Annotated in this window: 52 protein-coding genes and 1 pseudogene (1 of these 53 running past the window's edge); 32 read left to right on the top strand and 21 right to left on the bottom strand. The window is 70.6% G+C overall.

Annotation, left to right across the window (positions count from 1 at the left end):
• Nucleotides 1-790: 790 nt before the first annotated feature.
• On the top strand, nt 791-2,026 hold the full coding sequence (locus WMF12_RS38370) for a hypothetical protein (RefSeq protein ID WP_437853175.1): 1,236 nt from the start codon (nt 791-793) through the stop codon (nt 2,024-2,026).
• Nucleotides 2,027-2,165: 139 nt separating this feature from the next.
• Nucleotides 2,166-3,026, top strand: a complete 861-nt coding sequence (locus tag WMF12_RS38365) for a hypothetical protein (RefSeq protein WP_437853174.1) — start codon at nt 2,166-2,168, stop codon at nt 3,024-3,026.
• A gap of 39 nt (nt 3,027-3,065) precedes the next feature.
• Here the strand turns inward: WMF12_RS38365 and WMF12_RS38360 are convergent, their stop codons facing one another.
• Together WMF12_RS38360 and WMF12_RS38355 are read right to left on the bottom strand one after the other, a co-directional pair.
• Nucleotides 3,066-4,925: a hypothetical protein gene (locus WMF12_RS38360; RefSeq protein ID WP_437853172.1), complete on the bottom strand. Its 1,860-nt coding sequence runs from the start codon at nt 4,923-4,925 to the stop codon at nt 3,066-3,068.
• Nucleotides 4,926-5,130: 205 nt separating this feature from the next.
• Nucleotides 5,131-5,643, bottom strand: a complete 513-nt coding sequence (locus WMF12_RS38355) for a hypothetical protein (protein WP_437853170.1) — start codon at nt 5,641-5,643, stop codon at nt 5,131-5,133.
• Between the two features lie 427 nt (nt 5,644-6,070).
• On the opposite strand from WMF12_RS38355, the gene WMF12_RS38350 reads away from it, so the two are divergent.
• Nucleotides 6,071-6,991 carry a transposase gene (locus WMF12_RS38350; protein WP_437853168.1) on the top strand — a complete coding sequence of 307 codons (921 nt, stop codon included), beginning with the start codon at nt 6,071-6,073 and terminating at the stop codon, nt 6,989-6,991.
• 184 nt (nt 6,992-7,175) lie between these two features.
• On the opposite strand, the gene WMF12_RS38345 is transcribed toward WMF12_RS38350, so the two are convergent.
• Nucleotides 7,176-8,063: a hypothetical protein gene (locus WMF12_RS38345; protein ID WP_437853166.1), complete on the bottom strand. Its 888-nt coding sequence runs from the start codon at nt 8,061-8,063 to the stop codon at nt 7,176-7,178.
• Between the two features lie 793 nt (nt 8,064-8,856).
• Here WMF12_RS38345 and WMF12_RS38340 point away from each other — a divergent pair.
• On the top strand, nt 8,857-9,615 hold the full coding sequence (locus WMF12_RS38340; protein WP_437748092.1) for a DNA methyltransferase: 759 nt from the start codon (nt 8,857-8,859) through the stop codon (nt 9,613-9,615).
• Between the two features lie 45 nt (nt 9,616-9,660).
• On the top strand, nt 9,661-10,620 hold the full coding sequence (locus WMF12_RS38335; RefSeq protein WP_437545299.1) for a gluconeogenesis factor YvcK family protein: 960 nt from the start codon (nt 9,661-9,663) through the stop codon (nt 10,618-10,620).
• A 122-nt stretch (nt 10,621-10,742) separates the two neighbouring features.
• Here WMF12_RS38335 and WMF12_RS38330 read toward each other — a convergent pair whose 3' ends face one another.
• On the bottom strand, nt 10,743-11,954 hold the full coding sequence (locus WMF12_RS38330; RefSeq protein WP_437873978.1) for an amino acid permease: 1,212 nt from the start codon (nt 11,952-11,954) through the stop codon (nt 10,743-10,745).
• A gap of 11 nt (nt 11,955-11,965) precedes the next feature.
• Nucleotides 11,966-12,445 (bottom strand): annotated as a pseudogene (locus WMF12_RS38325) (amino acid permease); the annotation flags it as partial.
• Between the two features lie 639 nt (nt 12,446-13,084).
• Here WMF12_RS38325 and WMF12_RS38320 point away from each other — a divergent pair.
• The 4 genes from WMF12_RS38320 to WMF12_RS38305 all read left to right on the top strand — a co-directional run bounded on the left by WMF12_RS38320 (nt 13,085) and on the right by WMF12_RS38305 (nt 17,125).
• Complete coding sequence (locus WMF12_RS38320; RefSeq protein ID WP_437741670.1) at nt 13,085-13,468, top strand: hypothetical protein; 384 nt, start codon at nt 13,085-13,087, stop codon at nt 13,466-13,468.
• 180 nt (nt 13,469-13,648) lie between these two features.
• The gene (locus WMF12_RS38315) at nt 13,649-14,266 is read left to right on the top strand and encodes a hypothetical protein (protein ID WP_437853164.1); all 618 of its coding nucleotides are present in this window, start codon (nt 13,649-13,651) and stop codon (nt 14,264-14,266) included.
• Between the two features lie 269 nt (nt 14,267-14,535).
• Complete coding sequence (locus WMF12_RS38310; protein ID WP_437853162.1) at nt 14,536-15,771, top strand: STAS domain-containing protein; 1,236 nt, start codon at nt 14,536-14,538, stop codon at nt 15,769-15,771.
• Nucleotides 15,772-15,916: 145 nt separating this feature from the next.
• Nucleotides 15,917-17,125 (top strand): STAS domain-containing protein, encoded by a 1,209-nt coding sequence (locus WMF12_RS38305; protein ID WP_437853160.1) that lies wholly within the window; start codon nt 15,917-15,919, stop codon nt 17,123-17,125.
• Nucleotides 17,126-17,135: 10 nt separating this feature from the next.
• Here WMF12_RS38305 and WMF12_RS38300 read toward each other — a convergent pair whose 3' ends face one another.
• Together WMF12_RS38300 and WMF12_RS38295 are read right to left on the bottom strand one after the other, a co-directional pair.
• Complete coding sequence (locus tag WMF12_RS38300; protein WP_437853158.1) at nt 17,136-18,077, bottom strand: hypothetical protein; 942 nt, start codon at nt 18,075-18,077, stop codon at nt 17,136-17,138.
• Nucleotides 18,074-18,976 (bottom strand): SPFH domain-containing protein, encoded by a 903-nt coding sequence (locus WMF12_RS38295; protein WP_437741665.1) that lies wholly within the window; start codon nt 18,974-18,976, stop codon nt 18,074-18,076. Before WMF12_RS38295 ends, WMF12_RS38300 begins: the two co-directional genes overlap by 4 nt.
• 155 nt (nt 18,977-19,131) lie before the next feature.
• On the opposite strand from WMF12_RS38295, the gene WMF12_RS38290 reads away from it, so the two are divergent.
• Nucleotides 19,132-20,541 (top strand): serine/threonine protein kinase, encoded by a 1,410-nt coding sequence (locus WMF12_RS38290; protein WP_437853156.1) that lies wholly within the window; start codon nt 19,132-19,134, stop codon nt 20,539-20,541.
• A gap of 37 nt (nt 20,542-20,578) precedes the next feature.
• Here the strand turns inward: WMF12_RS38290 and WMF12_RS38285 are convergent, their stop codons facing one another.
• On the bottom strand, nt 20,579-21,301 hold the full coding sequence (locus WMF12_RS38285) for a polyprenol monophosphomannose synthase (protein WP_437853154.1): 723 nt from the start codon (nt 21,299-21,301) through the stop codon (nt 20,579-20,581).
• Between the two features lie 362 nt (nt 21,302-21,663).
• Between WMF12_RS38285 and trxA the strand changes: the two genes are divergently transcribed.
• From trxA to WMF12_RS38205, 16 genes are all read left to right on the top strand, one after another.
• Nucleotides 21,664-21,987 (top strand): thioredoxin, encoded by a 324-nt coding sequence (gene trxA / locus WMF12_RS38280; protein ID WP_437545284.1) that lies wholly within the window; start codon nt 21,664-21,666, stop codon nt 21,985-21,987.
• A gap of 260 nt (nt 21,988-22,247) precedes the next feature.
• Nucleotides 22,248-23,273, top strand: coding sequence for a type I glyceraldehyde-3-phosphate dehydrogenase (gene gap / locus WMF12_RS38275; protein ID WP_272102749.1), 1,026 nt, complete (start codon nt 22,248-22,250; stop codon nt 23,271-23,273).
• A 4-nt stretch (nt 23,274-23,277) separates the two neighbouring features.
• Nucleotides 23,278-24,513 (top strand): phosphoglycerate kinase, encoded by a 1,236-nt coding sequence (locus tag WMF12_RS38270; protein WP_437853152.1) that lies wholly within the window; start codon nt 23,278-23,280, stop codon nt 24,511-24,513.
• Nucleotides 24,514-24,518: 5 nt separating this feature from the next.
• Nucleotides 24,519-25,352, top strand: coding sequence for a triose-phosphate isomerase (gene tpiA, locus WMF12_RS38265; protein ID WP_437873938.1), 834 nt, complete (start codon nt 24,519-24,521; stop codon nt 25,350-25,352).
• A gap of 98 nt (nt 25,353-25,450) precedes the next feature.
• Nucleotides 25,451-25,723, top strand: coding sequence for a preprotein translocase subunit SecG (secG, locus tag WMF12_RS38260; RefSeq protein ID WP_437545278.1), 273 nt, complete (start codon nt 25,451-25,453; stop codon nt 25,721-25,723).
• A 69-nt stretch (nt 25,724-25,792) separates the two neighbouring features.
• The gene (locus WMF12_RS38255; protein WP_437853150.1) at nt 25,793-27,391 is read left to right on the top strand and encodes a hypothetical protein; all 1,599 of its coding nucleotides are present in this window, start codon (nt 25,793-25,795) and stop codon (nt 27,389-27,391) included.
• Nucleotides 27,388-28,062 carry an acyltransferase gene (locus WMF12_RS38250; RefSeq protein ID WP_437741659.1) on the top strand — a complete coding sequence of 225 codons (675 nt, stop codon included), beginning with the start codon at nt 27,388-27,390 and terminating at the stop codon, nt 28,060-28,062. Before WMF12_RS38255 ends, WMF12_RS38250 begins: the two co-directional genes overlap by 4 nt.
• Nucleotides 28,059-29,177 (top strand): DegT/DnrJ/EryC1/StrS family aminotransferase, encoded by a 1,119-nt coding sequence (locus WMF12_RS38245; RefSeq protein WP_437853148.1) that lies wholly within the window; start codon nt 28,059-28,061, stop codon nt 29,175-29,177. Before WMF12_RS38250 ends, WMF12_RS38245 begins: the two co-directional genes overlap by 4 nt.
• 134 nt (nt 29,178-29,311) lie before the next feature.
• Entirely contained in the window at nt 29,312-30,418 is a 1,107-nt protein-coding gene (locus WMF12_RS38240; RefSeq protein WP_437741657.1) for a hypothetical protein, read from the top strand.
• Nucleotides 30,415-30,972 carry a hypothetical protein gene (locus tag WMF12_RS38235; RefSeq protein ID WP_012239950.1) on the top strand — a complete coding sequence of 186 codons (558 nt, stop codon included), beginning with the start codon at nt 30,415-30,417 and terminating at the stop codon, nt 30,970-30,972. Before WMF12_RS38240 ends, WMF12_RS38235 begins: the two co-directional genes overlap by 4 nt.
• Nucleotides 30,954-31,754: a formyl transferase gene (locus WMF12_RS38230; protein WP_437741656.1), complete on the top strand. Its 801-nt coding sequence runs from the start codon at nt 30,954-30,956 to the stop codon at nt 31,752-31,754. The genes WMF12_RS38235 and WMF12_RS38230 overlap by 19 nt, the downstream gene beginning before the upstream one ends.
• Before the next feature lie 163 nt (nt 31,755-31,917).
• Nucleotides 31,918-32,868 (top strand): LysR family transcriptional regulator, encoded by a 951-nt coding sequence (locus WMF12_RS38225; RefSeq protein WP_437853147.1) that lies wholly within the window; start codon nt 31,918-31,920, stop codon nt 32,866-32,868.
• Nucleotides 32,869-32,972: 104 nt separating this feature from the next.
• The gene (ychF, locus tag WMF12_RS38220; protein WP_437853145.1) at nt 32,973-34,064 is read left to right on the top strand and encodes a redox-regulated ATPase YchF; all 1,092 of its coding nucleotides are present in this window, start codon (nt 32,973-32,975) and stop codon (nt 34,062-34,064) included.
• Nucleotides 34,065-34,242: 178 nt separating this feature from the next.
• Entirely contained in the window at nt 34,243-34,647 is a 405-nt protein-coding gene (locus WMF12_RS38215) for a hypothetical protein (RefSeq protein WP_437741653.1), read from the top strand.
• Nucleotides 34,648-34,808: 161 nt separating this feature from the next.
• The gene (locus tag WMF12_RS38210; protein WP_437741652.1) at nt 34,809-35,447 is read left to right on the top strand and encodes a hypothetical protein; all 639 of its coding nucleotides are present in this window, start codon (nt 34,809-34,811) and stop codon (nt 35,445-35,447) included.
• Nucleotides 35,444-36,070: a hypothetical protein gene (locus tag WMF12_RS38205; RefSeq protein ID WP_437853143.1), complete on the top strand. Its 627-nt coding sequence runs from the start codon at nt 35,444-35,446 to the stop codon at nt 36,068-36,070. The genes WMF12_RS38210 and WMF12_RS38205 overlap by 4 nt, the downstream gene beginning before the upstream one ends.
• A 61-nt stretch (nt 36,071-36,131) precedes the next feature.
• Here the strand turns inward: WMF12_RS38205 and WMF12_RS38200 are convergent, their stop codons facing one another.
• Nucleotides 36,132-36,680 (bottom strand): DUF4142 domain-containing protein, encoded by a 549-nt coding sequence (locus WMF12_RS38200; protein WP_437853141.1) that lies wholly within the window; start codon nt 36,678-36,680, stop codon nt 36,132-36,134.
• A gap of 250 nt (nt 36,681-36,930) precedes the next feature.
• On the opposite strand from WMF12_RS38200, the gene WMF12_RS38195 reads away from it, so the two are divergent.
• A complete protein-coding gene (locus WMF12_RS38195; protein WP_437741649.1) occupies nt 36,931-37,206 on the top strand; it encodes a hypothetical protein in 276 nt (91 codons plus the stop codon).
• Between the two features lie 53 nt (nt 37,207-37,259).
• On the opposite strand, the gene WMF12_RS38190 is transcribed toward WMF12_RS38195, so the two are convergent.
• From WMF12_RS38190 to WMF12_RS38160, 7 genes are all read right to left on the bottom strand, one after another.
• A complete protein-coding gene (locus tag WMF12_RS38190) occupies nt 37,260-37,616 on the bottom strand; it encodes a 2Fe-2S iron-sulfur cluster-binding protein (RefSeq protein ID WP_437853139.1) in 357 nt (118 codons plus the stop codon).
• Nucleotides 37,616-39,622 carry a Fe-S protein assembly chaperone HscA gene (hscA, locus tag WMF12_RS38185; protein ID WP_437741648.1) on the bottom strand — a complete coding sequence of 669 codons (2,007 nt, stop codon included), beginning with the start codon at nt 39,620-39,622 and terminating at the stop codon, nt 37,616-37,618. The genes WMF12_RS38190 and hscA overlap by 1 nt, the downstream gene beginning before the upstream one ends.
• The gene (gene hscB, locus WMF12_RS38180) at nt 39,619-40,155 is read right to left on the bottom strand and encodes a Fe-S protein assembly co-chaperone HscB (RefSeq protein ID WP_437853137.1); all 537 of its coding nucleotides are present in this window, start codon (nt 40,153-40,155) and stop codon (nt 39,619-39,621) included. The genes hscA and hscB overlap by 4 nt, the downstream gene beginning before the upstream one ends.
• Nucleotides 40,156-40,209: 54 nt before the next feature.
• On the bottom strand, nt 40,210-40,686 hold the full coding sequence (locus WMF12_RS38175; RefSeq protein WP_437853135.1) for a HesB/IscA family protein: 477 nt from the start codon (nt 40,684-40,686) through the stop codon (nt 40,210-40,212).
• A 73-nt stretch (nt 40,687-40,759) separates the two neighbouring features.
• Nucleotides 40,760-41,209 carry a Fe-S cluster assembly scaffold IscU gene (iscU, locus tag WMF12_RS38170; protein ID WP_437741645.1) on the bottom strand — a complete coding sequence of 150 codons (450 nt, stop codon included), beginning with the start codon at nt 41,207-41,209 and terminating at the stop codon, nt 40,760-40,762.
• A gap of 72 nt (nt 41,210-41,281) precedes the next feature.
• On the bottom strand, nt 41,282-42,499 hold the full coding sequence (locus WMF12_RS38165; protein ID WP_437719628.1) for an IscS subfamily cysteine desulfurase: 1,218 nt from the start codon (nt 42,497-42,499) through the stop codon (nt 41,282-41,284).
• 18 nt (nt 42,500-42,517) lie between these two features.
• A complete protein-coding gene (locus tag WMF12_RS38160; RefSeq protein WP_437741644.1) occupies nt 42,518-43,045 on the bottom strand; it encodes a MerR family transcriptional regulator in 528 nt (175 codons plus the stop codon).
• Between the two features lie 512 nt (nt 43,046-43,557).
• On the opposite strand from WMF12_RS38160, the gene WMF12_RS38155 reads away from it, so the two are divergent.
• From WMF12_RS38155 to WMF12_RS38135, 5 genes are all read left to right on the top strand, one after another.
• A complete protein-coding gene (locus WMF12_RS38155) occupies nt 43,558-44,664 on the top strand; it encodes a glycosyltransferase family 4 protein (protein ID WP_437853133.1) in 1,107 nt (368 codons plus the stop codon).
• Nucleotides 44,661-45,125 carry a serine O-acetyltransferase gene (locus WMF12_RS38150; protein WP_437741642.1) on the top strand — a complete coding sequence of 155 codons (465 nt, stop codon included), beginning with the start codon at nt 44,661-44,663 and terminating at the stop codon, nt 45,123-45,125. Before WMF12_RS38155 ends, WMF12_RS38150 begins: the two co-directional genes overlap by 4 nt.
• Nucleotides 45,126-45,501: 376 nt before the next feature.
• Nucleotides 45,502-46,194 (top strand): class I SAM-dependent methyltransferase, encoded by a 693-nt coding sequence (locus WMF12_RS38145; protein WP_049876490.1) that lies wholly within the window; start codon nt 45,502-45,504, stop codon nt 46,192-46,194.
• A 405-nt stretch (nt 46,195-46,599) separates the two neighbouring features.
• Nucleotides 46,600-48,165 (top strand): glycosyltransferase family 4 protein, encoded by a 1,566-nt coding sequence (locus WMF12_RS38140; RefSeq protein WP_437853130.1) that lies wholly within the window; start codon nt 46,600-46,602, stop codon nt 48,163-48,165.
• Between the two features lie 55 nt (nt 48,166-48,220).
• Nucleotides 48,221-48,967, top strand: a complete 747-nt coding sequence (locus tag WMF12_RS38135; RefSeq protein ID WP_437545233.1) for a class I SAM-dependent methyltransferase — start codon at nt 48,221-48,223, stop codon at nt 48,965-48,967.
• A gap of 171 nt (nt 48,968-49,138) precedes the next feature.
• On the opposite strand, the gene WMF12_RS38130 is transcribed toward WMF12_RS38135, so the two are convergent.
• The 5 genes from WMF12_RS38130 to WMF12_RS38110 all read right to left on the bottom strand — a co-directional run.
• Nucleotides 49,139-50,695 carry a heparinase II/III domain-containing protein gene (locus WMF12_RS38130; RefSeq protein WP_437853128.1) on the bottom strand — a complete coding sequence of 519 codons (1,557 nt, stop codon included), beginning with the start codon at nt 50,693-50,695 and terminating at the stop codon, nt 49,139-49,141.
• Nucleotides 50,692-51,957, bottom strand: coding sequence for a glycosyltransferase family 4 protein (locus tag WMF12_RS38125; RefSeq protein ID WP_437853126.1), 1,266 nt, complete (start codon nt 51,955-51,957; stop codon nt 50,692-50,694). The genes WMF12_RS38130 and WMF12_RS38125 overlap by 4 nt, the downstream gene beginning before the upstream one ends.
• Before the next feature lie 59 nt (nt 51,958-52,016).
• The gene (locus WMF12_RS38120; protein WP_044966717.1) at nt 52,017-52,826 is read right to left on the bottom strand and encodes a hypothetical protein; all 810 of its coding nucleotides are present in this window, start codon (nt 52,824-52,826) and stop codon (nt 52,017-52,019) included.
• A gap of 169 nt (nt 52,827-52,995) precedes the next feature.
• Nucleotides 52,996-54,549: a hypothetical protein gene (locus WMF12_RS38115; protein WP_437853124.1), complete on the bottom strand. Its 1,554-nt coding sequence runs from the start codon at nt 54,547-54,549 to the stop codon at nt 52,996-52,998.
• A gap of 12 nt (nt 54,550-54,561) precedes the next feature.
• A protein-coding gene (locus tag WMF12_RS38110; protein ID WP_437853122.1) for a GumC family protein crosses the window boundary here: on the bottom strand, nt 54,562-56,352 show its 3' portion. The gene runs 510 nt beyond the window's last position; the window shows 1,791 of its 2,301 coding nt (coding positions 511-2,301); the start codon falls outside the window, past its right edge; the stop codon is at nt 54,562-54,564.

The following is a 56,352-nucleotide window of genomic DNA, read 5'->3' as shown; positions in this document are numbered from 1 at the left end:
CGGTGTGACGAACCCGCTACGATGCGGGCTGCGGAATGGGAGCGCCGGCGCTGAGAGGGGCAACCTGGGTCGGAAGGGTCAACCAACCGGAGGTCAACCTTGGGTGCGGGCCACGAGGCAGCTCAACCTGGGTGCGGGCCAGAAGGCAGCTCGGCAGCTCAACCTGGGTGCGGACCGTCGGGGGGCGGACCGTCGTGGACCGTGGATGCTGGATGGGTGCAAAAAATCGATGTCGTGGCACGCGGGAATTTTGGCAGCGGAGTATTGGACAACACGCGCGTGATTCGGCGAGGAGGCAAGAAAGTGGCCAGGGGCAACTTTGCGCGCCGTCGACTCGCGGAGCCGCGCCTCGCGCGACGTCATGGTCCGGGACACCGGCGCCTTCGAGCATCGGGAGCCGCCGCCGTCACGGACGTGACCGCGGCGGCTCCCGATGCCTGCGCCCTGCCATGGAGCGACCTTCGCATCGCTCCGGAGGGGGTGGTGACGCTTGGGTGCGTGGTGGTGGCGGCCGGGTGGAGTATCTTCGGGTCCATGCCGTGGCCCTGTCCCCGAGCGAGCTCCGAGGTACCGTGCGCGGACCAGCGCACGTTCGACGCTGGCCTCCGGCGCCCCCGGGCTTGTCGGAGCGCTGCCGCGGCACCCGCCACGCCGTCTGCGGTGCAGCGGTCGAGGCAGATCACCTCGGGAGCGCGCCCATGACAGCGCGGCGTCTTGTACCGGGGGCTCGATGCGCTGCTGCTCACGTGGGGCAGCAGCGCGCCTTTTGCGCGTGGCGAGAGGGGCAGGCATGACCAACAGGAACGCGAACAAGAGCTCGCCAGGCCAGCCGGCGGCTCAGGGCGCTGCGGGCGACGCCGCGCCGCAGCAACCGACGCTGCCGCAACAGCCGCCGCGCGGGTACGACACGCCGAATTTTGCATCGCAAGAGCACCCCTCACCGGCGCAACAGCGAGCGCTTACGCAGGAGCCGCGCCGCAGACCTGAAGAAGGGAACACCGGCCCCGCAGCGCCGCCCGCGGAGCGGATGGTGCAGTGGGGCGAGCCCAGGCCGCGGCGCCGCCAGGATCGCGAGGCGGGACCGAGCGACAAGCAAGTGTATGTTCCTCCGGTCACGCTGCCTCCGAACCGAGAGCACCAGGCGATGGATCAGCAGAAGATCCGGGTAGCGCCGTCGCTGTTGAAGGGCGTCGACGAACGGAACCGGCCGACGATGCGCAGGATCCCTGTGCAGGGCATGCCGGGTCCGCCGACGGGTGCTCCCGATGGGCAGGGCGGCGCGCGTCCCGGCGGCGTCCGCACGGCCCGCGTCGGTGTTGGCAGCGGCGTCTGGCCGCCGCCCGAAGACGAGTCGTCCGGCTCGCGCGGGCAGTCGTCCCGGAAGCAGCGGCCGATTGCAGCGGCCGCTCCCCCGCCAGCAGCCGGCGCGCCTCGAGCGGGGCTGCTGCCGACCGCGGCGCGGCCCGACGACACCGCGGTGACCGCAGCGGCCGCCGCGGCGGTGCTCGCGGCGCGCCGCCGCCGGGCCCCGCTGGCGCTCTTCGCGTTGCTCGTGTTTCTGGGGAGCGCAACGGTCGCAGGCTTCTGGGTGCTGTGGCGCGCCGCCAATCCGACGAGCGAGCAGGATCCGGCGCTGGCCGAGGGCGGCCGCGCTCCCACGCCCGATCCCGCTGGCCTCGCGACGCCCACCCCGAGCGCGCAGCCCGAACATCCGCCCCCGGTGGCGATCGAGCCGCCGCCTACCGCAGAGCGACCCGTTCCCGCCGCGCCCGAGGTTCCGACAGCGTCGCCCACGGCGGAGCCGAGCTCGCCGCCCGCTCACTCCGCGGCCACGGTCGCCGCCCGTCCGTCATCACCGCGCCCTGCTGTGCAGGTGAGGCGCCCGGTCAAGCCTTCGACGGCGGCGGACGACTTCTACGACTCGGCTGTGAGCCCTCCGATCCCCCCCTCGGTCCCGCCGTCCGCGCCCTCTGCGTCGCCCACAACGCCCCCGGGGACGACCGCTCCCCCGCGTCCGTTCCCCTGAGGCGTCGCCTCTCCGGATTGCATTCCTCCCGCCAGCCACCATGCGAAAGCCATTCTTGAAATACCTGTCTCTATTCCTCCCGTGCGCGGCGGTTCTTCTGGGGCCGAGCATCGCGAGCGCGACCGGAGAGGCTCGGCTGATGCCGAACTCTCCGACCGACGCCCCGCCTGCGACGTCGCGCGCGGGCGAGCGCGCCGCGCAGCTCTACCGGGAGGGGAACAGGTTCTACGATGAAGCGCGATTCGCCGAGGCCGAGGCGCGTTATCAGGCGGCGTGGGATCTCCAGCAGAGCTTTGACGTGGCCGGCAACCTCGGGAACGTCGAGCTGGAGGTGAACCAGCCCCGCGAGGCGGCCGAGCACCTCCTGTACGCGCTCAATACCTTTCCGCTCGGCGAGAAGGCCGAGAAGAAGAGCTTCCTGCAGAAGCGCCTCGCCGTCGCCAGGTCGCAGGTCGGCGCGCTTCGCATCAGCGTGAACGTCGACGACGCCGAGGTGCTCGTCGACGGCAAGGTCGTCGGGCATTCGCCCCTCGACGCCCAGGTGTTCGTCGATCCCGGCAAGCGCAGGATCGAGGCACGCCGCGCTGGCGCCAGGACGTCGACGTCGCTGCTCGTGGCGAGGGGCTCGGACCAGAGCATCGCCCTCAGCCTCGATTCGGGCCCGAACATTCCGCTGGTGGTCGCGGGCGGGGCCGTCGGGCTGCTCGGGCTCGCGTCGGGCGTGACCTTCGCGATCCTCTCCACGGCAAAGGGCGAGTCCGCAGCGACGGAGCCGTTCGGCAGCGCGAGGCGCACCGACCTGCGCGACGCCCAGACCACGCTCGCCAACGTCTCGTTCTGGAGCTTCCTCGGCGGCGGCGTGGTGCTCGCAGGGACGGCCTTGTACGCGTTCTCCACGTCGAGCCGCACGCCGGTCACGAAGGCCGGGCTCCCCCGGCTGTATGCCGCGCCTTTCGTGAGCGCGGAGGCGAACGGCCTGCTGCTGGGCGCGAGCTTCTAGGCCGGTGGGCGCTGCGCGCTCCACGTCTCGTCCCCGGACTCAGCGCGGCTGGAAGTAACGGCCTACCTGCTCGCGGTACTCCTCGGGGACATCGCTGCGCTCGACACCGCCGACCTCCTGGGGACCCACGACCCCGAGCGCGCTCTCGCCGCGCACGTTGGCGGTGTCTCCGGCGCGCCCGGCTGCTCGGCCCGTCACGATCCCCGGCATCGGCCTACCCGGGTTGAGCCTCGCGCTGGCCCGTGAGCGCAGCTCACCCCCGGCGATCGCGCCGGTCTGCCCTTCGTGGCTGCCCGAGCCGCCGCCCTCCGAGTGACCTGGCTGCGCCGACCCCTGCTTGCCGGCCCCGCCCCCCGACGAGCCCTGCTGCCCGCCCTGTCCGCGCTCCTGGCCGCCCAACCCCGGTTGGCCTGACCCGCCTGCGATCGGCATCGGGAGCGGCGTCCCCCCGAGCTGCCCCTCGGCCTCGCCCGCCCCGCGCTGTGCATCGTCGAGCGCTCGTTGGCGCTTCGATTCCTCGCTGCTCGGGCGCCCCTCCTGGGCCATCTGGCGCAGCTGTTCCTCGAGCTGCTGCTGTCCGTCCGGCGTCTCGAGCTGCCGTGCGAGCTCGCGCATCTGCTCCTTTGACATGGGCTCTCCGAGCGCGCTCTCGGGCGACTGCGCCATCCGCTGCTTCAAGCGGTCGGCGAGCCGCTTGCGCTCCTCGGGGCTCAATTTTTCGAGCGCCTTCTCGAGGCTGCCAGCAAGCCGCCGCGCGTCGCGGTCGCTGCCGGTCCGGGCGAGCTCGCGGAGCGCGTCGCGCCCCTCGTCGCCGAGCCCGTCGCCGAGCGCCTCCGCCAGCTCCCTCAACGCGTCGGCCTGCTCGCCGCGCTGATCCAGCAGCTTGCGCTGTTCCTCGAGCGCCTTCGCCACGCCGGGGGCGCCGGCCCTCTTGGCGGCTTCGGCGGCCTCCTCGAGCACCTTCCTGGCCCGTTCGCGGTCGTCCCGTTCGAGCTTGTTCGCGAGCCGCGCCATCTCCTCGTCGAACGCCACGAGGTCACGATCGCCGAGCGCCTTCGCAGCCCGCTTCAGCTGAGGGTCTTCTCCGAGCTTGCCAAGAGCCGACTCCATCCCATGACGCTGCTCGCCCTCGCCGAGCGATAGCCGCTCGGCCGTGATCGCGTCGCGGAGCCTGCCGAGCTCGGCCTGCGCTTCGCGGCGCTCGACGCCGCTCTTCAGCTTTTCGCGGAGCCTCTTCGCGTCGTTGGAGAGCTTTTTCAGCCGATCGTGTTGCTCCGCGTCCCGAGCGTCGATCTCGGAAAGCTGGACCACCCGCCCGAGGCCGGCGAGCTCGGCGACGCGTACCTGCTCGGCCCCGGGTGGGGGCGCTGCTGCCGCGGGCGCTGGTGGCAGGGGAAGCCAGCTGAGATAGCCAATGGCCGCTGCCGCGAGGGGCGCTCCGGCATGCCAGCGTCGCCACAGGGGCGCGCGGACCTGCCGGGCGGTTGCGGCATCGAGGGCCGCGGTCGCGTGGGCGAACACCACCTCGCGGGCCGCGGATGCGCTGGCACCGGGCGCGCCGTCCGTCGCGTCCTCGGCTGCTGCGAGCTCAACGGCCGTGGAGACCGACTCGGCGGAGCCGAGCTTGCCGTCGAGAAACAACGCGACGTTCGGGTCAGTCCACCGGCGCCGGCGCGCCACCGCTGCGCCAGCCACGGCGCCGAGCAGGCCGCCCGCGGCCATCCAGGGGCGCAGCGCGCCTTGCCGCATGTGCCAGGCGCCCGCCGCGCCTACCGCGCCGAGCATCATCCCAGCGGCGGTGCCGGTGAGGACGAGATCGAGCGCGAGCCGCCGTCGGACGCGGCGAGACCACCGAACGAACGCGGCGCTGAACCTCCGCCGGGGAGACGCATCGACCATGGATCGAGGTGTACCTGCGGGCCGACGCGCCGGCCAGAGCTGCTTCGGGCACTCCTCCAAACCTCATTGCGGCACGCCGTGCCCGACGTCGCGCCCGGTGCGAGCGCCTGGCGCGCTGTCGGGACGCCCTGTGGAGCGGCGTCGGTCATCTGCGCCACGAAGCGCCGCGGAGGAGCTGTCCTTGGACATATCGCGCTCCGCCCCCTCACGGGACGAAGCACCCTTTCAAGTGGAACGACGCGAACTCGAGGCGCGCTGGGACAACGTCCTGGGCAGCGCCGAGCAAGTTCAGGCCACAGTCAGCGAAAGAGAACTTGCATTCGTGCGAGTCCTCGGACGATGTCCGGAGCGTCGCGTGGCAAGAGCCATAGAAAAGCGCATCGTCGACGTACATTCGCATGTTCACGACAGCAGCGTCGCCGCCCTTGCGCTTGCTGCCGAGCAGATGGAGATCGAGGTAGTAGAAGCCCCTCCTGTCCTTCGAGTGATCCACCAGCTCCAGATTGGTTTCGCCATTGAGGCGGGAGCAGTCAACGTCCCAGCTGTCGTCGAATCCGGCGACAGGCAGCTTGCCGCTATCCCCCGTGTCAAGCACCAAGCTCTCCCCGTTCACGGTCATGACCGCCATGCCGTACGCTTCAGGAATTTCCGGGCTAGTAGAGCACCCGAACGGCGAGAGCGACAGCACGAGGCCTTGGGCGAGGAGGGGTCGGTGCATGGGAGTTCTCCAGCAGCATGGCGGGCGAGAGCATCGCACGAGGTCGACAACCATGAACGCGCGCAATGTGGTTGATCCATGCGCCGTGCCAGATGTCAACCGGAAACGGAGGCCGCTGTTGGGCCCGTGCCACCGGAAACGGAGGCCGCTGTTGGGCCCGTGCCGAGCTGACTGCCGGGCTGACTGCCGGGCTGACCGACGTTGCCGTTGACTGTCGACCTGACCGACGTTGCCGGTCTGCCGGCCCGGCCGGTCTGACCGACGTTGCCTTGGTGGTGAGACCCGATACGTGTTGTCTATGAGGCGGTCCCAGGCATAGGCCATGGCGGGCGCCGGCGGAAAACAGAAACCGCCAGGATCTCGAAGATTCAAGTATGCGAAATCATTGGCCGCAAGCCACGGCACGCGTTTGGCATAGTCGGCAGCGATGAGCCAGCCTCGCGCTATCGTTGCAGGTGCCACCTATCTCCTCACACGACGCGCGTTGCGGCGACACCTACTCTTCCGACCGGATGCCGCGATGACTCAGCTGATCATCTATGCGCTCGCGGTTTCGGCCAGGCGCTACGGCATTCGCCTGCATGCGTTGTGTGCCATGTCCACGCACCTGCACATCGTCGTCACTGACGTCGAAGGCGTGCTTCCGCGATTCCTGCAGCTGTTTCATCGCCTCGTGGCGTTGGGGACCAAGGTGCTCCGAACCTGGGAGGGGCCGGTCTGGGGCCACGAAGCGACCAGCGTTGTTCGCCTCTTGACGCGGGCGGCCGTGGTGGAAAAGATTTCATATTCACTGGCGAACCCGGTGGAGGCGGGATTGGTGCGACGTGCGAAGGAATGGCCGGGAGCGAAGGTGCTCGTCAACGAAATCGGCCGCGGTGAGCTGTGGGCGAGGCGTCCTGGCGTCTACTTTGCTCCGAGCAATCCTGTATGGCCCGAGGACGCTGCCATTGCGATCTCGCTTCCGCCAGCTGTGGCGGATGATGACGCTGACGCCTTTCGGCGCGAGGTGGCGGCGGAGCTGGAGCGGAAGGAAGCCGAGGCGCACGCCGCGATGCATCGAACTGGCCGCGGTTTTCTCGGCCCCGAGCGCGCACGCACGGTGTCGCCCGACGCTCGCGCGACGAGCTTCGAGGCGCCTCGCGGCCTCAATCCGACGTTTGCGGTGGGGAGAGGACATGCAGACGCACGAAGGACCGCGGTTGCCGCTGTCCGGGCATTTCGCGCAGCGTACCGAGAGGCGCTTCAACGATGGCGTGCAGGGCTGCGCAGCGTGGTGTTTCCGGCACAAACGTGGTGGATGCGCGTATTCCATGGCGTGGCCGTGAACGATGATCCGCTCGTGTCGTAAAAGGAACGATCGGGATGCCGACGCGGCACCTGGGCTGCTGAACGAGGGCGAGTGAACGGCAGACGCCCTCCGTTCGCGTGCATGAACGCGCACCTAGTTTTCGTGTGAAACTACACGTCAAGGGCGCCGGGATTGCGTGAGTCGGCCTGGTGGTCGAGGAGGCGCGGGCGGTCCGTGCGCGTCGCTACAATGGTAGGGGGAGCTCGATATACGGCTCCGTGATCCGGCCGACGACGATATCGCGCACCTGCGTCCCATAGTAGGTCGATCCCGATTGCGTGCTCCAGGCGTGTCCCACGATCGTCCCGTTGCTGTTGGCATAGAGGCGCATGACGCCCCTGCCAACACCCGCGTGCCAGGATCCGTCCGCCTTGCGCCGGGTGTCGGTTGTCCCGTGGCCCGTGGTGCTCGAGTCGAGGACGAGGAGCGAGTACTGGATTGTCCCCGTGACGAACGGATAGGTCGCCAGGCGTGGCACCGCAGCGCTTGCCGCGATGGCGACGTGCCCGCTCGCCGTGCTCCCCGCCGGATACTCGATCGCGACGATATCGCCGGCCTCGATCTCGCTCACCGTCACGATCTGCTCGAAGCCGACCTCCTCGATGATCCTGTCGTGGTAAAGCGCGGCGTTCGGGCTCATGCTGCCGAACCATGTGTTGATGTCGTAGACGGACAGCTGATAGGCCTGCTTGAGGACGTTCGTGACGAACGACGCGCACAGGCTGCGGCTCCGGTAATCCGTGGCTCCTCCGACGCCGGCCCAATAAACATAGGTCGTTCCGTTTCCATATTCGTTATTTGCCGGTGCGATGTGGGTCACGAGCGTGTCGGCCCAGTAGAGATGGCCCGGCTCTCCGGCCGTCTGGCCCTCTGCCGGGCGCGGCGCGAGCAGGCTCACCCCGGCCAGAACGACGGCCGGGAGCGCGCGAACAGCGGCTCTCGAGCTCATGCGCTTCAATGCATTCATGATTTCCTCCCGTGTGGAATCGATGGCCCCGCGTAGGCTGGTCACACCGGTGTCGGCCTCATCGCGAGCATCGCCGCGGAGCGCCGGCAAAGCGAAGTTGCGCACCAAGCCACCGAACATACGCCGAACGAACGATCTCTTCAATCACCGGCACGAAGGCGGCACACGGGGCGTGCGCGATCCTGCGCGGATAGTGTTCCCCTCATTTCCACAGGCTGTCTCCTCGGGGCGACCTCCGTGCACGTCTTCGTAGATCCGCGCGTCGATGCCCACCGCAGGGGCGGCGCGGCGGTGGCGCGGGGATCACGGCCGGTACGGAGAGGGCGCGGCCGTCGCGACCGACGTTGCGCCCGACGCCGACCGTCGCGACCGACGTTGCGGCCGTCGCGACCGACGTTGCGGCTGACGCGAACGACGTGGCGGCTGACGCGACCGACGTTGCGCCCGACGTCGACTGGAGGGCGGCGATGTCGTACGGATCGGCCGATCCCGGGCGCTTGGGGCTCGCGCTCGGCGAAAGCCCGAGGGGCTGGCGAAGCGCGCCCCGCCCGCGCCGCCTGGCGCGCGGGTCCAGGCGGCTCGCCGGGGCCGAGCTCCGCCGTTTTGTTGACAGATCCGCGCAGTTCGATTGGATGGCCGCGTGTCCCCCGTGAAGCGCGCCTCGACCACCCTCCACCCCACCCTGACGCTCGGCGACGCGCTGGAGCACTACGCCTCCTGGCCGAGACCCACCGTGATTGTCTCCGACGGTGCTTATGGCGTCTCCGGTTTTCCCGGCGATCCCCCGACGCACGACGGGCTCGCCGCGTGGTACGCGCCCCACGTCGCCGTCTGGTCGGAGCGCGCCTTGCCGTCCGCCACCCTCTGGTTCTGGGGGACGGAGATCGGCTGGGCGACGGTGCACCCCCTGCTCGAGCAGCACGGCTGGGAGTACCGGACCTGCCACGTCTGGGACAAGGGAATCGCCCACATCGCGGGCAACGCGAACACCCGGACGCTGCGCAAGTTCCCCGTGGTGAGCGAGGTGTGCGTGCAGTACGTGCGCAAGGTCCTCCTGGAGAGCGCCGGCGTGCGGCTGCCCCTCAAGACCTGGCTGCGGCATGAATGGGAGCGCTCGGGCCTCCCCCTGCGCCAGACGAACGAGGCGTGCGGCGTGAAGAACGCGGCCACGAGGAAGTACTTCACCCGCTGCCACCTCTGGTATTACCCCCCGGCCTCGGCGTTCGAGCAGATCGCCGCCTTCGCGAACGCGCACGGCCGCCCCGAGGGGCGACCCTACTTCTCGGTCGATGGCAAGCGGCCGTTGACGGGCGAGGAGTGGGCTACCCTGAGAGCCAAATTCCATTGCGAGGTCGGCGTGACCAACGTCTGGCACGAGCCGGCGGTCCGCGGCCCCGAACGCTTCAAGGAGGACACCCGGTCGATCCACGGCAACCAGAAGCCCCTCAAGCTGCTCGATCGCATCATCCGCGCATCGTCCGATCCAGGCGATGTCGTCTGGGAGCCATTCGGGGGGCTCTGCTCGGTCGCGGTGGCGGCCTTCACCGCAGGGAGGCGCTGCTACAGCGCCGAGATCGCGCCCACGTACCACGCCGTCGCGTCGCGCCGCCTCGCGAAGTGCGCGCCGCAGCCGCGCGTCGAGATCTCGGCGGCCTGACGGTCGGTATCGGCCTCGCTCGTCCGCATGGTAGCCTGCTCCCCCATGGCGACGCCGAAGATCGTGACCGTGGGAGGGGGGACGGGCCATTACACGCTCCTCACCGGCCTGCGTGACCTGAGCGTCCGCATCACCGCGATCGTGACCATGATGGACTCGGGCGGGAGCTCCGGGAGGCTCCGGGACGAGTACGGCCTCCTGCCCCCAGGCGACTTCACGCGTTGCCTCGTCGCCCTGTCCGAGCACCCGGAAGCGCTGAAGGAGCTTCTCGGCCACCGCTTCCGCTCGGGGAGCCTCGGCGGGCACACCCTGCGCAACCTGATATTCACCGCGGTGCAGGAGATCACCGGCTCGCTCCCCCTGACGGTCGAGCGCCTGCACGAGATCTTCTCCGTCAAGAACCGCGTCCTCCCGGTCACGATGGATCACGTCGATCTCGTGATGCACCTCGAGAACGACCGGACCATCCGCGGCGAAGCGTCGATCGACAACCTCTCCGACATGCTCGATGCGCCGGTGCTCTCAGTCTATCTGGATCCTGAGGCCCAGGCGTATCCAGCGGCGCTCGACGCGATCGCGGAAGCCGATCTCATCATCCTCGGGCCGGGAGATCTTTACACGAGCCTCGTGCCGAACCTCCTGGTCAAGGGGGTGCGCGAGGCCATCGCGGCGAGCCGCGCCCGCGCGATGTTCGTGTGCAACCTGATGACGAAGCCCAACGAGACCCCCGGCTACACGGTCGAGGACTTCGTGGGGACCATCGCCATGTACCTCGGCGAGGCCCGGCTCGACGCGGTGCTGGTCAACGACGTCTGGCCCTCCGAGGGCCTCGAGGAGTACGCCTCCGCCGGCTCTGAGCCGGTCGTGACCTCGCCGGACAAACCGCTCGCCTCCGACCTCCTCGTCCCTGCCGACCTGCTGTTCGGCGGCAAGCTGATTCGCCACGACCCGCGCAAGCTCTCCGCCGCGATCGTCTCGCTCGCCCGCCAGCGCTCGTGGTGGTGAGGCCCGGGCCCGGCTCCGCTGCGCCTGGCCCTACGCTCGACGGCCACCCGCGGCGCGCTTCCGGAACGCAGCGCTGCCGCGTCGGCCGGGCGGCCTCGGGCCGGCGTGGCCGCGCACGACGATCAGGCGGTCTCCGGTTCGTCGGGCAGATAAAAAGGCGTGTTGACGATCACGATGCCCTTCCCGCCCCGGAAGAGAAGGAGCCATTTGAGGACCGATGCCGTGTGGTTGTGGAGCAGGTAATGGTACCAGCGTGACTCGACCACCTCGGGTACGACGACCGCGACCTGCCGGTCCGGGTGGGCGCGCGCGAGGGTGGTGACGAAGCGGAGCAGCGGCCTGAAGAGCCGCCGGTAGCGGGACCGCACCACCGACACCGAAAGCCGCGGCGCCGGTACCCCCTTCTCCTTCGCGGGCTCCTCCACCAGAGCGTGCCATTCGCCGCTCAGGTCCTCGACGCGAGGATCGTCGAGGAGCACCTGGAGCGCGTAGACCTCAGGCGAGAGGCGGAGCGCGAAGCGGAGCCCCTTCTGCGCCACGAGGTCCCAGCGCCTGATCGGGACCACCACGATCGGCGGCGGAGGTGGGGTGAGGTCGAGCGGCGCGCTGGCGCGAACCACCTCGTCGATGTGCTCGTAGTGGCGTCGCACATTGCAGAAGATGAGAAAGGCTCCGAGCACGAGCAGGGTCGAGATCCACGCCCCCTCGGTGAACTTCGAGATGATGATGACGACGAGCGTCGCGGCCGTGGCCGTGGCGCCGGTCGCGTTGACGGCGAGGTGGAGCCGGGAGCGCGCGCCGCCGACCCTGCGCCAGTGCGCGGTCATCCCCGCCTGCGACATCGTGAAGGCGAGGAACGCGCCCACCGCGAAGAGCGGGATGAGGGCGTCGGTGATGCCCTGGAAGACGACGAGCAGGAGGGCCGAGAGTCCGGCGAGGACGCCGATGCCGTAGGAGAAGGCGAGGCGCCTGCCGCGGTGGATGAAGGGCTCGGGCAGGAAGCGATCGAGCGCGAGGAGCCGACAGAGGCGGGGGAAGTCGGCGAAGCTGGTGTTGGCGGAGAGCATGAGCACCGCCACCACGGCGGCCAGAGTGACGTAGTAGAACGGGCCGCGCCCCACGACCGCGCCCACCATCTGCGAGACGATGCTCTGATAGCCGCTCTTGCCGGGCTCGGTGGCGGTGATGCCGTATGCCCGTGCGAGGATCGCGATCCCGGCGAGCAGGATGCCGAGCGAGGCGACGATGTACGAGAGCGTCCGGCGCGCCTGCTCGGCTTGCGAAAGGCAGGGACGCCGTTGCTCACCGCTTCCACGCCGGTCATCGCGGTGCACCCGCTGGCGAAAGAGTGGCAGAGGAGCCCCAGGCTCGCGGCTCCGAGCGCGACGGGCAGCGAGGGCGGCGCGACCACGGGCGGCGGGTGCCCTCCGTGGAGGATCGTCTTCCCGATCCCGATCGCGATCACCGCGAAGAGACAGCCGAGGAACGCGTACGTCGGCACCAGGAACACGAGGCCTGCGGTGCGGAGCCCGCGCAGGTTGGCCGCCGTGAGGAGGGTGAGGACGGCGAGGCAGAGGCCCATGGTGTGGGGCAGGAGCGCGGGTACCGCGGAGACCAGCGCGCCCACCCCCGCGGAGATGGCGACCGCCACGTTGAGCACGTAGTCGATGAGCAGCGCCGCCGCCGCGACGAGGCCGGCGCGCGTGCCGAGGTTCTCCTTCGCGACGATGTACGAGCCGCCACCGTTCGGGTACGCGGCGATCGTCTGGCGGTACGAGACGTAGACGATCGCGAGCAGCCCGATGACCAAGGCGCTGAGCGGCACGATGTAGTGGACGCCGAGCGCGCCGAGGGGGAGGAGCACGGTGAGCGCGGCCTCGGGGCCGTACGACGCGGAAGCGAGCGCGTCGAGGCCCAGGACCTGGATCCCGGAGAGCGGGCCGATCTGTTCCTTCTCCTCTTCATTTCATCCGAGGCCAGCCGCCGGCCGAACAGCACCGTCATGAGCGACATGGGTGAGGCAGCTTACGCAAGGCGTGTGCCGGGAGCGAGCTCCGTCGCGCGCGCGTCGGTCCGAGCCGCAGCGTGCAACCGGTGCTCCAAGCTCGCGCCGAGCCCTCGTCAGCGGTGCTGATCGAGCACGAGCGTCGCCGCCATGAGCGTGGGCGCAGCCCGCCGCATTCGAGGTTTGCACGGACGGCCTCTCCTCCGATGCGAGACGATATCGTGTGAGCCGATCGAGGTGGGATCATTTGCCACGCTCGGCCAAGTTGCCTCATCGCAGGCGGGCGCCCTCGCGTGCGAGCGCGCTCGCCGCTGGAGCAAGCGGCTCGCCCGCTGCCGCGCGGGCTCACGCGTGGCTGCGCGTCGGCCGCCCCGGCGCTTGCTGCTGGTATGTGCTTCGCATGGCGCCGGAGCTATCGCCACTTCCGTGGCTAATCATCTCAGGACGAGGTAGAGCGCTATGAGCATCGGTAACGACCAGTACACTTCGGGCGGGTACAAGAACGGGATTTACGAGGGCGGCTCGCAGGAGTCCGGCTCGCACGAGCCTGGCGCGCCGCAGACGCAGGGCGGCGAGGGCGCGGTGAGCCTCGACATGCTGCTCAAGTTCGCCAAGGACATCCAGACCAAGGTCAAGGACGTCCCGTACATCGTCCCGATCGCGATCGGCGGAGCGGCATTTGCGATTGGCGTGCTCGCCAGCTCGAAGATCCTGCGCCAGCTCACCCTCCTCGCCGGCGGCTACGCGGTCAAGTACGCGATCCAGAACGTCCCCAGCGAGCCGATCATCGACTTTGCAAAGAAGGTCGTGTCCGACTCGTACCGGGCGTCGTCGAGGGCCTGAGCCGGAGACGCGCTGCGGCGAGCGCAGGGGCGCTCGCCCGCCTGCAGCCGTGCGTGCTCCGGCGGAAGGCAGCCCGACCTGAGATCCTACCTTCGCCGCGCCGGCGGCACGTGCCCCCGTTTCTGGCATCATGGAGGCGGTGGTGCGGACGCGCCGCCAGCGCGCGGCCGGGAGGACGCCATGGACATCCGGGAGAGCATCGAAGTCCGCTGGTTTCTGCCTGCGGACGACGCTCGGGCGCCGCGGCTCGTGTCGTGGTTCTCCCGTGCGTTCTCCGAGGCGCCCCGGCATGACCGCTACCGGCGCCTCCGGCGCGCCGATCTCGGGATCAAGAAGCGCGGCGGGCGGCCGAAGGGCCTGGAGGTCAAGTTTCGGGTCTGCGCCTTCGGATCCATCCACCTCTCTCCCACGGTGCTGGGTGAGGTGGAGCGGTGGACGAAGCTCACCGTCTCGTCGACGGACGCCGATGACAGCGGGTGGACGACCCTCACGAAGGAGCGCCGCGTGCGGGTGTTCGGGCTGGTGGGCGGACGCGCCGTCGAGGTGATGGACGGCGCTCACCCCGGAGCCGGGTGTGCTGTCGAGCTGACGCGCGTCGCCGTGGCGGAAGGCGAGGGCGCGGCTGCTCCGGCGGCGTGGTCGCTGGGCCTCGAAGCGTTCGGTCCGCCAGCGATCCTGCTCGAGGCGCTCTACGCCGTGGGCCGCGCGGTGTTCGTGGAGGTGCCCGACCTCGGCCTTACGTCCGTTGAATCGAAGGGGTATCCGGCGTGGCTCGCCGAGGGGTCGGCGGAGCGGTGAGCGCAGGGGCCCGCCGCCGCTGCCTGCTGATCCCTGAGCTCGACGTTGCGAACGGCGACGAACTAGCGACCATAATCCAGGAAAGAGTGGGTGTTTTCACGCCCCCGGTCGCCTGTGCCGCGCGTATCGTCGTCCTCTCTCATACGTCGTTGTAGATGTCGTCGTACGTGCCCCGTCGCCATGAGCCGCTGCGGCCGATTGTCTTCCCCCGAGAGCGTCGCGTGCGATACCCTGCTGCCTTTCTGAGCTCCAGGGAGAGTGCTCGTGTGATGAATGTTACTTCAGACGCCCTGTTCGCGGAGTTCTTCGCCTGCTGTCCTGAGCTGCTCTTCGTCGCCTCGACGGCGGGCGGACTGCTCCACGAGAACGATGCCCTGCGGGAGGTCATCGGCCCTGCGAACGAGGGGGGCGCGACGCTCGCAGAGCTCGCTCACCCGGAGGATCGCGCAGCGCTGCTCGCGGCGTGGGCGAAGCTCGAGCAGACCGGTGAACCTGTCTCCTTTCGCGTCCGCCTTCGTGACGCGCGCGGGGCGTACCGTCCGGTATTGTGCAACGCGAAGCGTTCGCCCGATCGCAGCGCGGTCTTCGGGTCGCTCCGGGCAACACCCGAGTTCGGCGAGGAGGAGCTGACGATTGTGCGCAACAAGGCGCGCATCCTGGATAGCCTCGTCAACCACGTGGACAAGCTGGCGTTCTGGGCCCTCGACCGCGATGGAATCTGTTTCTATCACGACGGCAAAGCGCTCCCGAACGCCGGGTTCAAGCCTGGGCAGCTCCTGGGGGTCAACTGGATCGAGCTTTATGGGAAGCGGCCAGGCGCGTCCGTCGTCGATGTGCCCGACGTCGACCACGACATGCACAACTGGTTCGACGGGACGGTGCGCCGCTTTCGCTCCGACTCGAACGATGTCTACTGGGACAACTGGGTCACCCCGCTCCAGGACGAGCGCGGCGGGTCTGTGTGCGGCTTGCTCGGGTTGTCGTTCGACATCTCGGAGTCCAGGCGCACGGAGCAGGAGCTGCGCGCCCAGCTGCAGCGGATCGAGGCGCAGCAGAAGGTCATTCGCGATCTCTCCACGCCCATCATCGAGGTCTGGGACGGTGTGCTCACGCTGCCGATGGTGGGGACGGTCGACAGCGCCCGCACCGCCGATGTGATGGACAGCCTGCTCTCGAAGATCGTGGAGAAGCAGGCGCGCTTCGCCATCCTCGATCTGACCGGCGTCGAGGTGGTCGACACGAAGGTCGCGAGCCACCTGATCGAGCTCGTCACGGCGATCCGGCTGCTCGGGGCCGACGGGATCGTGGCAGGCATCAAGCCGAACGTCGCGCAGACGATGGTCGCGCTCGGGCTCGATCTCTCGCAGCTCAACACACAGCGTAACCTCCGCGCGGCGCTCCAGCATGCGATCCGGAGCATGACCCGCCCGGAGAACCCCCCGCGCAACGGCGCCGCGACGGCCGGCGCCGGCGCCGCGACACCCGGCCTGCGGGCGCCGGGCTGACTGCGCCGCGCGTCACGGGAGCTCGCTGCCGTAGTAGAGCAAACACCAGAGCTGGAATCGGCCGCAGTGCAACGGGCCCTTCCCGCCAGGGCTTCGCGTGCGATACCCTCGTGTCCTTCTGATGCCGCAGGGGGAGGCTTGTGTCATGAGTGTTACTTCGAGCGCGCTGTTTGCGGAGTTCTTCGCCAGCTGTCCAGAGCTGCTCTTCGTCGCTTCGGCGGCGGGCGGACTGCTCCACGAGAGCGATGCCTTGCGGGAGGTCATCGGTCCCGCGAGCGAGGGGGGCACGACGCTCGCAGATCTCGCTCACCCGGACGATCGGGCAGCGCTCCTTGCGGCGTGGGCGAAGCTCGAGCAGACCCGCGAGCCCGTCTCATTCCGCGTCCGCCTTCGCGACGCGCGCGGGGCGTACCGTCCGTTGTTGTGCAACGCGAAGCGTTCGCCCGATCGCAGCGCGGTCTTCGGGTCGCTCCGGCCGACCTCCGCGATCGATGACAAGGAGCTGGCGACCCTCCGTAACAAGGCGCGCATGCTGGACAGCCTCGCCGAGCACGTGGACAACATGGTGCTCTGGGCGATCGACAGGGATGGAGTCTGTTTCTATCACGGCGGCAAGGGGCTCGGGGCCGCCGGGCTCAAGCCCGGGCAGCTCGTCGGGGCCAGCTGGTTCGACATTTATGCGGACAAGCCAGAAACGACTGGCGTCAACATCTCCGCCGCGGATCTACGCCAATGGTTCGACGGGGAGGTGCGCGGCTTCCGCACCGACGCGTTCGGCGTTTACTGGGACAACTGGATCATCCCGCTCCAGGACGAGCGCGGCGGGTCTGTGTGCGGCGTGCTCGGGCTGGCGCTCGACATCTCGGAGTCCAAGCGCACGGAGGAGGAGCTGCGCGCTCAGCTGCAGCAGATCGAGGCGCAGCAGAAGGTCATTCGCGATCTCTCCACGCCCATCATCGAGGTCTGGGACGGTGTGCTCACGCTGCCGATGGTGGGGACGGTCGACAGCGTCCGCACCGCCGATGTGATGGACAGCCTGCTCTCGAAGATCGTGGAGAAGCAGGCGCGCTTCGCGATCCTCGACCTGACCGGCGTCGAGGTGGTCGACACGAAGGTCGCGAGCCACCTGATCGAGCTCGTCACGGCGATCCGGCTGCTCGGTGCCGACGGGATCGTGGCAGGCATCAAGCCGAACGTCGCGCAGACGATGGTCGCGCTCGGGCTCGACCTCTCGCAGCTCACTACGCAACGTAATCTCCGCGCGGCGCTCCAGCATGCGATCCGGAGCATGACCCGCCCGGAGAACCCCCCGCGCAGCGGCGCCGCGACGCCCGGCCTGCCGGCGCGGGGCTGACCGCGGCGCGTCACGGGAGCTCGCCGCCGCCGCAGAGCAGCGCGGCGAGCTCCTCCGTCCGCTCCGGCGTCGCGAGGTCCCCGGCGGTGACGGTGATCGCGCGGATCCCCTCGGCTCTCCAGCCGCCGTGCTCGCGCTCCGGGGCCGCCGTGATCCGGACGCGCATGAGCTCGCCGGACGCCACGACCGCGAGCTCCACGCCTTCGCCCTCCGGCCCGTCACCGCGGCGGATGGTCACCGCCACCGCGCCGCGCGCCGCGAGCGCCCGCGCGAGCCGGGCCTCCGGCGCCGCCGCTCCGCCGAGCGGGTAGAGCGCCGTGGCGAGCTCCACGGACGCGATCGCCTCGGAGGCGCGCGTCCCCGCGTCGCGCACCGCCCGCCGCAGCCGCTCCGCGCGCTCGCCGTCGCGGTCGAGCGCCGCGCGATCCGCTGGATCGAGCCGCACCACGCAGCGCACCAGCGCGGCGCCCCCGCTCGCGACCTGCGCCGCCTCGAGCCGCGCGCGGCGGAGCATCGCCGCGCCCCGCGCGTCGCCCGACGCCTCGAGCAGGGCCGCCGCGCCGCCGAGCACCGCGTCCGGAGCCGGCCGCTCGGGCGCCGCCGGGAGGGCGGCCTCCCGGTAGATCTGGCTCCACCCGCGCCCGACGCCGGGCAGGCGCAGCACCAGCGACAGATCGGCGAGCTCCGTCTCCGGCGTGCGGACCGCGCTCGCGAACGCCTCCTTCACCGCCGCGAGGCGGCTCGGATCCGCGGTGAGCGCCGCGAACTCGGGCGCGTCGACGGCCAGCGAGAGGCGCGACGCGCTCACCTCGCGCGACCCCAGCGTCCACCGCTGGGGCGGGGCGGCGAGCGCGAGCTCCCCGCCGGCGACGAGGGCGGAGAGCCCGCGCTCGCCGCGCGCCTCGAGCAGCGCCGCGACCGCGGCCTTGAGCGCGGTCAGCGCCGGGATCACGCCCCGCCCATGCGCCCGCGCCGCGCCGTCCGCTGCTCCTCGAGCGCCGCCTCCTCCTCGAGGGCCGCCTCGGCCTCGCGCTGCGCCTCGGCGTCGACCGCGCGTTGCCCCTGCTGGACGCGCACGGGCTTCGCCTCGGTGACCGCCGCCTCGGCCATCGCGACCGCCGCGTGCCGCACGTCGTCGTACGGCTTCGCGAGGTCGAAGATCACCTTGGTGTTGCCCTGGCTCAGGTTCGCCAGCGCCTCGAAGCGGCGCAGCTCCATCGCCCCGGGCGAGCGCGCGAGGATGCCCGCCGCCTCCGCGAAGTTCTTCGCGCTCTCCACGTCGGCCTCGCTCTTGATGACCACGTAGCGCCGATCGCGCTCGGCGATCGCGCCCTTCGCGAGCACCTCCTGCATCTGGGGCGGCAGCGCGATGTCCTGGAGGCCGATCATCTCCACGTGCAGGCCCCACGCGGCCGCCACCGCCTCGACCTGCGCGCGCACCTTGGCGGCGACCTCCTCGCGGTGCGCGAGCAGCTCGTCGAGCCGCGTCTCGCCCACCACGTCGCGCAGCACGACCTTCGCGCGATCCTTCATCGCGTTCTCGTAGTTCTCGACGGCCAGCGTGGCCTTCTCCGGATCGACGACGCGGTAATAGACGACCGCATCGACCATCGTGGTCACGTTGTCGCGGGTGATCACCATCTGCTGGAGGAGATCGCGGTTCTTCATCCGCGTGTCGATGCGCCGCAGCTCCTGGATCCCCGGGAGGAACAGCGTCACCCCGGGGGATACGCGGCCGGTCAGCTTGCCGAGCGTGAAGCGCAGCGCGGCTTCCCATTGGTTGATCTGCCGCAGCCCCGACAGCAGGTAGAGCACGGCAAACAGCCCGAGCACGGTGAGGATCAGCGACATCGCTCGCGACTCTAGCAGAGCGGATGGCGCGGGCCGCGCGAGCGGTGCGCGTCGGCGGGCGTCCGGACGTCCGGACGTTCGGCGCGCGCTCGCGGGCGCCCAGGCGCGGCTTCGACCTGGTGTCGTTGCCCCGGCGGTGTACTCTCGCTCCCTCGATGGGTGCCGAGCCGAGCCAGGCGTTGCGCGACGGCCGCTACGTGATCACGCGCGCCCTCGGCGAAGGGGCTCAGGGGCACACGCTCGAGGCGGTCGACAAGCGGCTCGGCAAGCTCGTCGCGATCAAGCGGTTCCAGATCCGCGGCGCCTCGAGCTGGAAGAGCGTGGAGCTCGCCGAGCGCGAGGCCCGGGTGCTCGCGTCGCTCTCGCACCCGAGCCTGCCAGGCTACCTCGATCATTTCGAGGAGGACGGAGCTCTCTTCCTGGTGATGGAGAAGATCGAGGGCGAGAGCCTGGGCGCGATGCGCCGTCGCCGCGCGGTGCTCGGGCGGGACGACATCCTCCGCTTCCTGCGGGACGCCTCGGCCGTGCTCGACTACCTGCACGGCCGCGCGCCGCCGGTCATCCACCGCGACATCAAGCCGAACAACGTGATCCACCGGCCCGACGGCTCCTTCGCGATCGTCGACTTCGGCGCGGTCCGCGATCGCATGCGTCCCGAGGGCGGGAGCACCGTGGTCGGCACGTTCGGGTACATGGCGCCGGAGCAGTTCCAGGGCCGCGCGCTGCCCGCGTCGGACGTCTATGCGGTCGGCGCGACCGCGCTCTGCCTGCTCACCGGCGAGGAGCCGGAGAACCTGCCGCACCGAGGGCTCGCGATCGACGTGCCCGCTGCCCTCGGCGATCGAGCCGATCCGCGCCTCGTCCGGGCGCTCTCCGCGATGCTGGAGCCCGACCCGGACCGCCGCGCCGCGCGCATCGCTCCGCTCCTTTTGGGGCTCGAAGCGGGCGGCGCGCCCCCGCGTACGCCGCGCGCTGGCGAGCCTGCGGAGGGCTCCGCGGAGCGCGGGGCACGCAAGGAGGAGCGGCGCACGCGCAAGGACGAGCGCAAGGAGGAGCGGCGCGCGCGCAAGGACGAGCGCAAGGAAGAGAAGCGCGCGCGCAAGGAGGAGCGGCGCGCGCGCCGGCACGAGGGGCGCCCGTCGCTCGATCGCGGCCTGGTGGGCCTCCCGCTCGTGGCCGCGCTGTTCGGCCTCACCGTCGCGCGCATCGCCGTCGGCCTCGCGCTCGGGGTGATCGTCCCGACGGTGCTGACGCTGCTGTCCCTGGTGTTCGGCCGCGTGCTGCGCGAGAAGGCCGCGCCGAACGTGCGCAGGGCCGGGCGGGTCGCCGATCTCGCGCTGCGCCGCGCCACACGCGTCGTCCGCGGGCACCCGGCGCCAGAGGGCGCTGCCCAGCGCGGCCAGGCCGCGGCGGCGCGCGTGCGCTTCGAGGAGCAGGAGGCCCCCGGTCGATCGCGCATCCACGACGGCGACGTCGCGCTGGACGAGGAGCTCGACGAGCTGGAGATCGACGAGCCGGGCCGCACGCACGCCGCCTCGCGGCCGCCTCGCGCGGGGGAGCGCTGAGCGCAGCGCGCGCTCGCGCTCCGGCGGGGCCGCGCGATCAGATGCGACCGCGCGCGGCGTCGAGCTTCAGGCGGAAGACCTCGACGATCGCCTCGGCGAAGATCCGGCGGCTCATCTTCGAGCGGCCTGCGCGGCGGTCGACGAACACGATCGGCACCTCGACCACGCGCAGCCCTTTGCGCAGCGCGCGGTAGGTCGTCTCGATCTGGAACGCGTAGCCGTTCGAGCGCACGCTGCCGAGGTCGAGCGAGAGGAGCGCGCGCCGCGTGAACGCCTTGTAGCCGGTCGTGAGGTCGCGGATGCCGACGCCCAGGATGGTCCGCGCGTAGAGGGAGCCGCCCTTCGAGAGCACGTGCCGCCCGATGCCCCAGCCCTCGACGCCGCCTCCCGGCATGTTGCGCGAGCCGAGCACGACGTCGGCGCCTTGCGCGATCGCGTCGAGGAACGCCGGCAGGTGGCGCGGGTCGTGCGAGAGGTCGGCGTCCATCTCGAACGCGACGTCGTAGCCGCCGTCCAGGGCGCGCTGGAAGCCCTCCAGGTAGGCCGTGCCGAGCCCGCGCTTCGCCGCCCGGTGGAGCACGCGGACGCGCCCGTCGCGCGCGGCGAGCTCGTCGCCGAGGGCGCCTGTCCCGTCGGGCGACGCGTCGTCGACGACGAGCACGTGCGCCTCCGGGGCCGCCGCGAGGACGGAGCTCACGAACTCGGCGAGGTTGTCGCGCTCGTTGTACGTCGGCGTGATGATGAGGGTTCGGGGGGCCATCCTGGCTCGGCGCCGCGCGAGCGGGCGCTCGCACGCGGGATCGTGCGCGCCGTGCAGCGTCGCGCGCCAGGTCCGCGGGCGTCCGCTCGCGCTCAGGCCTCCGCTGCGTCGGCCAGCACGGGCGCTCCGGCGCCGGGCGATCTACCAAAACGACGGCGCAGGCGGAAGGTTCCGCGGGTGCGCCGCGAGCGCCTTGTGGGTTGCCGGAGGCGTGCGCGCCGGGTACTTTCCTTTCCCGACAGGGCGGTCCGCTCTGCATCGGGCCGACAGGCCGGCGCGGCCTCGGTCAACTCACGGGGCGCGCCCCGCGCACGACAGGCGCGGCCCCGAACATGAACAGCGCGGCACCGACGGAGACAATCATGGCAGGCGAGCACGTCGTCACCCTCACCAACGAGAATTTCGAGTCCGAGGTCATCAACTCCCCGATCCCCGTGCTCGTGGACTTCACGGCCACCTGGTGCGGGCCCTGCAAGCAGCTCGCGCCGATCGTCGCCACGATCGCCGCGGAGTCCCAGGGCACGCTGAAGGTCGGCAAGCTCGACATCGACGCGGCGCCCAAGCTCGCCCAGAAATACAACGTCCGCGCCGTTCCGACGTGCATCCTGTTCCGGGGCGGCGAGAAGGCGGGCTCGTACACCGGCGTCGCGAGCAAGGAAAAGCTCCTCCGGGAGCTCGGCGTCTGATCCGCGGCCGCGCGTGACGCCGGCGTGACAGAGCCCGGCGCGACAGAGCCCGAGCGCGCCGGCGCTCCCCTTCCCACAGACCGAAACCACCCCAAATACCGACCGAAAGCCCTCCCGGCGAGGCGCCGCTCCGGCCAGCCGGCCGCGGCCCCGCCGCCGCCGGCGCTCCACGTCGCCGGCGCCCCGTGGCTGAGGCTTTGCTTGACCGTCGCGCGCGAGGTGACTACGACTCGCGCCGGCCACTTTCCCAGGAGTTCGTGATGGCGACGAAGATCGCAATTAACGGTTTTGGGCGCATCGGACGCTGCATTGTCCGCGCGCTTTACGAGCGCGGCGTGAAGGATATCGAGCTGGTCGCCATCAACGACCTGACGGATCCGGCGACGCTCGCCCACCTCTTCCAGTACGACTCGATCCACCGCGAGTTCAAGGCGGCGAAGGTCGGTCACGGCGACAAGCACATCAGCATCGGCGATCGGAAGATCGAGGTCCTCGCGCTGAAGGATCCGGCCGAGCTGCCGTGGAAGAGCCTCGGCGTCGACATCGTCCTCGAGTGCACGGGCCTCTTCACGGACAAGGCGAAGGCCGCCGGCCACATCAACGCGGGCGCCAAGCGCGTGATCATCAGCGCGCCGGCCAAGGGCCACGACCTCACGGTCGTGATGGGCGTGAACGACGAGCTCTACGACGCGCAGAAGCACACGGTCATCTCGTGCGGCTCCTGCACGACGAACTGCCTCGCCCCCATCGCCAAGGTGATGCTCGACAACTTCGGCATCGTCCGCGGCCTGATGACGACGGTCCACTCGTACACGAACGACCAGCACCTGCTCGACATCCCGCACCGCAAGGGCGACCTGCGCCGCGCGCGCGCCGCCGCGGTCAACATGATCCCCTCGAGCACCGGCGCCGCGAAGGCGCTGTCCGAGGTCATCCCGGCGCTCAAGGGCAAGTTCGACGGGCTCGCGATCCGCGTCCCCACGGTCGACGTCTCGCTCGTGGACCTCACCCTCGAGACCGAGAAGCCGATCACGAAGGAGAGCATCCACGCCGCGATGAAGCAGGCCGCCGAGCAGGGGCCGATGAAGGACGTCCTCAACTACACCGATCGGGAGCTCGTCTCGGGCGACTTCATCGGCTCGCCCGCGTCCAGCACCTTCGACTCGACCATGACGTCGGTCCTCGGCGATCGCTTCGCGAAGATCTTCTCGTGGTACGACAACGAGTGGGGCTTCTCGAACCGCATGATCGACCTCGCGCAGCTCGTGGCGAGGAAGGGCGTCTAGCGCCGTGAAGCTCACCGGAATCCGCTCCGTCGAAGACCTCGCCGCCGCCGGGGACGCTGCTGGCCTCAGCGGCAAGCGCGTCTTCATCCGCGTCGACTTCAACGTCCCGCTCGACAAGAAGACGGGCAAGATCACGGACGACTCGCGCATCCGCGAGGCGATCCCGACGATCAAGCTCGTCATGGAGGCGGGCGCGAAGGTGATCCTCGCGTCGCACCTCGGCCGCCCGAAGCCGGGCAAGACCGAGGGGCTCTCGCTGGAGCCGTGCGGGGGGCGGCTCAGTGAGCTCACGGGCTACGAGGTCCACCTGCCGGACGACTGTGTCGGCGACTCGCCCAAGAAGGTCATCTATGACCTCAGGGCGGGCCAGATCTGCCTCCTCGAGAACCTCCGCTTCCACGAGGAGGAGGAGAAGGACGACGAGGGGTTCGCGCGCCAGCTCGCCGAGCTCTGCGACGTCTACGTCGACGACGCCTTCGGCGCCGTGCACCGCGCCCACGCGTCGGTGCACGCGCTGCCGCGCCTCATGCGCGAGCGCGCCGCCGGCCTCCTCCTCCAGAAGGAGCTCAAGGCGCTGACCCGGCTCGTCGATCGCCCGGAGAAGCCTTACGTCGCCGTCCTCGGCGGCGCCAAGGTCTCCGACAAGATCGACGTCGTCGAGGCGCTCCTCAACGTGGTCGACACCCTGTGCATCGGCGGCGCGATGGCGAACACCTTCCTCGCCGCGCAGGGCAAGAACCTGCAGAAGAGCCGGATCGAGGAGGACAAGCTCCCGCTGGCGCGCACGATCATGAGCAAGGCGCGCGATCGGGGCATCCAGCTCCTCCTGCCCGTCGATGCCGTCGTCGCCTCGAGCATCGACGCGACGCAGGGCGCGCCCGCGTCCGTCGACGCGATCCCCGAGGGCACGATGGCGCTCGACATCGGCCCCCGCTCGATCGAGCAGTTCGGCCAGGCGATCGAGCGGGCGAAGACGGTGTTCTGGAACGGCCCGATGGGCCTCTTCGAGACGCCGGCCTTCTCCAAGGGCACGTTCGACGTCGCGCGCATCATGAGCGGCGCCTCCGGCTTCACGGTGGTCGGCGGCGGCGACAGCGCGGCGGCGGTCAAGCAGGCCGGCGAGCACATCGCCAAGGGCTTCGATCACATCTCGACCGGCGGCGGCGCTTCGCTCGAGCTCATCGAGGGCAAGCGTCTCCCGGGCGTCGAGGCGCTCCGGTCGGTCGAGGTGAGCGAGTGAAGGCCGTGAACGATGGGGGCACGTCCGCGGAGGCGGGCGCCGCCCCGCGGGCGGCCTCGCGTCGTCCGCTCATCGCCGGCAACTGGAAGATGAACGCCGGGGGCCAGGACGCATGTCCTCTCTCGGCGGCCGTCGCCAAGGCGACGCGCGAGCTCACCCGGGCCGAGGTGGTGGTAGCTCCGCCGTTCACGGCGATCGCCGCCGTGGCCCACGAGCTCGCGGAGGCGAAGAGCGAGGTCGGCATCGCCGCGCAGAACATGAGCGCCGAGGTCTCCGGGGCGTTCACCGGCGAGGTCTCCTCGGGCATGCTCAAGGACGCGGGCGCGACCTGGGTGATCCTCGGGCACAGCGAGCGGCGGCAGCTGTTCGCCGAGACCGACGAGTCGGTCGCCCGGAAGGTCGCCTCGGCGATGGCCGCCGAGCTGCGCCCCATCGTCTGCGTCGGCGAGACGCTCGAGCAGCGCGAGGCGGGTGAGACGCTCGCCGTGGTCGAGCGGCAGGTCCGCGCCGTCCTCGACGAGCTCGCGAAGCAGCCCGGCTTCGGCGTCATCGCCTACGAGCCGGTCTGGGCGATCGGGACGGGCAAGGTCGCGCGCGCCGAGGACGCCCAGGAGGTGCACGCGTTCATCCGCGGCCTGCTCGCGAAGGCCTCGGAGGACCTCGCGGGCGTCACGCGCATCCTCTACGGCGGCAGCGTCAAGGCCGACAACGCCGAGGCGCTGCTCGCCCAGGACGATATCGACGGCGCGCTGGTCGGCGGGGCTTCGCTCGACGCCGCTGGCTTCACCAAGATCGTCGACGCCGCTCACCGACTGGCGGAGCGCGCGGAACAGGGGTAGATCGCAGGCCGCTCCCGTCTCGCCGCGGGAGCGCCGGCCTGCCCACTTGCCCCTTGGGCCCCTCGCGCGGTCCAGACTCACCCAGCTGAAAGACGCCGATGCTTCACACGTTCCTCAACATCGTGCACGTGTTCGTCTGTCTGTTCCTGATCCTCGTCGTGCTCCTCCAGCAGGGCCGCGGGGGCGGGATGGGCTCGGCCATGGGCGGCGCGACGGCGCAGGTGTTCGGCGGCCGCGGTGCGGGCAACTTCATGACCCGCCTCACGGCCATCTGCGCCGTCGTCTTCATGGCGACGAGCGTGTCGCTCGCCTACCTCTCGTCGGCAGGCGACCGCGAGCTGCGCGAGTTCGAGAAATCCCAGGAAAAGTAGGCTCGCGTGCTAGGGCCCGCCCCCGCGCCGGGGAGGGAAGCGGGTAGGGCGCTCGACGCGAGGCCGTCCGTGGAGGCGGCGTCGGCCGTCTCCGTCCCTTTCGCGCGCGACCTTGCCCTCGTCGCGCTCGCCAAGGCGGTCGTTTCCGCCTTGGTCCTCGCGCTCGGCTTCCGAGCGGTGAGCGATGACGACTTCGCGCGCGTGGTCCTCGCGCAGGCGTGGGCCCATGCGCCCCGGCTCGACCCGACGGGGACGAGCTGGCTGCCTGTCCCTTTCTGGCTCAACGGCGCGCTCTTCTGCGTTCTTGGGCGCCTCTTCGCGCCGACCCTCGAGGTCGCCCGCGCCATCGCGTTCGCCCTCGGCCTGGCTTCGGCCGCGCTCGTCCACCTCGCCGCCCGCTGGATCACGGGTGACCGCCGCGCCGCGCTCGCCGGCGCGCTGCTCGCCGGCGCCTTCCCCTGGAGCGCTTGCCTCGGCGTGGCGACGGTCCCCGAGCTGCCGACCGCCGCCCTCTCGCTGTTCGCGGTGGCGTCGCTCGTCACGCCGCCGGCCGGGCCTGCGCCCCCGGCTGGGCGCGCCCTCCTCGGCGCGTTCGCGCTCGTGCTCGCGACGCTCTCCCGCTACGAACCCTGGTCCATCGCCGTCGCCTTCGCGGCGATGGCGCTGCTCGCTGCCGCCCGCCTCGGCCAGGGCCGCGGCGCGCAGGCCAAGCTCGCGCTCGCCGCGCTCGTCGCGCTCGCCGGGCCCGCCGCGTGGATCGCGTGGAACCGCGTCGCTCACGGCGACGCGCTGCATTTCCTGGCCCGCGTCGCCTCCTACCGCAACGCGATCGGCCCGGGCGGCGACGGCTCGCTGCTGCGGCTCTTCGCGTACCCTGCCGCGATGGTCCGCGAGGAGCCGGAGCTCTTCGTGTGGCCCATCGCCATCGCCCTCGTCGCATGGCGTGCCCGCCGCGGCGCTGCGCCGGGGGCGGCCCGACCGCTTCCTCCGCTCCTTCGCGCGGCCCGTCCGTACGCGCTCCCCGGCGCCGTCGCCGCCTTCCAGATCGCGGCGCTCTCGCTCGCCCTCGTGCGCGACGGCGCGCCCACCCACCACCCCGAGCGAGCGACCCTCCTCGCGTTGCTCTTGCTCGCCCTCGCCGTCGGAGATCTCTCGGCGCGCGCCTTCCGGGGCGCCTCGGCCGGCGCGCGGCGCGCCCTCGGCGGCGCGCTGCTGGTGGTGCTGGCCCTCGGCGCCCTCTTTCGCCCGCACCTGCGCCGCGAGCACTTCAATCCGCGGAGGGACGAGGTCGCCATCGGCCGCGCCGCCGCGGAGCTCACGCCTCCTTCCGCGCCCCTCCTCCTCGAGGTCGTCGACTATGGCCACCTCGCGGCGCTCGCCGCCCTGGGGCGTCCCGAGGGGGTGCACCCCGATCGCTCGATCGATCCCCGTGATCCGCCTGTCCGCTCGAGCTTCGAGGACCCCGCCTCGCTCGCGCGCCGCGCCGCCGGCCTGGGCGCCGCCTACCTCATCGGGCGCGTCAGGCCGCCCGTCATCGATTTCGCCGGCCCGCCGCTCGCGACGCGCGGCGCCTGGGGGATCTGGCCGGTGCCGGCAGGCGGCGCGCTCGGGGCCTTGCCGGAGGGTGGCTCCAGGGGCCCCGCGCACCCGGCGGACAGGGCGCCATGAGCGAGCCCGCAAAGCCCTTCTTCGCGCACCCGTCTGCGTGCATCGACGAGCCCTGCGACATCGGCGAGGGGACGAAGGTGTGGCACTTCTGCCATGTCTCGGCGGGGGCGCGGATCGGCCGCGCCTGCGTCCTTGGCCAGAACGTCTTCGTCGCGGGCACCGCCGTCATCGGCGATGGCGTCCGGATCCAGAACAACGTGTCTCTTTATGACGGCACGCTGGTCGAGGACGACGTGTTCCTCGGCCCGTCCGCGGTGCTCACCAACGTCGTCAACCCGCGTGCCCCGATCGACCGACGCGCGTTCCTCGACACGACGCGCATCCGTCGCGGCGCCACCGTGGGCGCCAATGCCACCATCGTCTGCGGCGTCACGATAGGGCGCCATGCGTTCGTCGGCGCCGGCGCGGTCGTCACGCGCGACGTGCCCGACTATGCGCTCGTCACCGGCGTGCCGGCCCGGCGTACCGGCTGGATGAGCCGCCACGGTCACAAGCTCGTCGCCTCGCGCGACGGCCTCCTGCGCTGCCCCGAGAGCGGCTATCGCTACGAGCGCCGCGGCGACATCGTCCGTTGTCTCGACCTCGACGAGGACGCGCCGCTCGCCACGACCCGCGCCGCGGCCACGCGCCATTACCGCGATCCCCTCTCCGCGGAGGACACCGACGGATGACCGCGCCTGTTCCCTTCTTCGATCGGGCCCGCGGCGATCTCGCCATGCAGGACGAGCTCTCCGCCGTGTTCCAGTCGGTCCTCCGGAGCGGCCACTACATCCTCGGTCCGGAGGTCGAGGCCTTCGAGTCGGAGTGCGCCGCGTACCTCGGCGTCCGGCACGCGATCGGCGTCTCTTCCGGCACCGACGCGCTGCTCGTCGCGCTGATGGCGCTCGGCGTCGGCGCGGGCGACGAGGTCGTGTGCCCCGCCTACACGTTCTTCGCGACCGCGGGCGCCATCCATCGCACCGGCGCCACGCCGGTCTTCGCGGACGTCCTCCCTGGCTCGTTGAACCTCGACCCCGCCTCCACGGCGCGCGCCGTGACGGAGCGCACCCGGGCGATCCTCGCCGTCCACCTCTTCGGCGGCTGCGCGCCCATGGACGAGCTCCTCGCGATCGCGGGCGGCCGCGGCCTGCCGGTCATCGAGGACGCGGCCCAGGCGTTCGGCGCCGAGCGCGGCGGCCGCCGCGCCGGGGCGCTCGGGCTCATGGGGTGCTTCTCGTTCTTCCCGACCAAGAACCTCGGCGGTTTCGGCGATGGCGGGCTCGTGACCACCGATCACGACGAGCTCGCCGAGCGCGTCCGGACGCTCAGGGCGCAGGGCGCTCGGAAGAAGCACCATCACACCCGCGTCGGCGGCAACTTCCGGCTCGACGCGCTCCAGGCGGCGCTTCTCCGGCGCAAGCTCCCGCGGCTCGACGCGCTCCTCGAGCGGCGGCGCGAGCACGCCGCGCGGTATGCCGCGCTGCTCGGCGGGCGAGATCTGCCCCTCGCGCTGCCGGACGCCGGCGCTGCGGGGCGCACGTTCAATCAGTATGTGATTCGCCTGAAGGATGCCTCTCTGCGCGATCCGCTGCGAAGCTCGCTCGCGGAGCAGGGCATCGGCACCGAGATCTATTATCCCGCGCCGCTCCACCTCCAGCCCTGCTTCGCGCGCCTTGGCCCGCCGGAGGGCTCCCTTCCGGTCGCTGAGGCGGCGGCGCGCGACACGCTCGCGCTCCCCATCTTTCCCGAGCTCACGGGCGAGGAGGTCGCCCGCGTGGCGGCCGCTATCGCCTCGTTCTTCGGTTGAGCCGGGCGCCTCGGCGCAGCGGCGTCAAGGCACCTCGGCTGCACCTCGCGTCGAGAGCGGCGCGCGTGCGCCATGGCGCCGGGCTTCGGCTTGCCGGATCGCGCGAGCGGGTGCTAGCGTGCGCCGCGCTGACGATGTTGCCGGCTCGCGCCATCACCCCGACTCCTTCCAGCGATCACCTCGCGCTGGGGGTCTCTGTACGGGAGCGGGCTCCGGCGGTCTCGACCGTGCACCACCTCGACGCCGACGGCACGGTCTGGGCGAGCCATGGGCGCGTCGTGCTGCGCCGCGCCCGCGGCGTCGGCGCGTTCGAGCCGTTTTGCCGGTTTCCCGCGGCGATGCCGCGTGACGCCATGGCGTTCCAGCGCCTGCTCGTCCGGGCGGCGCGCGCCGACAAGTGCAATGTGTACCGCACGTCGCGCGGAGTCGTCATCGGGGTTCGCGCGGGGACGATTTACCGGCTCGAGGAGGGGCGCGATCCGGCGCCGCTGGGCGCGATCGCTGGCGACTGCGTCCTGCACCGCGGGATCGCGGAGGACCCTCTCGGCGCCGCGTACCTCGGCGAGTACACGAGGAACGAGCGCCGTGGTCCGGTGCGCGTTCACCGGGTCGCCCCTGACGGCGACCGCGTCGATGTAGCCCACGAGTTCTCCGCGGGGTCGGTGCGGCATGTTCATGGCATCTTCGCCGACCCGTTCGACGTCGGCGCGGCGTGGGTGACCACCGGTGATCTCGACGGCGAGTGCTACCTGTGGCGAACGCGCGACTGGTTCCGCACGATCGAGAGGTTCGGGGACGGCACGCAGCGCTGGCGCGCCGTGCAGCTGTTCTTCACCGCGGACCACGTGTGCTGGTTGACCGACTCCGAGGTGACGCAGAACCATGCATGCCGCGCCGATCGACGCTCGCTCGCCCTCGAGGTGGGCTGTGCGATCCCCGCCTCGGCGTGGCACGGGGCCCAGCTCCCAGGTCCGGTGCTCATCGCGCTCACGGTCGTCGAGCGCGGCGCCGGGGTTCACCGCGACACGGCGGCCGTCCTCGCGAGCCGCGACGGGATCACCTGGCGGGAGCTCGCCTGCTTCCGCAAGGATCGATGGAGTCCTTACTGGTTGTTCAAGAACGGTGTCCTCACGCTGCCGTCTGGACATCTGCGTCAGGACGATCTCTGGTTGAGCGGAGAGGCGCTCGTGGGGCTGGACGGGAGCAGCGTGCGTATCGCGATCGACGGGGGTTTGCCGTGACCCTGCGCGATCGCGTGCTGGCGGGCGTCCGCGCCGCCGCGGTGTGGCTCGATGATCCCGCCCGGGGGCGCGAGCGCCGGAGCCGCCTCGAGGCCGCGCTGCGACGGGCGGCGTCCGGGGTGACCCGCGCCGCGCCGGCGCGCGCCGAGGGCGCCCTCCGCCCGGCGCTGGAGCAGCGCCGGTGGCGCGCTGGCGCGTGCGCCGACATCGAGGCGGCGCTCGCCGCAGGCGACGCTCGGGGAGCCGAGGAGCTCGAGCGGCTGCTTCGTCATGTCGAGCTGCGTCGCGGCGACGCCTTGGCGGAGATCGAGCCGCCGCAGGATCGCGCCGGCGTCGCGCGTGAGCGCGCCGCGGTCTGCTCGCTGCTCGCGCGGCAGGCGCCAGCGCGCCGCGACTGGCGGCTGCTCAACGCCGCCCTCAAGCTCGCGGATCGGTTCGCGCCGGGGATGTCGCGGCGGGTCGGACCCGAGGTCGCCGCGGACTGGGCTGCGGCGCTCCGCGACGTCGAATCCGCCCTTGCGGAGCTGGAGGCGCAATGCGCATCGCGCTCCTAGCGCCCGTGCACACAAGCATGTACGCGCGGCTGCTCGCGTGGCGGCTCGGTCGCACCGACGGCATCGAGCTGACCGACGTCCTGCTGCGAGCGCCTTACCAGCTCGACCGGCTCCGCGACGAGCTTCGCCTCACCACGCCCGGCCGCGTGCTCGCCAAGGTCACCGGCAAGGTCCTGGTCGGCAGCCTCTCGTCCCCTCGCGAGGGGGAGCGATCGGTGCGGGACATCGCCGCCGAGGAGGGGCTCCCGGGGGCGTCCCTGCGAGACGTCGCTGCGGCGATCGGCGCGCGGTTCCACGTGGTCCAGAACCACAACGACGACCGGTCGCTCGCCGCGCTCCGGGCCGCCGCGCCCGACCTGATCGTGTTCGCGGGCGGCGGCCTGCTTCGCGCCCCGCTGCTGGCGATTCCCAGGATCGGTGTCCTCAATGCCCATGCGGGCGTCTTGCCCAGGTACCGTGGCATGGACGTCGCGCTGTGGCCCTTCCTCGAGGACGGCCCGCCCGAGCTCGGGGTCACCGTGCACCTCATCGACACGGGCGTCGACACCGGGCCCGTCCTGCTGGTCGAGCGGTTCGCGCTCGAGCCCGGAGACGACCACCCGGCCGTGATGAGGCGCGTCGAGCGCGTCGGGCTCGAGCTCATGTGTCGCGCGGTGCGCGGCCTGCGCGACGGGACCTTGACGCCTGCCCCCCAGGCCGCCGACGCGGGGCGCCAGCATTTCGTGCTGCACCCTGCGATCGCGGCGATCGCGGCGCGGCGGCTCCGGGCGCTCGCCCGCTGAGCACGCCCCCGCATCGCACGCGCACCGCCGGCTCCTCGGCTGCGAGATGCTCCCCCTCGCCGGGGCCCCGGGTCGATGACCCGCCGCGCGCCCTCATCCGGCGGCTCCTTCGCGCGGCGCTTCGCGACCGGTGAACCTGAGCCCCGGAGCGTACAATCGGCGCGTGAAGGCGAGGATTCGTGAGCTCGGTTCATCGATCGACCCGTCCGAGGCCGCGCACGCCCTGCGGCTCCTGGTCGCGATCGCGGATCTGCGCTCGTTCTCCGCGGCGGCCGAGCGGCTGGGTCTCACGCCGTCGGCGGTGAGCAAGGCCGTCTCCCGCGCCGAGGCTCGGCTCGGCGTGCAGCTCGTGCAGCGCACGACGCGCCGGGTCTCGCTGACCGATCTCGGCGAAGCGTACGTCGCGCGCGGCCGGCAGCTCCTCGCCGACGTCGAGTCGCTCGAGCGCGACATCGCCGCGCGCGACCAGACGGTGCGCGGTCCGCTGCGCGTCGCGGCGCCCGCGGTCTACGGCGCGTGCCGCGTCGCCCCGCTCTGCGCGCGCTTCCAGGCCGAGCACCCGGGCGTCACCGTGGATCTCCGCTGCGGCGATCGCCTCGCCGATCTGGTCGAGGAGCGCATCGACGTCGCGGTGCGCATGCTCTCCGCGCTCCCGGCCGAGCTCGTCGCGCGGCCGCTCGAGGACGACCGGCGCGGGCTCTACGCGAGCCCGGGCTACCTCCGCCGCCACCGCGCGCCGCGCGGCGCGGCGGAGCTCGGATCACACGCCGGGCTCCGCTACGGCGCGGGCGGCGCGTCGCACGTCGCGTTTCGCCTCGTCGAGCCCGGCGGCGCCCCGGCGACGGCGCGCTTGCCCGCGGTCTTCTCGAGCGACAGCGTCCTCGCCGTGCTCGAGGCGACGCGCGCCGGCCTCGGCCTGGCCGAGCTGCCCGCGTACCTCGCCGCGCCCGACGTCGCCGCGGGCAGGCTGCGCGAGGTGCTCGCCGGGTGGCTCCCGGTGCGCCGCCAGGTCGTCGCGGTGTACCTCCCGTCGCGCTTCCTGCCCGCGCGGGTGCGCGCGTTCGTCGACCACCTCGCCGGCGCCCTCCGCGCGCCCGGCCGCGCGCGGCGCTGACGGCGGACGGCGGCGCGGGCAAACCGGGAATCTCGTTTGGCGCTGCGGCGGTGCTGCCCACGGGGCCGGGCCGCGCGACCCTGCCTGTGCTAGACGTGCGCGCCATGAGCGTCGAGGTTGGCATCGTCGGACTGCCCAACGTGGGCAAGAGCACCCTGTTCAACGCGCTGACGGCCGCCAAGGCCGAGGCGCAGAATTACCCCTTCTGCACGATCGAGCCCAACGTCGGCGCCGTCCCTGTCCCTGACGACCGGCTCACGACGCTCGCGAAGTTCATCAAGACCGAGAAGATCATCCCTGCCATGGTGCAGGTGGTCGACATCGCCGGGCTCGTGCGCGGCGCGAGCACGGGCGAGGGGCTCGGGAACAAATTCCTGAGTCATATCCGTGAGGTAGATGCCATCCTCCACGTGGTCCGCTGCTTCACGCTCGCGGACGTCGTGCACGTCGACGGCGGGGTCGACCCGCTCCGCGACATCGACACGATCGAGACGGAGCTGATGCTGGCCGACCTCGGCTCCCTTGAGGGGATGCTGGAGCGCACGCGGAAGCAGGCCAAGGGCGACAAGGAGCTCCTCCCGAAGATCGCGCTCATGGAGAAGTGCCTCGAGGCGCTCCAGGCCGGCAAGCCCGTCCGCGGGCTCTCCTTCGACGACGAGCAGCGAAAGGTCGTGAAGACGTTCGGCCTGATCACGGCGAAGAAGGTCCTCTACGTGGCGAACGTCGACGAGTCCGACGTCTCCGGCACGGGCCCGCTCGCGATGAAGGTGCGCGAGCGGGCCGCCTCCGAGGGCAGCGGCGTCGTGCCGGTCTGCAGCAAGCTCGAGGCGGAGCTGAACGAGCTCGCGCCCGACGAGCGCAAGGAGATGCTCGAGAGCCTCGGCATGAAGGAGCCGGCGCTCTCGACGCTCGCGCGCGAGGCCTACCGGCTGCTCGGCCTCCAGAGCTACTTCACGGCCGGTCCCAAGGAGATCCGCGCCTGGACGATCCCGATCGGGTGTACGGCGCCGCAGGCCGCGGGGGTCATCCACACCGATTTCGAGAAGGGCTTCATCCGGGCGGAGGTCTACAAGGTGGACGACCTCGTCGAGCACAGGACCGAGGCCGCCATCCGCGCCGCTGGCAAGCTGCGCGTCGAGGGCAAGACGTACGTCTTCCAGGACGCCGACGTCGCGCACTTCCTCTTCAACGTCTGACCGTCCGTCCCACGAGCGCGCCCGCCGCCGTCGCTCTCCCTGAGCGCGCCCGGTGCGCCCCTGCTTCGCGGGCGGCGCGGCACCGCCGTTGCTCCTCCGGCGTTCGCGCAGGCGCGGTGTGCCGGCCACGACCGCCGGCGCTCCGCGGACCTCGCGCTTCTCGGACGGAGGCAGGACGGTGCCCAGGGCGAGCGTCGGCGCGTGGTGTGTGCTGGTTCTCCTCTCCTCGTGGGGGAGCGCCGCGGCGGGCTGCGTCGCGGATGCCACCGACGTCCCGCCCGAGGAGGCGGGCGCCCCGGACCCGGGCGGCGGCGCGGCGCGGGCGCCTGTTCCGCCCGCGCTATGCGATTTGCCGCGCGGGTTCTCGGAGGGCGCGCCGCCCCGCTTTCCAGCGGTGCCCGCGCCGGCCATCGGCCACAGGCCATCTGCGGAGCCCGGCGACGACGTCTTCGGCCGCTTCCTGCGATCCACCGTCGTCTTCTGTGGGCCCGACGAGCAGCCGTATTTCCTTCACTATCGCTTTTACCTTACTGGCCCGTTCTCGGGCCGCTGGCTGCGCCCGCCGCTGGTCCAGCCGCTCTGACCGCGCCCCACTGCCCAGCCCGCCTGGCGGCCGGAGCCGTCGCCGTTCGTCGCCGTTCTTTGGACGATCGCGCCGATGGCCGCGGCGCCCCGTCCGGTTTTTTGACCCCCTGGATCCGCTCGGCTACCTCCTTCGCCTTCACGGGACGAAAGGACGATCATTTGGGCGCACTCAAAGGATCCATCTCATTCTCGAAGTTCTATGTCCGCGGCGAGCTCACCGAGGGGTTCCGCGACAGGTTCGTCGAGCGAATCCAGCTCCGCGCGTTCCGGCCGCTCACGGTCGAAGAGGACGCGGAGCAGCGCGCCGGGTGGTGCTCCATCGAGAATCCGCTCGACTGCGAGCTCGATCACGGCAAGATCTTCTTCAACTCGTACATCAACCTCGGGCTCAGGACCGATCGCTGGCAGGTGCCCTCGGCGCTCTTCAAGGCGCATTTCGCCGAGGCGGAGCGGGAGCACCTCGCGAAGCGCGGGCGCGAAAAGCTCGGGCGGCGCGAGAAGGAGGAGCTCCGGGCCGTCGTGTCGAGGAAGCTCCGCGCGCAGCTCATGCCGGTGATGAAGGTCGTGGATCTGTCCTGGAACCTGGAGGCCGGCGTCGTCCGGTTCTGGAACCAGTCGCCGCGCGCGCACGAGGGGCTCTCGGAGCTCTTCGAAGAGACCTTCGAGCTCGATCTCGTGCCGGAGAGCCCGTATACCGCCGCCCGTGAGCTCGGCTTGTCGGCCGAGCAGCTGGCCGCGTTCGAGCTGCTCAAACCCACGGTCTTCCACGCTGAATCGACCCTTGGAGGTGCCCTGTGAGCCTCGCTGAGCTGATCGAGCAGCGCCGGTTCGTCGGCCGCGAATTCCTTGTCTGGCTCTGGTTCGAGAGCGAGCTCTTCGAGGGCCGCTTCTCCCTGGACGCCCTCGGCGTCTGCGAGCTCTGGCTCGAGGGGCAGATCACGCTCGTCCAGGAGAAGGAGCAGAGCCGGCTCAAGGGCGCGGCGCCGAGCAGCGCCCCCGAGGCCCACGAGGCGCTGCGCCAGGGCAAGCTCCCGTCGCACGCGCGCGTCCGCGTCACGCGCGGAGAGCTCGAGTATGCCTTCCTGTTCAACGCCGACGCGTTCTCGCTCTCGGGCGTGAAGATCCCGAGCGTCGTCAAGGACGCCGCGGACGAGCAGTTCTACGAGCGCATGTACCTCATCGAGGAGCTCGAGACGCTCTTCACCGCGCTCTACGGCGAGTTCCTCGCGCTCCGCCTCGGCGTCGCCTGGGAGTCCGGGGTGGCGCCGTTCATCCGCACCTGGGTCCGGGGCGAGCCCGTCGACACGGCCGCGTATCAGAAGCTCCGGGGCAAGCTCGCGCCCGTCCGCGGCGCGGCGAGGTCGAGGACGACCCCGCCGCCAGCGGAGAGGCCCGAGCGCGCGGCGCGCGTCGTCGCCTGAGCGCGCCGGCCGCCGTGCGCCGGCCACGCCGCGCAGGGCCGGCGCGCTCGCGCAGCCACGTCTACTTCACCTTGTCATAGACCTGCCTCGCCATCGCGAGGTGCTCCCGGAGCAGCGGCAGCCCCGTGGCGGCGAAGCGCCTCACGTCGGCGTCCTTCGCCTCCTTCGTGGCCTCCTCGAACTCCTCGACGTCGTCCTCGTGGTCGTCGACCATCTCGCTCATGTACTTCCGGTCGAACTCGGCCCCTGTCTTCCTGGACAGCTCGTCGACCTCCTCGCGCTGTTCCTGAGAGAGCTCCTGCGGCACGGGCACGCCCTTCTGCTGCGCGAGCGCCGCGAGCCGCTTGTTCATCGCCGAGTGGTCGTCGATCATCCGCTGCGCGAAGCGCTTCACGTCCGGGCTCGCGGCGCGCTGCTGCGCGAGCTGCCCGAGCCGCACCTCCAGCAGCCCTCCCTGGCCGGCCTCCTCCACGAACTCCCGATCCGATTCGTTGAGCTTGGTCTGGTTGGCTCGGGCTTGCTCCCCTGCCGGGCGCTGCCCCTCTGCAGCTGTGGAGACCGCCAAGGACGCTGCCGCCGTCATGATGGTGAATAGAACAGGCTTGAGCATCTCCTTCCCTCCTTGTCCTGGCGGTCGCCCACGACCGCGCGGCCGCGCCGAGCGCTCCATCGTCCCGCGACGGCCGCGCTCCACGGCTCGGCGCCTCCGGTCGAGCCGCCCGCCGTTTGTCGTGAGGTCGGGGCGCTCTGGCAAGGGGCGCAGCGAGCATGGGGCGAGCAGGTGATCGCCTCCGGCTGGAAGGGCAAAAGGCTCCCGAGAACTGGGCCCCGGCCGATCGCTCCATCTACGGTTGGCGCCTGTGGTCGGCGAGTTCTTCAAGCGCCTCACGAACGGCGTCGTCTTCCTCCTCGCCGCCCTGACCTTCTTCCTCGTCCCCATCGGCAGGAAGACGGCCGCGCAGCACCTCGTCGCGATCGTCTCGACACCGCCGGCCAGGGAGGCCGCCTCGGCCTTCGCCCACATCGCTCGGCGCATCGCCACCGAGGCGAGCACCGAGCTGGACAAGCTCCGCCGCCCGCCGCCCTCGCAGCGCGAGCCGAAGCCGGCGACCGCGAAGGTGAGGCCGCCGCCGTAGCCGTCCCTGCCGTCGTTGCGGGTTGATCGCGCTGGTCGGCCCGCGCCGAGGGCTCAGCCCTTGCGCGGATCCTTCACGTTCGGGTGCTCGTTGTAGAAAGCGTCGAGGCTCTCGCGGGCGATCTCCGCCTCGATATCGCCGTCTTTCAAGATCTTCGCCTGACAGCCGAGGCGGCTCGTGGACCGGACGTCGAAGGCCTTGTCGAGGATGTCCTCCTCGTCCTCCTCGGCCTCGCTGAGGAGCTCGCGCCCCTTCGTGACATAGACGTGGCAGGTGGAGCACGCGCAGACGCCGCCGCACGCGTCGCCCTCGGGCGCGCCCACGGACTTCGACGCCTGGAGGACGGACGAGCCCACCGGGGCCTCGACCTCCCACGCGCGTCCGTGCGCCAGAAATCGGACCTTGGCCATCAGCTCCTCCTCGCCTCGACGCCGGCCTTCGCCGCGCCAGCGCCGCCCGCCTCGACCTGCGCGTGGCTCGCGTCGTCCCCGCCGTGCTCGGCCAGGTGCGCGTCCACGCCCTTCGCCGCGGCGACCTTCGCCTCGACGTCCTCGACCTGCTTGCCCGCGATCGCCCTGGCCACGGCGCGGTCCATCCGCCGCCCCGCCCACCCGTGCGTCGCCTCGTCGAGCGCCTCCGTGCGCGCCAGGATCAGCCCCGGCTTGTCCCCGCGGATCGCCGCGTCGAGGCCCTTCAGCGCGCCCTCGATCGCCTCGCGCTCGCCGGGATCGAGCAGATCGGCGTCCGCGGAGAGCGCCTTGCGCGTCGCCATCGCCACGCGCTCGCCCTCGACCCGCGCCTCGACCAGCCGGCGTTTGAGAAGGTCCTCCTCCCCGTGGTCCAGCGCCGCGAGGAGCATGGTCTCGACCTCCTCGTCCGTCAGCCCGTAGCTCGGCTTGACCTCGACCTTCTGCTCGACCCCCGTCGTCTGCTCGCGCGCGGTCACGCCGAGCAGGCCGTCGGCGTCCACGCGGAACGTCACCTCGAGCCGCGCCATGCCCGCGGGCATCGGCGGGATCCCCTTCAGCACGAAGCGCGCGAGCGAACGGCAGTCGGCGGCGAGCTCCCGCTCGCCCTGCACGATGTGCAGATCGAACCCGGTCTGGTTGTCCGCGTAGGTCGTGAAGACCTGCCGCGCCCCCGCCGGGATCGTCGTGTTCCTCGGCAGGATCTTCTCGGCGACGCCGCCCATCGTCTCGATGCCGAGCGACAGCGGCAGCACGTCGAGCAGGAGCACCTCGTCCGCGCGATCCATCGAGCCGGCCAGGATGTCGGCCTGGATGGCCGCGCCCAGCGCGACGACCTCCTCCGGATCGATGTCCTTGAGCGGCTCCTTGCCGAAGAGGCGCGCCACGTAGTCGCGCACGTGGGGCACGCGCGTCGCGCCGCCCACGAGGATCACGCCGTCGAGGTCCGCGGCCTGGACGCCCGCGTCGCGGAGCGCGCGGCGGCACGCGACGCCGGTGCGCTCCAGGAGCGGCGTGATGAGCGCGTTCAGCTCGTCGCGGGTCACGGTGACCAGCTTCGACGCCGGGCCGCCCGTCGCCTCGGCCGCCTGCACGGGCAGCTCGATCTCGATCTGCGTCGCGTCGGTCAGCGCGTGCTTGATGCTGCGGGCGGTGTCGAGCGCGAGCCGCACCACCTCGGGCGTGCGCCGCGTCGCGCCCATCTCCTCGAGCAGCCGCTCCGCGAGCGCCCTGTCCATGTCGTCGCCGCCGAGCGAGCTGTCGCCCCCCGTGGACTTCACCTGGAAGACCCCGTTGTCGAGCAGGAGGACGGTGACGTCGAACGTCCCGCCGCCGAGGTCGTACACCGCGAACAGGCCGTTCTGCTGCTTGTCGAGCCCGTACGCGAGCGCCGCGGCGGTCGGCTCGTTGAGCAGGCGCAGCACCTCCAGCCCAGCCAGCCTGCCGGCGTCCTTGGTCGCCTGCCGCTGGGCGTCGTCGAAGTACGCCGGCACCGTGATCACCGCGCCGCCCACGGAGCGGAGCTCGCGCTCCGCCGAGGTGCGGAGCTCCTTCAAGATCTCCGCCGACACCTCGACGGGCGTCACGACCGCGTCCCGCACCTTGAAGCGCACGCTCTTCGCGTCGTCGGGGCCCTTCGGCTCCGCGAACTCGTACGGCCCGAGCCGCCGCGTCTCCGGATCGTTCGCGCCGCGGCCCATGAAGCGCTTCACGCTGACGATGGTCTCGCGGGGGTGGCTCTGCGCGAGCCGCCGCGCGCTGTCGCCCACGACCGCGCGGCCGCGCTCGTCGTAGTGCACGACCGACGGCACCAGCCGCTCTCCATTGCAGTCGTCGATGACCACCGGGCGGCCGTCGCGCACGCGGGCGACGAGCGAGTTCGTCGTCCCGAGATCGATGCCGATCGGGCTGGGCCTTGCCTTGGGGTCGAAAATTTCGAGGAGGGTCATTTCAAATCTGCGAGTTCTTCTTCGATGGCGCTCACTTCTTCGAGGAACCGCCGGATGTAGCGGAGCTCGCTGAGCAAGGCGAGCACGCCCTGCAGCTGCTCCGGATCATTCCCTGCGGCGGCGAAGGCGCCCTGGATCGCCGTGAGGGTCGCCTGCTCGCGCGCGAGCATCGCCTCGCCGAGCCGCGCGATCCGCGCGGGATCGCGCCCCTTCGCCGCCTCGGCGAGCTCTTCGCGCGACTCCATCATCTCCATGAGCAGGGCGGGGGAGGCCTTCTGCTCGCCCTCCTCGCCCCGCGCGACCCCGGCGCGCTGGAGCAGCGCCTCGGCCCGGCGGATCGGATCCCTGAGGACGCGCAGGGCGTCGTTCGCCTCGATCGCGCGGCCGAGCGCGAGCCGGCGCTCGGCCGCGGGGGCGCCCGCGTAGCGATCGGGGTGGAGCGCGCGGGAGAGATCGCGGTGGCGCTGCTCCAGCGCGCGCAGGTCGAGGTCGAACCGCGGCTCGACGCCCAGGGTATCGAAGGGATCGGTCATGGCGTGCTCTGGGGAAGGCGCCTCGGAGACGGGGCGGGCGCTCCCTGCGGCGGCTCAGGCCACCGTGAACGAGTGCCCGCAGCCGCAGCGCGTCGCCTCGTGCGGGTTCTTGAACTTGAAGCCCTGGTACATGAGCGTCTTCTCCCAGTCGAGCACCGAGCCGCCCAGGTAGAGGATGCTCTTCTTGTCGCAGAAGACGCGCACGGTCGCCTTGTCCGGCTCGGCGAACTCCAGGACGAGGTCGCCGGACCGGGGCGGCTTGTCCTCGAACTCGATGACGTAGGAGAACCCGGAGCAGCCGCCGCCGCGGATCCCGACCCGGATGGCGCCCTCGGGCGTGCCGCGCTTGGCGAGCTGCGCCCGGATGGCCTGCACCGCGGCGTCGCTCACCGAGAGCGTCCGCTTCGACTTTGCCTCCGGCTCGCCCGAGGCCCCGTCGCTGCGCGCGGGCGCGCCGTCGGCCGTCGCGGCGGGCGCGGCGTGCGGCCCGGTGTCCGCCGCCTTGGTCGTGGTCTGCTCACTGCTCTGCATGCGTCGTTCCTTCTCCGGTTCCGGTTCCGGTTCCGGTGCTGTGGGCCGCCTCCGCCCCGAAGCCCCGGCGCTGTTACTCCGCGCTCGCCGTCGCGGCGGCCGCGGCGGGGACCGAAGGCGCCGCGCCCGCGAGCTCCCTCTTCGCCTGCTGCTTGGCGCGGAAATCGGCGATGGCGCTCTTGATCGCGTCCTCGGCGAGGACCGAGCAATGGATCTTCACCGGAGGCAGGTGGAGCTCCTCGGCGATCATGCTGTTCTTGATCGTCTCGGCCTCGTCGATCGTCTTGCCCTTCAGCCACTCGGTGGCGAGCGACGACGACGCGATGGCCGACCCGCAGCCGAACGTCTTGAACTTCGCGTCCTCGATGACGCCGCCCTCGCCGACCTTGATCTGCAAGCGCATGACGTCGCCGCAGGCCGGAGCGCCGACGAGCCCGGTGCCGACGCTCTCGTCATTCTTGTCGAGCGTGCCGACGTTGTGGGGGTTCTCGTAGTGCTCGATGACCTTATCGCTGTATGCCATGGCTCTCTCCTCGACCGTTTCCTTTCGTCTCGAAACCTTGCGCTGTCGGGCCGGCGGCGCCCGCGCCGCTCGTCAGTGGGCCGCCCACTGCACGGTGTTCAGGTCGATCCCCTCTTTGTGCATCTCGTAGAGGGGCGACATGTCGCGCAGCTTGTTCACCTTCCGGATCACGAGGTCAGCCACGTAGTCGACCTCCTCCTCGGTGGTGAAGCGCCCGAGCCCGAACCGGATGGACGAGTGGGCGAGGTCGTCGCCGATGCCCATCGCGTGGAGGACGTAGGAGGGCTCCAGGCTGGCGCTCGTGCACGCCGAGCCGCTCGAGACCGCCACGTCCTTGATCGCCATCATCATGGCCTCGCCCTCGACGAAGCTGAACGACACGTTGAGGTTGCCCGGCAGCCGCCGATCGGGCGAGCCGTTCAGCTGGATGGCGTCGAGCTCCTTCCAGAGCCGGTTCCTGAGCCGCTCGCGCAGCGACAGGATGCGCGCCGACTCCGCCTCGCCCTCCTCCATGAGGATCTCGGCTGCCCTGGCGAACCCGACGATGCCGGGCACGTTGAGCGTGCCGGACCGCATGCCGAACTCGTGGCCGCCGCCGTCCATCTGCGCGGTGATGCGGACGCGCGGCTTCGACCTGCGCACGTACAGGAAGCCGATGCCCTTCGGGCCGTAGATCTTGTGGGCCGTCACCGACGCGAGGTCGACCCCCATCTGCTCGACGTTGAACGGGACCTTCCCGACCCCCTGCACCGCGTCGGAGTGGAGGAGGATGCCCTTCGATTTCGTGATCTTTCCGATCTCGGCGATGGGCTGGACCGTGCCGACCTCGTTGTTGGCCAGCATGATCGAGACAAGGATCGTCTTGTCGGTGATCGCCCGGGCGACGTCGTCCGGGTCGACCATCCCGTACTTGTCGACCTTGAGGTAGGTGACCTCGTAGCCCTGCTTCTCGAGCCGCTTGCAGGTGTCGAGCACCGCCTTGTGCTCGATGACGCTCGTGATGATGTGGTTGCCCTTGTCCTTGTAGAACTCGGCGACCCCCTTGATGGCGATGTTGTCGCTCTCGGTCGCGCCGGAGGTGAAGACGATCTCCTTGGGGTTCGAGGCGCCGATGAACCTGGCGAGCGTCTCGCGAGCGTGGCCGACCGCCTCCTCGGCCGTCCAGCCGAAGACGTGGCTCCGGCTCGCGGCGTTGCCGAATTTGCCGTTGAAATACGGCAACATCGCGTCGAGGACACGCTGATCGACGGGCGTCGTCGCGTGGTAGTCCATATAGATCGGAAGCTGGATAGCCATGGTGTTTCTCGCTCAGCGGTGATTCGAGCCGTGGCGGCAATGCCCATTGCCGCGGATCCCGGCGACGAGCTCGGGCTCAGCCGTGCTCTTGTCGTGGAGGTTACAGTTCGTACAGGCGGCGACGAGCTCTGCCGGGTCGCACGCCTCGCAGGTGTCGAGGTAGGCGAGGCTCGCCACGAGCTCGTGCTCGAGGGTCTTGAGGTGCGCGACCTGCTCCCGCACCTCTTCGAGCTTCTGCTGGTAGACGTGGCGGATCTGCGCCATCGCGCCGGGGGCCGAGGGGGACGACTCCCAGGTCGAGACGATCTGCTGGATCTGGCTCAGCGACAGGCCGAGGTCGTGGAGCTTGCCGATCCACCGGACGCGGGTCAGGGCCGCGTGATCGTAGAGCCGGTAGCGCCCCTTGGAGCGGGCGTGCGGCGTGAGCAACCCCACCTCTTCGTAGTGGTGGATCGCCCGCACGGTTTTCCCGGTTGCCTTGGCGATGTCCCCCACCTGAAGGAGGCGCTCCTCCTCCTCGGCGCCACCGAGAGCCCCCATCAGGTCGTCCGTTCGGGACGTGCCGGACGTGACGGGCCCCGCGATGCTTTGCTCGTGGGCTAGCGGAAGGTGGTGGCGGGTGGTCATCGGATGGTCATCGGCCCGTCGCGCTCGAAACCGTGCTCGGTTGAAACCATGACCCTTACGTGCGCGTGAGGGTTGGGGACCTTGTAGGTCGGAGCGCCAAGACTGTCAACCGGGTCGTACGGGGCCAGCGTGAAACAGCGGAAGGAGGCGGAATCGGTGGCCGCTCGAGGTGCCGGAGGGCAACGTCACGGGCCACCGGCCGCGGCCGCGAGAGGCGGCCGCGCCGCGGCTGGTCGGGGCGGCGGGAGGGCGCGCCTGCAGAGCCCGCCTCCACCGCCCTGTGCCGAGGCAGGCTGGCTGCTTTCCTGGGGTCGCGGGCCGTTCGGCGCCGATCCGGCGCTGTCGGCCCGGCGCTCGGCGAACGGGCGTTCCCGCCATCCATCGCCGCACAGGTATGGTATCACCTCCGCGACGATAGCGACGCGATGGCAGACAAGAAACGAATCCTGTTCGTGGGCTCGTTCAATCCCCCGGCTGACGGGAAGATGGGTGGGCAGTACTTTGCTTGTCGCTCTCTGATCGAGAGCGATCTGAAAGACGATTTCGATTTCCTCCTCGTCGACTCCACCCTCGACAGCATCCGGGTGCAATCGGCGCGCCGCAGGCTGCACAGGATCGCGCCGAGGGTGCTGAGGTGCGTCAGGGCGCTGCTCTTCTCGAGGGTGGATGCGGTCCTCTTGTTCTCGAGCTCGGGGCTGAGCTTCGTCGAGAAGGGATCGATCGGGCTCCTCGGCAAGCTGCTCGGCAAGAAGGTCGTCATCTTCCCTCGCTCGGGGCCGATCGTCGACAACGTCGCCAGGAGCAGGCTGTACAGGTCGTACCTGAGCGCCGTCGTGAGATCCTGCGATGTCGTGATATGTCAGAGCGAAACCTGGCGGAGCTTCTTCCAGAGCCTGGTCCCCGAGGTGTACGGGGACAAACTCGTCGTCATCGAGAACTGGCTGCCCGACTCCAGCTTCGGCGACGTGGGACACAAGGCATACCCTCGGGCCATGGACAGGCCCTTGAGGCTGCTCTATTTCAACCGGATCGAGAGGCAGAAGGGTATTTACGATTTCCTCGAGGCCATGCTCCTCTTGCAGCGGGCGAACGCCTCGGTCAGCGCCAAGATCTACGGAGACGGAAGCGAGCTGGACAACGTGCGCAGGTTCATTGCCGAGAACCAGCTCGCGAACACCGAGTACATGGGCTGGCTCTCGACGGACAAGAACGAGGTCATCTCGTCTTTCGATCTGTGCGTGTTCACCTCGCACAGCGAAGGGTTCCCGAACGCCTTGCTCGAGGTCATGGCCCTCGGGGTCCCCGTCGTGTCCAGCAGGGTGGGCGCCGTGAACGATCTCGTGGTGTCCGGGAGAAATGGGCTCCTGGTGGACGTCGGGAGCCCGGGCCAGATCGCCGAGGCGGTCCTGACCGTCCTCCGCGAGCCGGCGCTGCTGGAGGAGTTCTCGCGGCGCTCGCTCGAGAGGGTGAGGCAGACCAACAGGATGGGTCATGCCGTGACCAAGTTCAGAGACCTGTTATCGACGCTATGAAGAACCCTTCTGTGCTGCTGTATCGGCTGGGAAACTTCTTTTATCGAAACAACCTGACCTTCGTCGCCACGCTCATCACGTGGTTGAACAGGTTCGTGTTCGCGGTCTTCGTTCCCTCCTCGGCCACGATCGGGGCGAATTTCAGGCTCGCTTACTGGGGGCTCGGGGTCGTGATCCACACGAGGACGGTCATCGGCGACAACTGCCTCGTCTGCCAGAACGTCACGATAGGGAGAAACTTCGGCAGCCAGGGCGTCCCGCGCCTGGGCAACGACGTCTATGTCGGAGCGGGGAGCGCGATCTTCGGCGACATCGCCATCGGGGATAATGTGATCATCGGAGCCAACAGCGTCGTGAACAAGGACGTGCCGTCCAACTCCGTCGTCGCCGGGAATCCGTTCAGGATCATCGCGTCCGACAGGAAGCTCAAGTACTACGAGCTGGATAACCCGAGCGCCTGATCCGCAGGATCGGGTCGGCCGGACCACGTGACCGGGCGCATCTCCACGCGCGCCCTGTTCCATGGCGCGCGTCCATGGCGCGCGTGGCCCGCGCGCGCCTGCATCGCCACGTGCGCCCTGGCTTCGCCGGGCCGGGGAGCGCCCGGGGCGACGCGCTGCGACATTCGTCCAGATTTGTCCTGGACCGAGCTGGGAAACCGTGATTCCTTTCGCGAGGCACCCGCCCCGCCGGCGGCCCTGCCCTAGCGAGGACGTGATGAGCAACGCGGCGTCGTCGGCCGGAGACAAGGCAGGAAAAGCGCATTGGAATCAAGTGTGGTCGAACCGGTCGCTCCCAAAGCCGGTGGATCCGCACGCGCGTGGGCTTCGGCAATACGTGCGCCAGGCATTTCATCGGGAGTTCGTTCGCGCGTTCGAGGGCATGGACACGAAGGGGCAACGCCTGCTGGAGATCGGCTGTGGTCGTTCCGCCTGGCTCCCCTACCTCGCGCGTGAGTTTGGCTTTCAGGTCAGCGGGCTCGACTATACCGAGATTGGATGCGCGCAGGAGCGGGACATCCTCGCGAGCGCCGGCATCCCTGGCGAGATCGTGTGCGCCGATCTGTTCGAGCCTCCGGAGCGCTTCGTGGGCGCCTTCGACGCGGTGGTGTCGCTCGGCGTGGTCGAGCACTTCGAGGACACGGCGGGCTGCCTCCGCGCGTGCGCGCGCTACCTGCGCCCAGGCGGGCGCATCGTCACGGAGATCCCGAACATGCGCGGGCTCGTGGGGTGGGTGGCCAAGGTCACCGACAGGCCCACCTACGACGTTCATGTTCCGCTGGATCGCGAGGCGCTGGTGAAGGCGCATCGCGACGCGGGCCTCCATGTGCTGCGGAGCGACTACATCCTTCCGCTGGACGTCAGCCTCTTCGGCGTGGGCAGCATCGGGTCGCGCTGGCTCCGCCTGCCGGCGGTCGGCGCTGCCTCCGCCGTTGCTGAGCTCGTCTGGGCGCTCGACGCGCGCGGCCTGGCTCCCCGACCGAACGCCGTCACGTCCCCGTACATCTTCTGCGTCGCCGAAAAGAGCTGATGGCCCGACTCCATCACACCATGGAGTCTCGGGCCAGAAAGCGCACACCAGGCGCGGGCTCCATCGCTGTTATGGAGCGCCACGCGCCTCGCGAGGGGCTCCAAGCCCTGCGGGGACGAAAAGGGCCCGCCGAGGCCACGTCTCTGTCCCGATGAAGGCGTTTCTGCTTTCACGGCAAGCCCCGCCACGGCCGAGTCCGGCATAACGACATTGTCACCAGGCCGACGCACCATGGTAGACACTCACAGGTAAAATTGTTCGATGTGACTGTAAAATGTAAGCGGCAGCGGAACATTCCAGATGCTCGCCGCATTCCAAAGCCTGCTCCTGGGTTGTTCCGTGTGCTGACTTGGGGTACTAGGTGCGCACCAACAACGGGCTGTCCGCCATGGTGATAAGCTATGAATGTCGCCCGCCGCGCCGCACCTTAGGGGTGCGGGATTTCCAGAGGAGCGAGCGATGGTAAGTACGCTCACGGCGGTCATTCTGGCGCTGGTGCTCTCGTGGGCAGCGACGCCGCTCGCGCGCCGTTTGGCGGTGACGGTGGGGGCAGTGGATGAACCGACCGCGCGACGCGTACACACGCGGCGCGTCCCGCGCCTGGGCGGGCTCGCGATCGTGGCGGGTTTCGTGCTGCCGCTGTTCATCCTGGTCGCGCTGAGGACGCAGATCGGGCTGATGTGGTTCTCGCAGCACTCGCTGGTGGTGGGGCTGCTGGCTGGAGGGCTGGCGATCGCCGCGGTCGGCGCCTGGGACGATACGAAGGGAATGCGCGCGCGGCACAAGCTGGCCGCGCAGGTCCTCGTCGCGTCGATCGCCTGGGCCTTCGGGCTCCGCCTCGAGTGCGTGACGCTGCCGTACTTCGGGCATGTATCGTTCTGGCCGCTCTCGTTCCTGGTGACGATTCCGTGGTTCGTCGCCATCATCAACGCGGTCAACCTGATCGACGGGCTCGACGGGCTCGCGGCGGGCGTCGGCTTCTTCGCCTGCGTCGCGAACTTCATCACCGCGTACCTCGGCGGCTACCCCGGCAACATGGTGATCTGCCTGCTCGCGGCGACGCTCGCGGGCGCGATCGTGGGGTTCCTGTTTCACAACTTTCACCCCGCGACGATCTTCATGGGGGACACCGGGAGCATGTTCCTTGGGTTCATGCTGGCCGCGATCCCTCTCTTCGGCGTGGGCACGCACAAGGGCGGCACTGCGCTCGCCGTCATGGTGCCGCTGCTCGCGCTGGGCCTGCCGATCTTCGACATGATCTCGGCGATGGTGCGGCGTTATGTCGCTCGCCGGCCGATCTTCTCCGCCGATCGTTCGCACATCCACCACAAGCTGCTCGACAAGGGCCACTCCCATCGCAGCGCGGTGCTGATCCTGTATGGGCTCAGCCTGCTGTTCACCGTTGTCGCGCTGGTGGCGTATGTCGGCCGCTCGCTCGAGATCGGGTTCGCCCTCGTCGCCTGCAGCGTGGTGCTCTTCATCGTGGTGCGCACGGCGGGCTCGCTCCCGCTCTTCGGGGCGCAGCCGCAGGACCCCCGGCGCGCCCGCGAGGCCACCGTGGAGGCGCTGCGCCGCGCTGTGCCGTGGGCGCTGATGGAGATCGAGGCCGCGAGCGGCGTGGACAAGCTGCGCCCGGTGCTCGAGCGCTTTGCCGAGGAGGCGAAGCTCGTCGCGCTCGAGGTGAGCTCCGCCGGGGCCAACGGCAGCGCGCGCGTGAAGCCCTGGAGCTGGGAGCAGGACGCGGCGACGGCGCAGCAGCTCCGCGAGGCGGTGGTCGCGGTGTTCCCGATCCAGCTCGAGGGCGAGACCGTCGAGCTGCGCTTCCGCTGGGACAGCGAGGAGTGCGCGGTCAATCCGCAGGCCGACATGCTGCTGCAGCTCGTCGTGGACTCTGCAGAGCGCCTGCTGCTGCGCCGGCCGCCGCCCCGCACGCGGGATTCGCGCCCGCACGGGCGCTTCTCGGTGGTGTGAGGGCCGCTATCCCGCGCTGATGTGTTCGTGCCGCCGGACTGATTGAGGAGATATCGTGGATATTGCCCGCAAGATCGTTGGTCTCAACTGCAAGACGAACGAGCTCTATTATCGTTTCAGCGATCATGCGCATTACTGGAAGGTCTACCAGGGCATCGTGGACGAGGCGGTCGCGCCGGCGACGGACATCATCCACCTCGGCTGCGGGCCGCTGTGGTTCGGCAAGGTCGCGACGGTGCCTCTCGACGGCAAGACCATCTACGCGGTCGATCCGGATGAGGAGGCGCTCGCGCGCAACCCGGCGCAGCGGCATATCTGCGCGTACGGCGAGTCGATCCCGCTGCCCGACGGCTGCGCGGACGTGATCGCCGCGGACCACCTGCTCGAGCACCTCGAGCGGCCCGAAGCGGTGCTGCGCGAGGCGCACCGCCTGCTGCGGCCGGGAGGGCGGTTCGTGTTCACGGCGCCGAACCTCCTCTCCTATTCGGGCCTCGCGACCCACCTCACGCCGCACTGGTTTCATACGCTCTACGTCGGGCTGCTGCGCGGGACGAGCGGCAGCGACAATGCCAAGCCGTACCCGACGTACTTCCGCATGAACACGGTCTGGGCCGTGAAGCGCCTCGCGAAGGCCGCGGGCTTCCGCGTCGACAAGCTCGCTACCGGGGTCGACCACCCGAGCTACACGGTGTTGATCCCCGGGCTCCACCAGGCTGCGCTGGCGCTGCACCTCGTGCTCGACAAGGTCGAGGCGCTCGCGCCTTTTCGCATCACGCTCACAGGCAGCCTCGTCCGCGAGTAGCGCACGGCCTGCAGCGGTTTCCGCCCACCTCTGCACCATGCCGAGCAGAGCGGCGGTCTCCCGCACAGGAGACGGGCCCAGATCGGCGTTTTCGGCGCGCAAGCGCACTCCGGTGCGCTGAGCACCGAAAACGTCGAGGTGGGCCCGTATCCGAAGCGGGTGACCGTCGCTCTAAAAACGGATGCGAAAGCCGGCGCGCCAGGCGTCGCGCACGTCACCGCGCCCGGAGAACACCGTGGCCGCCTGGGGCTTCCGGAAGCAGGAGTGCCACACGCCCGGGCTCCGCTCGGGCGTGAGCTGGATGCCCTCGATCTCGATGGGCTGGCGTCGCAAGACGGCCTCGTCGAGCCTGAGCCGGGAGCAGGCGCTCGTCCTGCCGCCCAGGATGTCGTCGAGGACCACGAGCTCCCGAGCGGACAGCTCCACCGTCCGGCGATGCCGGGGGGCTCCGGGGAGAGCTCGATACCCGTCGTGTTCAGCCTCGACGGCGACGTGCGTCGAGGCGCGCTCGAGCCTGCGCACCCCGGCGCGCGCCCGGCGGCCGACGCGGAAGGCGCTCCACACCTCGCTCGAATCCACGTCGCCGAGCTCCACCGTGTTGTGGACGCGCGTGGAGCGGGTGGTCTGCCGGTCGCCGTCGGTCTTGTAGCTGGAGACCCCGTAGTCGACGACAGCGCGCTCTCCGCGGAGCCATAGCTCGAAGGTGAGCGCGTCCGCGTGCACGTGCCCGGGCTGATAGGAGGCTCCATCCATCCCCGCGTCGAGCGCGAGCCAGGCCCGGTCGCCGAACCGCAGGATCACCCAGCCGGTGGCCGCGAGGTGGTCGAGCGACGGCGTGTCGTCCGGCGGCGCGCCGGGGGCTGCCCGCCCGCCACCGGAGGCCCTGCCCGGCGTGAAGAGGCCGAGGTCCTCGCCGAGGGCGAGGACGTGGTCGAGCTCCGGCGCGGCGTCGAGCGACGCATCGTTGAAGAGCGGGTACGAGCCGTCCGGCGCGCGCACGGCGGCGGCCCACTCGAGCGCCCTCTCCGCCGTGGTCCTCCAGCGCTCGGGCACCTCGCGGCCGGCCGCCTGCGCGAGCTCGATGGCCTCGAGCAGCCCGGCCGTCAGCGCGAGGTGGTACGACGCGGAGAGCTCGAAATGGCCGCCGTCCGCGAGGAATTGCTCCGGCAGCTGCCACGCCAGGATCGCGGAGCCGAGCCGCCACCACGCCTCGGCCTCGGGCCCCTGGGCCACGGCGCCGCCGCACACGAGCCCGATCGCGTTCTCCAGGAGGTGATTGGCGAGCAGGTGAAGCTCGAGGCCGAGCGCGATGGCCCGACACGCGCGCGCCAGCTCGGCAGAGAGCCCGGGGCGGCCGAGGCGCGCCGCCGCCGCGAGCCGGCGGGCGCGCACCGACGCGGGAAACGGGTGCGACGCGATCGGGTCGTCCCACGCGCTCGGGGCGGGGAGGGTCGGCTCGGCACCGAGCTCATAGCCGTAGGCGCGCTCGTAGGCGTGCAGGAGCGACCCTTCGGGAATGGCGGCCAGCCGCGCGCGCCCGCGCTCCTTCTCCGCGTCGGCGAAGGCCGCGAACCGCGGGCTCGACGGGGCAAAGCCCGGCCGGAGGCGAGGCGCCAGCGCCGCGCTCGGCCCCCCGCCGAGCGCGCGGTGGCCGAGGGCGATCGGGCGGGCGAGGACCTGCAGCGGATGGAGCTGGACGAGGGTGCGGGCGATCCGCGGGAGGTTCATCGCTTGCTCCTGCTCTGGCCCTCACGAGAGCGCGAGCGGCAGAGCACGCGCTCCAGCACATCGACATACTCGCGCGCGAGCATGTCGCGCTCGAACGAGCGCATCACGTAGGCCCGCCCTGCCGGCCCCATGCGCCTTCGCCGCTCGGGATCGGAGGCGAGCTCGACGATCGCCCGGGTCATGGCCGGTACGTCTTCCGGGGGAGCAAAGACGCCGGCGCTCGCCTCCTCGACGATGGACCGCGCTTCTCCGTCGACCGAGATCACGATGGGCCGCTCCATGGCGAGGATCTCGAAGATCTTGGACGGGATGACCGTGTGAAAGAGCTCGGTCTTGCGCAGGGGAACGAGGCAGATATCGGCGGTCGCATACACCTCGGTGACCGCATCGCGCGGGAGGGCGCCGAGGAACGTCACGTTGGAGAGCCCGAGCTCCCGGGCGCGCGCCTCCAGGCTGGCCCGCTCCGCCCCCTCGCCGACGAACAGGAAGCGAATGTCGTCGCGGGCGCGCAGGCCGCGCGCCACATCGAGCACGGCGGAGAGGCCGTGCGCCATGCCGTGCGTTCCGACGTACGCCACGACGAGGCGGTCGCCGAAGCCGAGCTTCTCCCGGAGCGGCGTGTCGCGCGAGGCGGGGGTGAAGCGCCCGAGGTCCACGCCGTTCCTGATGACGTCGATCTTGTCGGCGGGGACTCCTCGCTGGATGAGCCGCTCCCGGAAGCTCTGCGTGACGACCACGATCCCGTCGGACGCCTCGTAGAGGTGCTCCTCGACGCGCGTGAGCCCGCGCACGACCGCGTGCCCGGCCGACAGCGCGCCCACGGCCACGATCGACTCGGGCCAGAGGTCGCGCACCTCGAACACGAACGGCAGCCCGCGGAGCCTTGAGAGCCCGTAGCCGGCCACGGCCGCGAGGAACTGGGGGCTCGTCGCGATGAGGATGTCGGCCTGCGGTAAACCGAGCTGCGCGAGCGAGAGCGCAGACAGGGCGAAGGACCCATACGCGAGCGAGCGGCGCACCTTGCCCCGGTTGGCGGCGGCGTAGATCCAGGTGCGGAGGACCCGGACCCCGTGGAAGTCCTCTTCCACGCGGAGCCGACCTCGATAGGCAGCCGGGATCACCCCTGTCGGGTGGTTCGGCATGCCCGTCAGGACCGTGACCTCGTGTCCGGCACGCCGCCAGGCCCGGGCGAGCTCGGAGACACGCGCGGCGGGGGCCCCGGACTCGGGGGGAAAGTAGGGAGAGACGTAGAGGATGCGCATGAGGGCTTCAGGAGGTCCGTGCGTGGGAAGCGAGCTTCGCTGCCGATGAACGAGGGGCTTCAGCAGCTCAGGATGAGCTCCTTGATCTCGGTTCCGCCATGGATGCTGTCGATGTGCCCGAAGCCGCCCTCCGTTCGCGCGAACAGCGAGGCCTTCTCGGCGTCGCGGTTGTCGATCACAAGGAGCAGCCCGTCAGGCGCGAGCGCGCGCCAGAAATTGCGCGCGGCTCGGCGGATCTGATCGTCGGAGAAATAGGCGCGGTTCAGGATGTTCGCTGCCTTGACGACCGTCGGCGCGGGGCCGTCCCACGGCTGGAAGATGTCGTGGGGCCTGAGGCGCACGCGCGCGTCACGGCGCGCGATCTCGCGGAGCCGCGGCTGGACGAGCGATACCTCCGGATAGGCCGGGTCGAACGGCGGGATGGCGCCGCGCCACCCGGGGAGCACCCAGCGCGGCCAGCGGCGCGAGCCCGCCGCTGCGGGATAGAACAGCAAGCGCGGGGTGGCGGCGAGGACGCAGGCGCCGTCCGCATCATAGAAGAACGCGCGCCCGCGGTCGTCGGCGCGCACCCGGAGCGAGAGCGCCCTGTCCGTCACATAGTACGCCTCGAAGGCGTCGCCGAGCGCGGTGATCAGATCGAGCGCCGTGCTCCCGTCGGAGGCACCGACATCGAGGACGACGGGGCTCTTCTGGCGGAGCGCTCCCACGAGGAGGGCGTCGCTCTGCCGGTGCCTGCCCGGCCGCGTCGTCTTGTAGGTGCCGCCCAGCAAGAGGACGGAGATCCGCTCCGAGAACACCTCGGGCGACGTGATCTCCTCGGGCCGGAGAAGAGCCCGCGGGTCCGGGAAGCAGACCCTGCGAGGCAGCATGCGCGCCGGCCAGCCTGAACGGTTCAAACGAAAGGGAAATCTCATGACGATAGGGACCTGGCTTCTCCGCTCTTCATGTTCCGACGCCGCGCGCCGCGCGGTCCATCCTGCGGCTTGCGGGCGCGCGGTCCCGCGTTGTCCTCGCGCCGGCCAACCCCGGTCGGCGCGGCTACCGCCCCAGCGCCGACGAGGGCCCGAGGCGCGGATCGCGCGGGCGCTGCCCGAATCTCCGGCGTGTCGGGCCTAGGGCGGCCAGCCCGCGCCGCAGGTGCGCGACCACCGAGGTGAGCACGACCGCCGCGAGCAGCGCGATCCCCAGCGACACCGTGATCTTGAGCAGCGCGGTCAGCTCGCCGCGAAACTGGTTGTACGCGAACGAGGCGAGGTTCACCGCCGCGGCGCGGGCGAGCAGGGGCGAGCCGCGCGCGCCGGCCACGAGGAGCGGCATCATGAAGAAGAGCGAGCTGAAGACCGCGATCTCGATGGCCGTGCCGGCGAGCCCGAAGTTCAGGTACCCTTCGGCGGCGGCGCCCATCGCGAAGCCGGCGCCGCGGCGCGCGAGGTCGGGGGCCGTCCACATGGCATATCGCTGCGCGAGGCCGAGCGGTCGCTCGCTCCAGAGCGGCTTGGGCACCAGGATGAGGAACGCGTTCACCCAGCTCTCGCCTGGGTAGCTGATGATGGGCGGCTGCTCGTTCACGACGCTGACGAGGTTGGCGTAGACGCGCTGGAGCTCTCCGATCTCCAGCGGGTTCTCGATCCGATCGAGGTACGCGCTGGCCGACGATATCTGCGCGTCGAGCCCGCTGCCCTGCTCGGCGCGGGCGCCTTCCACGACGATGCCGTAAAAGAGGACGCCCACCATTCCGATGGCCAGCCATACGCGTCGGATCTGGATGCCGAAGGCATGCACGGCGAGCGCGACGGAGAGGACCGTCCAGACGAGGGGGCCCCGCCGGCCCATGATCGTGTTGAGCAGGAAGCTCACGAAGAAGCAGAACCCCGCGAGCGAGACCACCCTCGGCACGGCCAGCCCCGCCTTGCGGAGCGATACGACCCGGAGGAGGAGATAAACGACGGCCACCCCGATGAGATGCCAGCCGCCGGTGAGCAGCCCTTTGCCATCCGCCTCGAGGTGATTGGAGGCGTAGTTCATCGAGAAGAACCGCCCCACGCCGATCGTGGCGATCCACGTGACCACGAGCCCCAGGCCCACCATGCCGACGAGGATCGTGGCCCAGTCCTGGTCCAGCGTCGCCTTGGGCCTGTGCGCCGGGACCAGGCGCTGCAGGTCGGGTGCTTCCTGGGGGCGGCTCAGCGCGGTGCAGGCGAGGGCGCACCCGACCGCGCCGGCATAGGCCACCCGCATGGCTGCCGTCTCATGGCTCGACAGGGAGAACTCGCGGGAGATGAGGAGGCGCAGGATGGGTGAGTAGGCGACGCTGAGGAAATAGGCTGCTGGTATGTAGGTCTCCGGATCCAGCGGATGGAACCGGGGGCCGCTGGCGCGGGCGAGCGACGGGGCGGCCAGCAAGAGCAAGAGGCCGATCGTCCATCCGCGGCCGTCGCCGAGCGCTCCCTCGAGGATCGGGCCGAGGGCCGCCAGCGTCCCGACGAGGAGCATCGCGGTCATCCGGCCGAGGGGCGTCTTCGCCCGCCGCGCGGGCGCCGCGCCGGGGGCGCGCGCAGCGCCGCGCGCGCGGGGGAGTCTCAGCGAGGGCAACGGCGGCGCTCCTCAGTTCGGCAAGGGGGGTGGAGAGGGGGGCGGAGGAGCGTCCGTCGGGGCCGGGGGCGCCGGCTCGGAGGGCGCGTGGTAATAGCCGTCCTTCCTGTCGCCATAGTAGTGGTAAACCCCGTACTCTTGGCGCTTCAGATCGACGGCGTTCAGCACGACGCCCACGGTCTTGCCGCCGACGTCGAGCAGCGCGCGGATCCCATAGCGCGCGAAGTCGTGCCTCGTCGCGGAGGCGCGCACGACGAGGACCGTGCCGTCGACCAGCGTCGACAGCACGGCGCCGTCGGTGACCGCGACGATGGGAGGGCTGTCGATGATGACCCGGTCGAAGCGGCTCTGGAGCTTCTGGAGCAGCGCCTGGAAGCGAGCGCTGTGCAAGAGCTCCGCCGGGTTCGGCGGGATCGGGCCTGCCGGGATGACGTAGAGGTTCTCCACCTCGGTCTTGAGCGCGCTCTCGTCGTCCACCACGGAGTCGTCGAGCAACGCGCTGGTGACGCCGAGCTCCGGGCTCTTGCCGAAGATCTGGTGGATGCGCGGCTTGCGGAGGTCGCAATCGATGAGGACGACCTTCTGTCCGGCCTGCGCCATGGCGACCGCGATGCAGCAGCACACGGTCGTCTTGCCCTCGCTGGGGCCGGCGCTGGTGATGAGGAGCGTCTTGTAAGGCCGGTCGGGCGACATGAAGAGCAGGTTGGTCCGGATCGCGCGCGCCGCCTCGGCGATCCCGCTCGTCGGCTGATCGTGCACGACGAGCTCGCGCCGGCCCAGCGGGGGCGCGGCCTTGCCGCGGTGGCGCGCCCTGCGGCGCTGGGCGTACTTCTGGTCCCGCTTGTCGAACTCCGGGAGGAGCCCGAGGAAGGGTAGCCCGAGCTCCCGCTCGACCTCATCCGGCGTCCGCAGCGTGCGATCGAGCATCGCCCGCGCCAGCGCGGCGCCGATCCCGAGGAGCAGCCCGGCGAGGATGCCTATCCCGATGTTGACGCCGACGCGCGGCCGCAGCGCGGTGAGCGGGAAGTTCGGCCGATCGAGGACGTGGATGTTGTTCACCCGCAGCATTCGCTGGAGATCGCTCTCCTTCGTGCGCTCCAGGACGAGCTGGTACAGCTTCTCTGTGTTGTCCTTCGTCCTGCGGAGTCGATCGTACTCGATCTTGAGTGAGTTCAGCTCGAACGCCTGCTTCTTCGCGTCCTCGAGCAGCCCCACGAGGCCCCCCTCCTGGCGCTTCACGATGGCGAGATCGCGGTTGACCGCGCCCTGAACGTTCTTGATCTCGGCGACCAGCGCGCTCCTGTTGGCGGCGACCCGCTCGGTCGCGGCGCGGACGTCGGGGTGGTTTTCACCCTTGCCGGAGCCGATGAGCGCGTCGCGCTCACGGACGCACTCCTCCTGGCGCGCGCGCAGCATCTGGAGGACCGGGCTCTGGATGAGCTCGGAGGCGGGGAGGTCGAGCGGGGTGTTCGGGTCGAGCTTCGACAGCTCGTGGCTCCGGGCCGCGAACTCTTCACGTTTCGTGCGCACGGACGTGAGAGCGTCGTTGATCTGCTTCATCTCCTCGCGCAGCAGGTTCGTCTTGTCCTCGAAATCGACGTCGAGGATGTTCTTGCTGAGCTTGTATTCGTGGAGCGACGTCTCGCTCGTCTCGAGATCGTTCTTCAGCTTGTCGAGCTGCGCCCGGAGCCAATCGACTGCTGAGTTCGTCGAGGCGACCGCGTCATCGAGGTTCTGCTCGATGTAGATGTCCATCAACGTGGTGAGGATGCGCTGAGCCCGCTCGCGATCCGCGTCGTTGTA

Origin of the sequence: Sorangium sp. So ce363 (assembly GCF_051520435.1) — a bacterium.
Classification (GTDB): domain Bacteria; phylum Myxococcota_A; class Polyangia; order Polyangiales; family Polyangiaceae; genus Sorangium; species Sorangium cellulosum_B.
Note: the sequence above shows the minus strand (reverse complement) of the source record. Positions and strands in the feature narration are given on the sequence as shown.

Bases quoted from the DNA above. Each gene is read 5' to 3' on its own strand.
- WMF12_RS38370 (WP_437853175.1), top strand. From the start codon at position 791: ATGACCAACAGGAACGCGAACAAGAGCTCGCCAGGCCAGCCGGCGGCT.
- WMF12_RS38365 (WP_437853174.1), top strand. From the start codon at position 2,166: ATGCCGAACTCTCCGACCGACGCCCCGCCTGCGACGTCGCGCGCGGGC.
- WMF12_RS38360 (WP_437853172.1), bottom strand. From the start codon at position 4,925: ATGGTCGATGCGTCTCCCCGGCGGAGGTTCAGCGCCGCGTTCGTTCGG.
- WMF12_RS38355 (WP_437853170.1), bottom strand. From the start codon at position 5,643: ATGCACCGACCCCTCCTCGCCCAAGGCCTCGTGCTGTCGCTCTCGCCG.
- WMF12_RS38350 (WP_437853168.1), top strand. From the start codon at position 6,071: ATGAGCCAGCCTCGCGCTATCGTTGCAGGTGCCACCTATCTCCTCACA.
- WMF12_RS38335 (WP_437545299.1), top strand. From the start codon at position 9,661: ATGGCGACGCCGAAGATCGTGACCGTGGGAGGGGGGACGGGCCATTAC.
- WMF12_RS38320 (WP_437741670.1), top strand. From the start codon at position 13,085: ATGAGCATCGGTAACGACCAGTACACTTCGGGCGGGTACAAGAACGGG.
- WMF12_RS38315 (WP_437853164.1), top strand. From the start codon at position 13,649: ATGGACATCCGGGAGAGCATCGAAGTCCGCTGGTTTCTGCCTGCGGAC.
- WMF12_RS38310 (WP_437853162.1), top strand. From the start codon at position 14,536: ATGAATGTTACTTCAGACGCCCTGTTCGCGGAGTTCTTCGCCTGCTGT.
- WMF12_RS38305 (WP_437853160.1), top strand. From the start codon at position 15,917: ATGAGTGTTACTTCGAGCGCGCTGTTTGCGGAGTTCTTCGCCAGCTGT.
- WMF12_RS38295 (WP_437741665.1), bottom strand. From the start codon at position 18,976: ATGTCGCTGATCCTCACCGTGCTCGGGCTGTTTGCCGTGCTCTACCTG.
- WMF12_RS38290 (WP_437853156.1), top strand. From the start codon at position 19,132: ATGGGTGCCGAGCCGAGCCAGGCGTTGCGCGACGGCCGCTACGTGATC.
- WMF12_RS38285 (WP_437853154.1), bottom strand. From the start codon at position 21,301: ATGGCCCCCCGAACCCTCATCATCACGCCGACGTACAACGAGCGCGAC.
- trxA (WP_437545284.1), top strand. From the start codon at position 21,664: ATGGCAGGCGAGCACGTCGTCACCCTCACCAACGAGAATTTCGAGTCC.
- gap (WP_272102749.1), top strand. From the start codon at position 22,248: ATGGCGACGAAGATCGCAATTAACGGTTTTGGGCGCATCGGACGCTGC.
- secG (WP_437545278.1), top strand. From the start codon at position 25,451: ATGCTTCACACGTTCCTCAACATCGTGCACGTGTTCGTCTGTCTGTTC.
- WMF12_RS38250 (WP_437741659.1), top strand. From the start codon at position 27,388: ATGAGCGAGCCCGCAAAGCCCTTCTTCGCGCACCCGTCTGCGTGCATC.
- WMF12_RS38245 (WP_437853148.1), top strand. From the start codon at position 28,059: ATGACCGCGCCTGTTCCCTTCTTCGATCGGGCCCGCGGCGATCTCGCC.
- WMF12_RS38240 (WP_437741657.1), top strand. From the start codon at position 29,312: ATGTTGCCGGCTCGCGCCATCACCCCGACTCCTTCCAGCGATCACCTC.
- WMF12_RS38230 (WP_437741656.1), top strand. From the start codon at position 30,954: ATGCGCATCGCGCTCCTAGCGCCCGTGCACACAAGCATGTACGCGCGG.
- ychF (WP_437853145.1), top strand. From the start codon at position 32,973: ATGAGCGTCGAGGTTGGCATCGTCGGACTGCCCAACGTGGGCAAGAGC.
- WMF12_RS38200 (WP_437853141.1), bottom strand. From the start codon at position 36,680: ATGCTCAAGCCTGTTCTATTCACCATCATGACGGCGGCAGCGTCCTTG.
- WMF12_RS38190 (WP_437853139.1), bottom strand. From the start codon at position 37,616: ATGGCCAAGGTCCGATTTCTGGCGCACGGACGCGCGTGGGAGGTCGAG.
- hscA (WP_437741648.1), bottom strand. From the start codon at position 39,622: ATGACCCTCCTCGAAATTTTCGACCCCAAGGCAAGGCCCAGCCCGATC.
- hscB (WP_437853137.1), bottom strand. From the start codon at position 40,155: ATGACCGATCCCTTCGATACCCTGGGCGTCGAGCCGCGGTTCGACCTC.
- WMF12_RS38175 (WP_437853135.1), bottom strand. From the start codon at position 40,686: ATGCAGAGCAGTGAGCAGACCACGACCAAGGCGGCGGACACCGGGCCG.
- iscU (WP_437741645.1), bottom strand. From the start codon at position 41,209: ATGGCATACAGCGATAAGGTCATCGAGCACTACGAGAACCCCCACAAC.
- WMF12_RS38160 (WP_437741644.1), bottom strand. From the start codon at position 43,045: ATGGGGGCTCTCGGTGGCGCCGAGGAGGAGGAGCGCCTCCTTCAGGTG.
- WMF12_RS38155 (WP_437853133.1), top strand. From the start codon at position 43,558: ATGGCAGACAAGAAACGAATCCTGTTCGTGGGCTCGTTCAATCCCCCG.
- WMF12_RS38150 (WP_437741642.1), top strand. From the start codon at position 44,661: ATGAAGAACCCTTCTGTGCTGCTGTATCGGCTGGGAAACTTCTTTTAT.
- WMF12_RS38140 (WP_437853130.1), top strand. From the start codon at position 46,600: ATGTCGCCCGCCGCGCCGCACCTTAGGGGTGCGGGATTTCCAGAGGAG.
- WMF12_RS38130 (WP_437853128.1), bottom strand. From the start codon at position 50,695: ATGAACCTCCCGCGGATCGCCCGCACCCTCGTCCAGCTCCATCCGCTG.
- WMF12_RS38125 (WP_437853126.1), bottom strand. From the start codon at position 51,957: ATGCGCATCCTCTACGTCTCTCCCTACTTTCCCCCCGAGTCCGGGGCC.
- WMF12_RS38120 (WP_044966717.1), bottom strand. From the start codon at position 52,826: ATGCTGCCTCGCAGGGTCTGCTTCCCGGACCCGCGGGCTCTTCTCCGG.